Source organism: Nocardia sp. NPDC005825, assembly GCF_040630175.1.
GTDB lineage: Bacteria > Actinomycetota > Actinomycetes > Mycobacteriales > Mycobacteriaceae > Nocardia.
On the sequence record NZ_JBEXXC010000001.1, the window covers coordinates 910,696 to 965,533 of the forward strand.

The window sequence follows — 54,838 nt, forward strand, 5'->3', positions numbered from 1 at the left end:
AATCCCGAGTACACGACCGACTCCCGCACCTATCCGGGAGCCGGTCCACGGGAGTGACGCGCGCTCAGGCGGTTCCGGCCGCGGTCACCCGAGCCGCCAGGCCGTCGAGTACCACGGCCCGCTCGGGTGGCACGCCGATGTGCATGTGCACCAGATCGGTTCCGGCGGCGGCGAATTCGAAGGTGAAGAACGAGCAGCAGCGGGTTTCGCGGGCGGCGAGTTCGCGGGCCCGGGGCTCGGCGCTGCCGTCGAGGTCCAGCCGCAGCCGGGTCGCCGAGATCCGGTCCCAGCCGAGCACCGCGTCGCGGAACAGGGCGTCGAATTCGGCGACGCGCAGTGGTTGTTCGACGGTGGGTAGCGCGCAGTCTTCCACCGGGACCCACGACTGCGCGGAGAGGTTGCCGATCAATCGAATCTCGGGTTTACCGGCCATGACGCGCACCTCCTGCCGCCCGGGCCATCGGTCCGGGATCTCCCTACGATGCTAGGCCGTTCCGGTGAGCGCGGCACAGAGCCGCGGTCACATCCGCTCGCGCAGAACGAGATAGGCGTCGAGTTGGGCCGCGCCGGACAGCAGGGCGCGGCCGCGGGCGTTCAGGCGCTGCTGCCAGGCGGTGAGGAAGGCGGTCAAAGCCTCGGTTCCGCCTGCCTCGTGCAGGGATTCGAGGAATTGCGCGACGCGCGACAGCGGGTATCCGCCGCGGCGGAGCTGCCGGGCGATCTCCGCGTCACGCACGGCATCGGGCCGGTAGTGGCGGTATCCGGTGGCGGGGTCGCGGTCGGGGCGCAGGATGCCCTCGGTCTCCCAGGTGCGCAGGGTCGCGGCGTGCACGCCGAGGCGGTGCGCGAGTTCGCCGACGGTCAGGGGGCGGCCGGGAATCGGGGCGGGCGGTGCGGCGGAGAGGCTGTCGAGTGCGGTCGCGACATCGGTGTGGGTGGTGCGTTCGGTGTGCAGCGCGGTGTGGGTGGCGTCGATGAGCAGGTAGGCGGCCTCGGCGTCGCCGCGATGGCAGGCGCGCAGGATCTCCGCGGCGCGTTCGTGGCCGTGCCCGACGCGCAGGGCGAGGAAGGCGCGCAGGGCTTGCGCGTGTGCGGGGGTGTAGCGGCGGTAGCCGTTGTCGGCGCGCTCGGTGGGCGGGAGGATGCCCGCATCGTCGTAGTTGCGGATCGCCTGCGCCGACAGGCCGTGCTCACGGGCCAGGTCGATCGGACGCACCGCACCTCCTTTGAGGGTTTTCCTGAACTGAACAGGACATTTGTCGCGCAAGTTTCACCCGAACCTTCAACGATACTGTCGAAGGCAGTCCTTCTGGAAGGAGTGCCATGTCCGCAACCACCCCCACCTCGCTGAGCGCGATCGGCCGCCGAGCCGATGGCCGCGCGAACCTGGGCCTCGCCCTGGACGAGCTGCTGTCCACCCGCACCACGCCCCCGGCCGTGTTCGCACTCGGCGAGCCGACGCATGGGATCGCGGCATTCCCGCTGCTGCGCAACGACATGCTGAGTGCGCTGGCCGAGCGCGGGTTCCGGTCCATCGCGCTGGAGATCGATTTCCTCGCGGCGGGAATCGTCGACGACTACGTCCAGGGGTCGGAGGCGGCGATCGACAGCGTGCTGTCCGCGGGGTTCAGCCACGGGTTCGGATCGATACCCGGCAATCGTGAACTCGTCGAGTGGCTGCGCGAATACAACGCGGGCCGCGCGCCCTCGGATCGGGTGCGCTTCTACGGATTCGATGCGCCGGTGGAGTATTCGGGCGCGCCCAGCCCCCGGTCGGCACTGTGCTCGCTGACCGGCTGGCTGCCGGATGCTCTGCTGCCCGCGTCTGTCGCCGAGCTCGACGGGCTGCTCGGCGCGGACTCCGAGTGGACGAACCAGGCGGCCATGTTCGATCCGTCCGCCTCGGTCGGCGACTCCGACCGCGCCCGCGCACTGCGCTCGATCGCCGACGATCTCGCCGATGCCCTGCATCGCGCGGGACCCTCGCTGCGCGCGACCGACCCGACCGGTTACGCCGAGGCCGTCACCCACGCGCGGACGGCGCGCGGGCTGCTGCGCTACCACGCCGCCATGGCCACCCCCGGTCCCGACCGCATCGGCGGCCTGTCCAGCGTGCGATCGGAGATGATGGTGGACAACATCCTCGCGATCGTCGAGCGCGAGCAGCAGCGCGGCCCGACCCTCGTCTTCGCGCACAATTCGCACCTGCATCCCCGGGTGCCGGACCAGCCCGCATGGAGCAATGCGGGCGCGCTGGCCGCCTTCACCCTCGGCGAGCGCTATCTGTTCGTCGCGACCGACGCGACCCCCGATCCGGTTCCGGGCACTCTCCAGGGCGTGCTCGCCGCAGCGACCCCCGGCCGCGCCCTGTTCCCGGCGCGAGCGCTCGGTACCGCCCTGCCCCCCGCGATCGTGTCCGCCGAACCGATTGTGCGCGGCCATTTCCCGCTCACGCTCGCCGATCTGGACGGCGCGGACGCGGTCGTCTTCCTCACCGACACCGACGGCGTCCAGCATCAGTACTGGTAGCGGCTGCCCGCCGCGCGGACGCCCGGCCACGGTCGGGTGTCACGGAATTGTCTGTGCCCACTGCCAGACTCACCGGTATGCGGTGGGCGGTGGCGGAGACGGGTGACGGCGGGGCACGGGTGTGCCCGCTGGACGAGCGCGGCCGACCGGCGGGTCCGGTGATCGAGGAGTCCTCGCTGGCGGAGGCGGTGCGGGCGCGGCCGGAGGTCGAGCGGTGGGTGTGGCGGTCGACGGCGGCGAGCTACAAGCGACTGCTCGACGCCGGGGTGCGGGTGGACCGCTGCTACGACGTGGAGGCGGCCGAGGCGCTGCTGATCGGGCACGAACAGGGCCAGTCGGGGCAGGCCCGGTCGCTGGCCGCCGCGTGGGCGCGCCTGCACGGCCTGCCGGTTCCGCAGGACGCGCCCGCCCGGGCCGCCGACACCGAACCGACCCTGTTCGAATCCGGGCCGGTGCCACTGCCGTCCGGGACCGACGAGTTCAGCGCGCTGCTCGAGGTGTACGCGGGACAGGTGGCGCGCACCGCCGCGGCCGAACACCCGGCCCGCATGCGCATGCTGCTCGCCGCCGAGTCCGCGGGGCTGCTGGTGGCGACGGAGATGTCGCGCGCCGGGATTCCTTGGCGCGCCGATGTTCACCGTGAACTGCTCGATTCCCTGCTGGGCGAACGCGTGCCGAGCGGGTCGGAGCCGCGACGGCTGGCCGAGCTGGCCGACGAGGTGTCGCGAGCCTTCGGGACCGGGGTGCGGGTCCGGCCCGACCTCCCGCAGGACATCCTCCGCGCGTTCGCCCGCGCGGGAATCCTGTTGTCCTCCACCCGCAAATGGGAACTCCAGGACATCGATCATCCGGCCGTCGAACCGCTGCTGGAGTACAAGAAGCTCTACCGTCTCCACACCGCCCACGGCTGGTCCTGGATCGACCAGTGGGTGCGCGACGGCCGATTCCGCCCCGAGTACCTGCCGGGCGGGACGGTGACCGGCCGCTGGACCACCAATGGCGGTGGCGCGCTGCAGATTCCGAAGATCGTGCGCCGGGCCATCCGCGCGGACCCCGGGTGGCGGCTGGTGGTAGCCGACGCCGACCAGATGGAACCGCGAGTACTGGCCGCCATCTCCCGCGACCGCGGCCTGATGGAGGTGGCGGGCCGCGGCGAAGACCTCTACGCCGACCTGGCCGCCCGGGCCTTCGGCGGTGACCGCGCCCAGGCCAAGATCGCCATGCTGGGCGCGATCTACGGTCAGACCTCCGGCGACGCGCTCACCCACATGGCCGAGCTGCGGCGACGCTATCCGGCCGCGGTCGCCTTCGTCGACGACGCGGCCACCGCCGGCGAACAGGGCCGCCTGGTCCGCACCTGGTTCGGCCGAACCTGCCCTCCCGCGACCGCTTTCGACCAACCCGACGACGACGCGGGCGGGTCTCCCGGTTTCGGCAGCACCCCGCGCGCCCGCGCCCGAGGCCGCTTCACCCGCAATTTCGTCGTCCAGGGCAGTGCCGCCGACTGGACACTGCTGGTGCTCGCGGGCCTGCGTCACGCCCTGCACACCGCCGGACTCCGCGCGGAACTGGTGTTCTTCCAGCATGACGAGGTCATCGTGCACTGCCCCGAGGAGGAGGCCGCGACCGTCGCCGAGGCGATCGCCACCGCCGCGGACACCGCCGGTCAGCTCGCGTTCGGCCCGACGCCGGTCCGCTTCCCGTTCACGACCGCCATTGTGGAGTGCTACGCGGACGCGAAATAGGCCCTCACTGCTCGCCCGCGCTCTCGAGCAGTCGTGCCTGGTAGTGCCGCATGCCCGCGAGCCAGCGGTCGTAGTCGGCGCCCTTGCGGCGGTACATGTCGAGGACTTCCGGGTGCGGCAGGATCAGGAAGCGTTCGTCGTCGACGGCGGCCAGCACCAGTTCGCCGACCTCGTCGGGGGTCAGGACCGCGCCCGCCGAGGTGACCGCGCGGGTGGCGGCCATGCCGAGGGTGTCGCCGGAGTGTTCGCCCGCGCGCAGCAGCGGGGTCTCCACGCCCATGGGGCACAGGCAGCTGACCCGGATCCCGGCGTCGCCGTAGGTGACCGAGAGCCATTCGGCGAATCCGACGGCGGCGTGCTTGGTGACCGAGTACGCGGCCGAACCGATCTGGGTGAGCAGCCCCGCCGCCGAGGCGGTGCCGACGAAGTAGCCCTCGCCGCGTTCGACCCAGCCGGGCACCAGCAGCCGCGCCGCCCGGATGTGCGCGTTGAGGTTCACGTCGAGCGTGACGCCCCAGTCCTTGTCGTCGCCGAGCCCGACCCCGCCCATGACGCCCGCATTGGCGAAATACAGGTCCACCGGCCCGAATTCGGCCTCGCACCGGGCGATGAGCTCGGCGATGCGATCGGCGTCGGCGACATCGGCTCCGACCGCCACGGCGGCGCCCGGCAATTCCGGTTCCAGCGCGGCGACCACTGCCGCGGCCGCGTCGCCGTTGAGATCCGCGACCACCACCCGCGCCCCGGCTCGCACCAGCCGGGCGGCGATCGCCCCACCGATGCCGCCGCCACCTCCGGTGACGATGGCATTCTTACCCGCGACCTGCACGGATGCTCCCTCCAGCCGATGCCGGCCGCCGATCCACGCCGGCAGAGGCTGGATCGAACGCGCCGGCTCATGGAAATATGAACCCTGCGTCGGATTCAAGTTCATGACTCCCCCGGCGTCAACCGTCCCGGTCTCGAGAGGTGAACAACCGATGCGGACAGCACATCCGGTGGACGAGTGGAATCGCCTGGGCAGCAGGCAGGTCGCGACCAATGGCATCGAATTGCGGGTGGTCGAGCACGGCGAGGGCGCGCCGGTGGTGTTCTGCCACGGGTTCCCGGAACTCGGGTTCTCCTGGCGGCATCAGGTGTTCGCGCTGGCCGAGGCGGGTTTCCGGACGCTGACACCGGATATGCGCGGCTACGGCGGCAGTTCGCGACCGGCCGAGATCGAGACGTACGACCTGCTCACGGTGTGCCGGGATCTGGTCGGGCTGCTGGACGCGTACGGGCTCGAGGACGCGATCTTCGTCGGCCACGACTGGGGCGCGTCGGTGGTGTGGCATCTGGCCCGCGAGTTCCCGGAGCGGGTGCGGGCGGTGGCGGGATTGAGTGTGCCCGCCACCCCGCGCTCGTCGGCGCCGCCGTTGCCGATCATGCGCACACGGCTGGGCGAGGACTTCTACATGGTGTGGTTCCAGGAGCCCGGCGTCGCGGACGCGGTGCTGGCGGCGGACGTGCGGCGCACGCTGTTGCGGGACGACATCGTCACCGCGGGCACGTTCCTGGACACCGGCGAGCCGGAGCCGCCGCTGCCGCCGTGGCTGAGCGAATCCGAATTCGATTACTACGTGGAGGCTTTCACCCGCACCGGGTTCACCGGCGGGCTGAACTACTACCGCACCCTCGATCTGACCTGGGAGCTGACCGCGCACCTGGAGGGCGCGAAGATCGACTGCCCGTCACTGTTCATCGCCGGGTCGACCGATCCGGTCATCCATTTCACGCCGATGCACAAGATGGCGGCGATGCTCGGTGATCTGCGGGGCTCGATCATCCTCGACGGCGCGGGCCACTGGATCCAGCAGCAGCGGCCCGAGGAGGTCAATGCCGCGTTGATCGAGTTCGCGCGCGGCCTGGGCTGATCGGTCAGTCCGTCTTCAGTTGCAGCGCGTTCACCCACAGCTGGGTCAGGGTGGTGACCAGCTTCTCGAACGGAATCCGTTGCTTCTGAACGAAAACCATCGATGCCATCCGGCTCACCATGGCCGACAGCGCGTGCGCGGTGATCATCGGATCCAGGTCGGCGCTGGCCTGCCCGGACTCCTGGAGTTCGCGGATCATGCGCGCGTTGCGCTGTGCGAACGCCTTCCCGCGTTCCATCCGCATGCGCCGGAAGTTCTCGTCGATCTGGGCGACCTGTTCGAACAGGGCCATGAGCCGGGCATTGCGCTTGTAGGACAACAGGTAATCGCGGTTGGCCGCCTCGATCAGGGCGCGCGGATCGGTGATCCCGCTGCGCTCGCGCACGTGCGGATGCAGCATCTCCTCCGACACCTGCTCGACCAGCGCGGCGAAGATCTCTTCCTTGCTGTCGAAGTAGGTGTAGAAGGATCCGGCCGCCATGCCCGCCGTCTTGGAGATGTCGGCGATCTTGGCGTCCAGGTAGCCGTCCCGCTCGAACACCTCCCGCGCGGCCGCGATCAGCGCACCCCGGGTTCGCTGTCCACGCCGGGTGGGCGGCGCGGCCCGCCGCGACGCACTCTCGCCTGCCATCGATTCGGACGCCAAAACTGATCACTGCCTGTCGTTTCGCGGATGATTCTCCAGGCAGCAACCGTATCAATACGGGCGGGCCGCACGGCACAGGACGGCGCGCGCCCGCCCATCCGCGGTTCGGCGGGGGCTCGGGTGGAGACTGGGCGGATGCAGGAAGCCTCGCAGGTGATCGTGGTCGACGCCGCCAATGTGGTCGGGTCGCGGCCGGACGGATGGTGGCGTGACCGGGCCGGAGCGGCGCGGCGGCTGCTCGGCGAGCTGGGTGCGCTGCGGACGCGGCTGCCCGGGTCGACGCGGATCATCGTGGTGCTGGAGGGCGCGGCCAAGGCCGCCGCCGACCGGGGCGGTGACGGGCACGCCGCCGACGGTGAGAGCGGGTCGGCGGGATTGCGGGTGGTGCTGGCCGGCGGGTCCGGCGACGACACGATCGTCGAGGTGGTGGCCGCCGAGGTCGGGGGCTCCGATCCCATGCCCGCGATCACGGTGGTGACGGCCGATCGCGGATTGCGGTCGCGGGTCGAATCCCTGGGCGCGACAACGGTCGGGCCCGGCTGGCTGCGAAACCAGCTGTCATAGGCGGCCTTCCACCCCTGATGATCGCGTTTACCCTGATACCGCCCTGAGCCGATATCCCCCGCGGGTGGGATTTCCCGGGCGGCGGTTTTCGGTAGGTTCGGAACGGTGCAGCCGCCGTTGAACGTTCGTCTGCGCGGGGTGGGCCTGATCATCGGTGTGCTCTGCGTGTCCCTGCTGGGTTCCTGGTCCGCGCCGCAGGCCCGGGCCGATGGGGCCGCCGGCGGTGGCGATCTGACCGTGGCGCAGTCGCTCGGCGCCCGGGAGCTGACGGTCGTGGTGCGGCGGGCCGAGGCCGGGCCGTTGCGGGTCGAGGTCGTGACGCACGGGGGAACAGCGCCGGGGAAGCTGGCGCTCACCGCGACGCCCGTCGATCGCGGCGGCGAGACGTCCACGGGGACTGTCGAGCTCGGGGATCGGCCCGGCCTCTACGCCGCGACGCTGCGAGTGGATCACGCGGGTCCGTGGGAGTTGGCCGTCTCCGACGGCGAACGCACCGCGCGGATTCCGTTCCTGGTGTCCGCGCGGGTGGTGACGCCCTGGGAGCGGGCGGCTTACGGCGGATTCTTCGCGGCCGGAGCGCTGCTGCTGGTGGCCTTGGGCACCGCGCTGCTGTCCAAGCGGGGGTGGCCGACCCTGATCCCGGTGGGCGCGCTGATCGCCGCGGTGACGGTGGGCACGACGGGGGCGGTGTTGTCCTCGCACGCGCCGCAGCCGCGGCCTGCGGGCAGTCTGCTCGATCCGACCTCGGGCAATATCGGCAATCCGTATCCGGAGCGGGAGCTGCCGCTGACCGCGAATTACTCACGGCCCCCGGCCAATCTGACGGTGCGCGCGCTGCCCGCCGACGCGGGCAAGCCGACCGAGCTCGCGCTGTCGCTGACCGATTCGGCGACGGGGCGGCCGGTGGACGACCTGCTGGTCACCGATGACGCGCTCCTGCATCTGATGGTGGTCGGCCCCTCGGGGCGGCTGTGGCACCGGCATCCGATCCGGGTCGCGCCCGGCGAGTATCGGGTCAGCCTGGGGTCCATCGAATCCGGTGATTACGCGGTGGCCGCCGAGATCGCGCGGCGCGGTGGCGGCGTGCAATTGCTGCGCTCGCCGCTGCGGATCAGCGGCCGAGGCGACTCCGGTCCGGCCGATGGCCAGGGCGTCGCGCCGAGCGGGGCGACGCTGACCACGACCGAGGCGGTCTCGGGTGAACCCACCACGCTCACCGCCGCATTCGGCGGTCCGGCCGATCTCCAGCCGTGGCTGGGCATGGTCGGTCATCTCATCGCGGTCGGCCCGCTGCCCGAGGGGCTGCCCGCCGGGACCGCCGCGGCCACCGTGCCCATCTGGGCGCACGCGCACGCCATGGCCCCGCTGCCCGCGGTCGGCGCGCAGCCACCCGACGAGACCGTGGCCGCGTTCGGCCCGAATGTGGCATTCACCTTCACTTTTCCACTGCCCGGCCGGTATCTGGTGTGGGCGCAGGCCGAGCGTGGCTACTCGGTGATGACCGTTCCGGCCACCGTCGACGTTCGAGCGGGGGTTCCGCAATGACCAAACGCACCGGAGTGATCGTGGCCGTCGTCGCCGTCCTGGCGGCGGTCGGGGCGTGGCTGTTGTGGCCCGCCGATGCCGCGCCATCGGTGTCCCGCAGCGCCGCCGGGCCCTATCAGGTGGAACTGCGGGTGTCCGGCGGGTCCGCGCACGCCGGTGACAACACCGTCGATCTCGAGATCACCGACGCCCAGGGCGCGGCCGCGACACCGGACAAGGTGTCGGTGGAGCCCGCCATGCCGCAGATGGGTCATGCCCTCCCGCCGAGCAGCATCACGGTGGTCGCGCCGGGCCATTACCGGGCGACGGTGACGCTGCCGATGCCCGGGCAGTGGGAGATCGCCGTGAAGCTTTCCGGCGCACCGGGTTCCGGGAGCGCCGTCTTCTCCGTTCAGGCCAATTGAATCGAAGGAAAGAGGATCAGGAGCAGCACATGGACCTCACCGCCAATGGTCGCGGGCTCACCGCCGAAGCGACCGCACCGATCACCGTCCGCCCCTGGCTACCCGCGGCGATCCTGTTCGCCGCCAGTATGACCTTCGCGGTCGGGTCCACCTGGGACATCCAGTGGCACACCGATGTCGGACCCGACACCTTCTTCACCCTGCCGCACCTGTTCATCTACGCCAGCGCGGCGGTGGCCGGATTCACCGGTCTGACAGTCATTCTCATCACCACCGCCGCCGGTCGCGCGGGCCGCCGGGTGGACGGCGAGCTGGGCGGTCCCGGTATCGGCGTGTTCGGCCGGACGTTCACCGCGCCGCTCGGCTACATGGTGGCCGCGCTCGGCGCGGCGTCGTTCCTGCTGTACGGGTTGTGGGATCTGTGGTGGCACAGCCTCTACGGGTTCGACGCCATCATCGACTCGCCGCCGCACATCGGGTTGTTCCTGTCCAGCACGGTGATCTCGGTCGGCACGGTGATCGTGTTCGCGGCGGCGCGGGCGCACCGGTGGGGTCGGGTGGGCGCGCTGTTCGCGCTGGCGCATCTGGCGACGTCGAGCACCGTCACCGCGCTCGCCGTGCAGCGGCTCAGCACCGGGTCGGTGCGGTGGACGGTGGCGGTCACCGCGTTCATGGTGATCCTGCTGATGGTGGTCGGCGCGGGCTTCGAGCGCTGGGGCGCGACCATCACCGCGATCTTCGGCTCGGCCACCCAGGCCGTGTTCTGGTGGTTCGCGCCGTGGGCGGCTCGCGCCTACGCCGATTTCGTGGGATTGCCCATGCGCGAACACATTCGGGGCATTCCCGCGACTCCGGCGCTCATCCCGTTCTGCCTGATTCCCGTCGGCATCGTGATCGACCTGCTGCTGCGCCGCGCCGTCAGCGAGTCCCGTCTGCTGCCGGTCCTGGCCGGCGCCGTCGGCGGGGCGATCATCGGCGGCTTCAACCCCGTGCAGCAGATCATCATCTACGACGCCCACCTCCCCCGGGCCATGGTCATCGTGGCCACCACCATCGCGGCCGCCGCGCTCGGCGCGCTCGCCGGGTACCTGGGCCGCCCGTTCGGCGAGATGCTCCGTCTGGCCGCCCCCTCCGAGAAGGTCAGCGCATGATCAACCGCCTCGTCACGCTCGCCGCAACGCTTTTCGCGATCATCGGACTGACCGCGGCCACCGCGGGCACGGCGTCGGCGTATCAACCGGTGAATATCGTGCACACCGAACACGTGCAGGCCGGGCCCTATTCGATAACCGTCGGCTTCAGCGAATGGCCCCTGCGCGCCATGCAATCCCTGGACTTCACCTTCATCCCCGACGGCGGTGTCGACGACAAGACCGGCACCCTCACCGAATACCAGCCCAATGGCAAAGTCCGCCGCGCCGAACCCCTTTCCCGGCACCCGCGCAAACGCGACGTGTGGGGCCTGGATGTCCGCTCCCTCGACCAGGAGGGCACGTGGAAGTTCCATTTCGTCATCGACGGCCCACAGGGCCGCGGTGAAGGCGACCTCGCCAACCTCCAGGTACTCGAACAGCCCGGCCCGCCGCTGGGAATCAGCTGGGCGATCAGCACCCTCCCCCTGATCGGCCTGATCGCGTTCCTCGTCTACGCGTGGCGGCGCAACCGCCGCCCGGCACCGGTCTTGCAGCCGGTGTGATTCCCGGTCCGGCAGCCCTGACGACCGCGCGGGGCTACCGGCCGAACGGGCGGGCGCGGGTGAGGATTTCGTCGACGGTCTCGGAGACCGTCAGATCCGAGGTGTCGAGCCACAGGCCCAACGATGGGGTGTCGTTGCGAAGGCCGGTATCCAGATCGGCGACCGTGAAGGTGCCGTAGGCCTTCTTGGCGCGCGCGGCCTCCCGTCGCGCCACCGCCTCCCGAGTCGGCGCGAGAACCACCACGTACAGCGGGTCCGTGCGGATTTCGCTGATCAGGTACGGGAGCATCTCGCCGAGAACGACGTCCTGGAGTACGGCGGTGAACCCGGCATCGGCATAACCGTCAGCGGCTCGGGCCGCGAGCCGGTGCCGGAGGCGCAATTGCTCGACCGCCTCGACGGTGGGATCGGGCGACATGGCCTCGCGGCCGCTGACCACGAAGCGGCGATAGACGTCGCCTCGAACATGGGCGGAGCGCGGGAGTCGCTCCGCCAGCGCCTGGGCGACGGTCGATTTCCCGGAAGCCTGGATCCCGGTGATCAGATACACCGCCGGGGTGTGTGCGGCGGTACGGGATTCGTCGGTTCCGGGCATGGGTCGAACATAGCCGACCGATACTGGGCAGCGGGGATGCATTGTTCGGTATTTCCGGGAAGAAGGCGAGATCAGTATCCGGAAGTAGGTAATTCGATCCCGAACCGCTGAGCGAATTACCTTGCAGGATTGGATAATTCGCGTTCTGAGCGTGGGTCGAGTTCGATAGAATAGTGGCATGAATTGGGGCGGGCGCACTGCCGGAGAAGGCCGGGGTGAAGCGCACCTCGAAATTCCTCGAGCAGACGCTGCGGATCGGGCACGCCGAGGCCAGTGCTCGTACGCGGGCGGCGGAATTGCTCGGTTTGCGGCGGGAGGCCGGTCGGGTGGCCGAGCCATGGTTGGCGTGGACGGCCGCGTTCCAGGAAATGGGTTTGGTGTCAGTCGATTCCGCGCGTGTGATCGCGGTCGGTGACCGGCTCCTCGGGTACCTCGATCCCGACGGGCGTCTCACCGATGACGCCGACCGGCAGCGCCGTCGTGGGATCATCCTCGGCAAGCAGGGCGTGGATGGGATGTCCACCCTCACCGCCGAGTTGACCCCGGTCGCGCGCGCCGTCCTGGATCCGATCTTCGCGAGCCTGGCCCAGCCGGGTATGTGCAACCCCGCAGACACTGAAAGCCCTTGGACCACAGAAGGACTCGATGACGAAGCCCTCGCCGGTTTGGAGCGGGCCGCGCGCCGTGACACCCGTACCGCCGCGCAGCGCAATCACGATGCGCTCGTCGCGTTCCTGCGGCCGGAGATGGGTCCGGCGAATGTGGGTCAACACCGCGGACGGCCCGTGTCCACGATCATCACCATGAGCCTGGCCGAGGTCGAAGCGGCTGCCGGTGTCGCCACTACCGCTTCCGGCGGGACAGTGCCGTTGGAGCAGGCCTTGCAGCTGGCACAGAAGTCCAAGCCCTTCCTGGCGATCTTCGACCACGCCGGACGCCCGCTGCACCTGGGCCGCGCCAAGCGCCTCGCCAACTCCGCCCAGCGGATGGCTCTGGGTGGGGCTGGTACGTGAGCGGGCCTCGCAAGCTCGGCCACCCTCTCTTCCTTCTCCAGGCGTCTTTTGTCTCGAGTCCTCTTTTGCTCTTGGTCTTCTCAGCTTCGTGACACGCCGATGATCTCTGCGTGTATCGACTGCACCCACGGTCCGCGTCGCCTAGCGTGAGCACGTTGGCGTCGAGAGGGGTCGAAGATGCGGGCCGGGATGTTGAGCGTGACGGACCTGGTGGCCAAGGTCGAGGCGGGCACCGTCGATACGGTGCTGGTGGCCATGACGGACATGCAGGGCAGATTGCAGGGAAAACGTTGCTCGGCACGATATTTCGTGGAGGAGGTCCTCAACCACGCCACCGAGGCCTGCAACTACCTTCTGGCCGTGGATGTGGAGATGACCACCGTAGACGGCTACGACATGTCGTCCTGGGACACCGGCTACGGCGACTTCGTGCTGCGCCCGGACCTGAGCACCCTGCGGCTGCTGCCCTGGCTGCCCGGCACCGCGCTGGTGCTGTGCGATGTCGAGCAGGTCGACTCCCACGGCGACCACGGACAACCGGTCTCCGCCTCCCCCCGGCAGGTGCTGCGCGCGCAGCTGGATCGCCTGGCCGAGCACGGGTTGTACGCCTACGTCGGCACCGAGCTCGAGTTCCTCGTCTTCGATGACACCTACGAGTCCGCGTTCCGCGGCGGCTACCGGGAGCTGACTCCCGCCAATCAGTACAACGTCGACTATTCGATGCTCGGCACGGCGCGCATCGAGCCCTTGCTGCGCCGTATCCGCACCGAAATGTCCGGCGCGGGAATGTATGTCGAGTCCGCCAAGGGCGAATGCAACCCGGGCCAGCACGAGATCGCCTTCCGCTACGACGAGGCGCTGGTCACCTGCGACAACCACAGCATCTACAAGACCGGGGCGAAGGAGATCGCGGCCCAGGACGGCCGCAGTATCACCTTCATGGCGAAATACAATGAGCGGGAAGGAAATTCCTGTCACATCCACATCAGCCTGCGCAATGCGGGCGGCGAGCCGGTGTTCACCGACGGCGACGGCCCCTCGAAGCTGATGCGGCACTTCATCGCCGGGCAGCTGGACTCCCTGCGCGAGCTCACCTATTTCCTGGCGCCGAACATCAACTCCTACAAGCGCTTCCAGGCCGGGAGCTTCGCCCCGACCGCGCTGGCGTGGGGCCGCGACAATCGCACCTGCGCCCTGCGCACCGTCGGCCACGGCCCGTCGCTGCGTTTGGAGAACCGCATCCCCGGTGGGGACGTGAACCCCTACCTGGCCGTCGCGGCGGTCATCGCCGCGGGTCTGCACGGTATCGATCAGCAGCTCCCCCTGGAGCCGGAGTTCCACGGCAACGCCTACAGCTCCAACCGCCCGCGCGTACCGAAGACCCTGCGCGAGGCGGCGCACCTGTTCGGCGAGAGCAAGGTCGCCCAGCAGGCGTTCGGCGCGGACGTGGTGCGGCATTACCGCAATGCCGCACAGGTCGAGCTGGACGCTTACGATGCGGCGGTGACCGACTGGGAGCGCATCCGTGGCTTCGAACGACTCTGACACCGCACGGCGGCCGATCATCGGCCTGCCCACCTACTCCGAACGCACACGGTTCGGCCATTGGGACGTGGACGCCGCCGTGCTGGCGCGCACGTACGTGGATTTGACCGAGCGGGCGGGCGGGATTCCGGTCCTGTTGCCGCCCACCGGCGCCGCACGGCCCGAGCTGATCGAGCGACTGGACGGCCTGGTCCTCACCGGCGGCGCGGACCTGGACCCGGCGCGCTACGGCGCGGCACCCCATCCCGAGACGGGCCGACCACGGCTCGACCGCGACGAATCGGAATTCGGGCTGTTCGAGCTGGCCCGGGAGGCCGGTCTGCCGATCCTGGCGATCTGCCGCGGACTCCAGCTCGTGAACGCCGCCCTCGGCGGCACGCTGCACCAGCACGTCCCGGATGTGGTCGGCCACACCGATCATTCCCGCACGCCCGGCGTCTTCACGGTCACGACCGTCACCACTGTGCCGGGCACCCGGCTGGCGGAGATCACCGGACCGGAGTTGAAGGCGCACTGCCACCACCATCAGGCCATCGACACGCTCGCCCCCGAACTCTCCGTCGCCGCCCGCGCCCAGGACGGCATCATCGAGGCCGCCGAGACCCGCGACGGACCGTTCCTGCTGGGCGTGCAATGGCATCCGGAGGAGAACGCGACCGAGACCCGCCTCATGCGGGCCCTCGTCGATCAGGCCGCACAGTACGCGAAGGAGCGCAACCGGTGACCACGACCGACGTCGTCAACCCCGCCACCGAGACCGTGGTGGCCACCATCGAAGCGGCCGACGCGGCCGCCACCGACGCCGCCATCGAACGCGCCCACCGCGCGTCGGCCGGCTGGCGGGCCGTCTCCCCCGGCGATCGGGCGCGACTGCTGCGCCGCTTCGCCGAGGCGGTCGACGCCGAGATCGAACAGCTCGCCCGGCTCGAGGTGAGCAATGCGGGCCACACCATCGGCAATGCCCGCTGGGAGGCCGGCAATGTCCGCGATGTCCTGCACTACAGCGCGGGCATGCCGGAACGGTTGATGGGCAATCAGATTCCGGTCGCGGGCGGGGTGAACATCACCTTCTGCGAGCCGCTCGGAGTCGTCGGCATCATCGTGCCCTGGAACTTCCCGATGCCGATCGCGGCGTGGGGCTTCGGGCCGGCGCTGGCGGCCGGGAACACGGTGGTGCTCAAGCCCGCCGAACTCACCCCGCTCACCGCGATCCGGCTCGGCGAACTGGCGCTGGAAGCGGGCCTGCCCGAGCATGTCTTCCAGGTCATTCCGGGCCGCGGCTCGGTTGTCGGGGCGCGCTTCGTCACGCATCCGGCCGTGCGCAAGGTGGTGTTCACCGGCTCCACCGAGGTGGGTAAGCAGATCATGGCCGGTTGCGCCGACCAGGTGAAGCGGGTGACTCTCGAGCTGGGCGGCAAGAGCGCCAATATCGTATTCGCCGACGCCGACCTGGAGCGCGCCGCCGCCACCGCACCCTACGGCGTGTTCGACAATGCCGGGCAGGACTGCTGCGCCCGCTCCCGGATCCTGGTGCAGCGCAGCGTCTTCGACCGCTTCCTCGAACTCCTCGAACCGGCCGTGCGGGGTGTGCGGGTCGGCGATCCGGGTGACGAGTCCACCGAGATGGGCCCGCTCATCTCCGCCGCCCACCGCGACCGCGTCGCCGGATTCCTGGAACCGTCGACCAAGGTCGCCTTCACCGGCGCCCGCCCCGACGGCCCCGGATTCTGGTTCCCGCCCACGGTCGTCCTGCCCACCTCCCCCACCGACCGGGTGCTCACCGAGGAAGTGTTCGGCCCGGTCGTCGCGGTGCTCCCGTTCGACGACGAGGCCGACGCCCTGGGCATCGCCAATGACTCCGAGTACGGTCTGTCCGGCTCGATCTGGACCTCCGACGTCGGCCGCGCCCTGCGGGTGGCGCGCGGCGTCGAGGCGGGGAACCTGTCGGTGAATTCCCATTCCTCCGTGCGGTATTGGACGCCGTTCGGCGGATTCAAGCAGTCCGGTCTGGGCCGGGAGCTGGGACCCGACGCGGCGAGGGCCTTCACCGAGACCAAGAACGTCTTCCTCGCCACCGAATAATCCGCACGGCCGACATCCATCAATCGAAGGAGATACGTTGCAGCGCTTACAGGATCGGGTCGCGGTCGTCACCGGCGGCGGCAGCGGCATCGGACTCGCCACCGTCCGCCGGTTCGCCCAGGAGGGCGCCAAGGTCGTGGTCGGCGACATCGACCCGGTCGCCGGTGAGGCCGCCGCGGCCGAGGTCGGCGGGCTCTACGTGAAGGTCGACGTCACCGACGAGGACCAGGTGCGGGCCATGTTCCAGACCGCCGTGGACACCTACGGCGGCCTCGACATCGCCTTCAACAACGCGGGTATCTCACCGCCGGACGACGATTCGATCCTCACCACCGGCATCGACGCCTGGCGTCGCGTGCAGGAGGTCAATCTGACCTCGGTGTACCTGTGCAGCAAGTACGCCATCGAGCACATGCTCGAGCGCGGCAAGGGCTCGGTCATCAATACCGCGTCGTTCGTGGCGGTGATGGGTGCGGCCACCTCGCAGATCTCCTACACCGCCTCCAAGGGCGGCGTGCTGGCCATGAGCCGCGAACTGGGAGTGCAGTTCGCGCGCCAGGGGATTCGGGTGAACGCGCTGTGCCCCGGACCGGTCAACACGCCCCTGCTGCAGGAGCTGTTCGCCAAGGATCCGGAGCGGGCCGCCCGCCGGCTGGTGCACATTCCGACGGGCCGGTTCGCCGAGCCGGAGGAGATCGCCGCCGCCGTGGCCTTCCTCGCCAGCGACGATTCCTCCTTCATCACCGCCTCGCAGTTCCTGGTCGACGGCGGCATCTCCGGGGCCTACGTCACCCCGCTGTAGTCAGGCGCCGACGGGGGCCTCCTCGGCCTCCGGCGGCTCCTCCACGGTCCGCTTGGGCCCGGTGAACCAGCGCCGGGCCGAGGCGAACCACCAGATGGCGATCGCACCCACGACCCCGACCAGGGTGATGGGCGCGTAATTCACCGAGTTCCAGGTGAATCCGTCCACCCACGGATACCCGTGGTCGTCGGTCGGCAGGATGAACAGCACGCTGATCAGCACGATCCAGATCAAGGCGATGATCCCGACCGGCCGGTACCATCGGCCGAGCTGCCACGGCCCGGCCTGGAATCGATCGCCGCGCGACAGCCGCAGCAGCACCGGAATCCCGTAGGCGATGTAGAGCCCGATGGTGGCCACCGAGGTCGCCGCGGCGTAGGCGGTCGGCGCGTTCGCGGCGGGCACCAGCATCGACGGGATCAGCAGGATGAACGCGAACACCGACACGAAGACGACCGCGTTCACCGGCACCCGCCGCGACGACAGCGTCGCCCACAGCTTGGATCCCGGCACCGCGCCGTCGCGGGCGAAGGCGAACAGCATGCGCGAGGCCGCGGTCACCGAGGCGTAGCCACAGAACAATTGGGCGATGGCGGCGATGATCAGCAGCAGCCCGGACCAGAACGAATTCAGTGAATTCTGCAGGATGTAGATGACCGGATATCCGCTGTTCTTGGTCGGGTCCAGGGCGTCGTCGAGATTCGGGATCGCGAACGTCACCGCCATGATGAGCAGATAGCCCGCGACCGCCGACACCACGATGGTGTTGATGATCCCCTTGGCCGCCATTCGCGAGGCGTCGTGGGTCTCCTCCGACATGTGCGCCGAGGCGTCGTATCCGGTGAACGTGTACTGCGCGTGCAGCAATCCGAGCAGGAAACTGAACGCCACCCCGCCGAAGCCCACGGCACTGTTGTCGACCGTCTTGGTGAACACGAACCCGATGCTCTGATGGTGTTGCGCACCGAATCCCAGCACCACCACGAACATGGCAACACCGCCCACATGCCACCAGGCCGACACATTGTTGATGACCGCCGACAGGTGCGGGCCGACCACGTTCAGCACCGCGTGCAGCACCAGGATTCCGGAGAACACCAGGAAGATGGCGGTGCGGTCGGTGCCGATGTCGATGCCGATCACATTGAGCACGGCGGTGGTGAAAATGGCCGCGCCGTAATCGATCGCGGCGGTCACCGCGATCTGCCCGATCAGGTTGAACCATCCGGTGAACCAGCCCCACACCGGCCCGCCCAGTTCCGACGCCCACCAGTACAGGCCGCCGGAAGTCGGGTAGGCCGAGGCCAATTCGGCCATGGCCAGGCCCACGAACAGCACCATCACCGAGACCAGCGGCCAGCCCCACGCCATGGTGATGGGCCCGCCGTTGGCGAGTCCGATTCCGTAGCTGGCCAGGCCGCCGGTGAGAATGGAGACAATGGTGAAGCTGATCGCGAAATTCGAGAATCCCGACCAGGATCGGGCCAATTCCTGTTTGTAGCCGAGTTCGGCGAGCCGCCGTTCGTCATCATCGGATCGAGACTGGGTTGCGGTCATGGGCACTCCCGAGTGAAAACGCCGCCCTCACACGGCGTTTGCCAGGAGCCCAGTGTGCGGCAATCCCGCGGGGTCCGCAGGGTCAACGCCGAAACCGGTCGTCCGGTAAGGTCGGCGGCCCGGCACACGGAGACAGCGACGCTTGACCGTAGACACAGTGTCTCGATAAATTCGAGAGGTACGCGCTCGACCACGCTCCCGGCAGGAGATTCCGGTGACAACTCCCCCGCGCGATCCGCACCCCGAGTACCACGACCCGGCCGCCGCCGACACCCTCTACGCGACCAAGCCGCCCTGGGACATCGACCGCCCGCAACGCCCGTTCGCGGACCTCGCCGAGGCCGGTGAGCTGCGCGGCCGGGTGCTCGACCTGGGTTGCGGCACCGGCGAACACGCTCTGCTCGCCGCGAGCCGGGGCCTCGACGCCACCGGCATCGACCAGTCCGCCCACGCCCTGGACCTGGCCCGCGCCAAGGCCGCCGAGCGCGGCCTGAAGGCCACCTTCCGCCGCCACAGCGCCCTCGAACTGCCGACCCTCGGCGAAACCTTCGACACGGTCCTGGACTGCGGCCTGTTCCACCTCTTCGACGGTGCGGACCGCACGGCCCTGGTGACCGGCCTGGCCGCGATCCTGCGTCCCGGCGGCCGCTACTTCCTGCTCGGCTTCAGCGACCGCCAGCCCGGCACCTGGGGACCGCATCGCCTGCACCGCAGCGATATCGAGTCCGCCTTCACCGACGGCTGGCGGCTGGACTCGCTCGAGCCCGCCACACTCGACATCCTGCCCGACCCCACCCCGGTGGCGGCCTGGCTCGCGGCGCTGACCCGGATCTGACCGGCGCACGCTCAGGCCAATCCGGCGCGGAGCACGAGAATCGCGATCTGCGTGCGGTTCTCGAGCCCGAGCTTGGCGATGACCCGGCTGATGTGCACCTTCACGGTCGACTCGCTCATGTGGAGGGTCCGGGCGATCTCGGCATTGCCCGCGCCGGTGGCGACCGCCTGGGCGACCTCCCGTTCCCGGTCGGTGAGCGCCTCGAGCCGGGCCCGGGCATCGGGCTGCTGCGCGCCGGGCCCCTGGGTGAATGCGGTGAGCATGCGTTTGGTGATCGAGGGGGCCAGGATGGCGTCACCGGCGGCGACCACCTCGACCGCGCGGGCGAGCTCGCGGGGCGGGGTGTCCTTGAGCAGGAATCCGGCCGCACCGGATTCCAGTGCGGCATAGACGTATTCGTCGAGACCGAAGGTGGTCAGCACGACGACCGCGGGCGGTGCGGGCAGGGCGCGCACGCGGCGGGTCACCTCCAGCCCGTCCACGTGCGGCATCCGGATGTCGGTGACGACGACGTCGGGCCGGTGCTTGGCGACCAGGTCCACGATCGACCGTCCGTCCCCGTCCTGCGCCACCACCTCGATCCCGCCGCCCGCCTCCAGGATCATGGAGATCCCGGAGCGCACCAGCTCCTCGTCGTCGAGCAGCACCACCCGGATCACGAAACCTCCCGTACCGCACCGTTGTTCGACCGACCGCTCATTCCGATACCGTCAGCGGGAAGCTCGCGTGCACCCGAAAGCCGCCCGAGGGCAACGGTCCGGAATGCACCGTGCCCCCGGCGAGTTCGACCCGCTCCCGCATGCCGAGCAGCCCGAAGCCAGATCCCGCCGCGGCCAGCGCGGTCCGTTCGCCGGGGCCGTTGCGCACGTCCACGTCCAGGCGTTCGTCGTCCACGGTGAGCGCCACCCGCACCTCGGCCCCGGCCGCGTGCTTGGCGGCATTGGTCAGCGCCTCCCGCACCAGGCGATGGGCCGCCCGGCCCACCGGCCCCGGCACCGGCGGCAGTTCCGGCGGCGTCGACAGGTCCACCAGCTGCCCGGATTCCGTCGCCTCCGCGACCAGTTCGGCGATGGCGGACAGGTCGGGGGCGGGTCGCAGCGGCGCGTCCTGCCCGCCGTCGCGGGCGCGCAGGACGCCGAGCAGTTCCCGCATCTCGGTGAGCGCGAGGGATCCGGTGGCGCGGATGGTGCCCGCGATCTCGGCGGGCTTGCCGTCGGCGGAGACCTCCAGCGCGCCCGCGAGCACGGTGATCTGCGAGATCCGGTGCGCGACAATGTCGTGCAGCTCGCCCGCGATGCGCAGCCGCTCGGCTTCCACGGCCGCGGCGGCGCGCAGACCCTGTTCCCGTTCGGCCTGCTCTGCGCGTTCACGCAGGGCGGCAAGGGTTTCGGCGCGCTGGTTGGTCCACAGCCCGTACAGCAGCGGGACGGTCATGGTGATGGCGATGATCGCGCCGCGGGCGAGGAACAGCCCCCACGATGATCCCGCGCCCCACGGCACCACGGCCACGATCAGCGCGACCACCGACGCCAGCACGGTCGGCCGCCGGGTGCCGTAGCGGCGGGCGACCGTGTACAGCGCGAGCAGCGCCGGCGCGAGCGCACCGGTCAGCACGTGGGCGAGCAGCGTGACCGCCAGCACCGCCAGGGGCTCGTAGCGCCGGAACAGCAGGGCGACACCGGCCACGATCGCCACCGCCGGCCCCGCGGCGGCGGGCAGCAGGCCGATGGACGAGGTGTGGACCTCCGAGAAGCCGACCGCCCCGAAAACGACGGCGAGCACGACATCGAGGATCAGCAGGCCGATCCGTCGTGTCGTGCTCATTCCGGCAACCCTAGTCGGCACGCGATCCCTACACGTCACGGCGCGCGAGCAGGACCCCGCCGACCGCCAGCAAACCAGCGGCCAGCACGGTCAGCGGCAACGCGAGCAGGACCGGATTGCCGTTGCCGGGCGTCACCAGCTGTCCGGCGGCCAGGAAGGGCATCAGCTTCGGGCTGGCGCCCGCCAGCACCGCGCCGGTCTCGGCGACGGTCGGGATGCCGATGGCGGCGACCATGGCGAGGGTGGCGTTGCGGGTCACGGCGGCGATGCCCATCCCGGCCAGCGCGGCCAGGGTGACGTACACCGGCGCGGCGGCGAATGCCCGTGTGATGTCGGCGGTTTCGGCGGGCAGCCGCGAGGTCGCCAGCTGGACCAGCACGGTCACGCCGATCAGCGCGAGGCCGTAGACCGCGGCGAGCACGCCGGTGGTCACCGCCTTGGCGGCCAGCACCCGGCCCGGGCGGCGCAGCGTGAGCATGGTGGTGGTGATGGTGCCGTAGCGGTATTCGTGGCCGAAGGCGTTGACGGCCACCGCCGTCGCGAACAGCGCGCCCAGCAGCAGCGGCAGACCCGACGCCGACGCGGTGAACTGCTCGCTCGGGGTGGCGTAATCGCGGATCGCGGAGAAGTAGGCGATGCCCCCTTGCAGGGCGAGCCCGGCGGCGAGCAGCACCCAGGTCGAGCGGACCGTCGCGAGCCGGGTGACTTCGTAGCGAATGGCGTTGAGCATGAGGGTGATTCCCTTCGGAGGAGGCGGGCGGTCAGGCCGCGACACGGCCGCGGTACTGCGCGGCGTCGGCGGTGGCGTGGAAGTAGGCGTCCTCGAGGCTGCTGCGGGTCTGGGTCAGCTCGGTGACGAGCAGCCCGGCCCGCAGGGCGAGGGCCGCGACGGCCTGGCGGTCGTCGCCGTCCACCAGCACCGCGCCGTCGGCCTCGACGCGCGCCCGGAACCCGTTGCGGCCCAGCAGGTGCGCCAGGTCGTGCGGCCGGTCGGTGCGGGCCACCACGGTGGCGGCGGAGTTGCGGCCGATGAACTCGCGCACCGACTCCGCCGCCAGCAGCCGCCCGCCACCGATGACCACCAGCGAATCCGCCAGGTGCGCCATCTCGTTGAGCAGATGCGAGGACACGAACACGGTGCGGCCCTGGCGCGCCAGGCCTTTGAGCAGATCCCGCAGCCAGCGCACACCCTCGGGGTCCAGGCCGTTGGCGGGCTCGTCGAGGATGATGGTCGCCGGATCGCCCAGCAGCGCGACCGCGAGCCCGAGCCGCTGCCGCATGCCGAGGCTGAACCCGCCGGCCCGCTTCCCGGCCACGTCGCACAGTCCGACCTGACCCAGCACCTCCTCCACCCGGGCGCCGCCGATGCCCGCGCCGTCGGCGATCATCTGCAGGTGCGCGATGGCGGTGCGCTTGGGATGCACGGCGCGGGCATCGAGCATGACGCCGACCGAGCGCAGCGGATCGGTGAGTTCGGCGTAGGTCTGCCCGTCGAACAGGGTGCGCCCGCTGCCGTGGTCGAGCCCCAGCATGAGCCGCATGGTGGTGGACTTGCCCGCGCCGTTGGGGCCCAGGAACCCGGTCACCACGCCCGGCGGCACGTCGAAGGACAGCTCGTGCACCGCCGCCACGTCGCCGTAGCGCTTGCCCAGTCCGCGCGCCTGAATCATTCCGCTCACCTCGTCGTCGGAGAGCGACGCCCGGTGCGCCGCCTGTCCTGTCCGAGATTGCCGGGTGGGCGCGGCCCGGAAATCAGACGACAGCACAGGCCCGTGTACCACTTTCGGCTTACCCGGGGCCTTTCGCGGTTCGCACGGATGCGAAAAGCAGGGCGCAATTGTGGTTAGCCCCCTCGACAGAACTCCGGGCCCGCAGCCTGGAGTGATACGTTTTCTCTATGGTCGATTCGACCCATTAACTCTTCTTCGCGCATCAGGGAGATGGCGTGTCCAGAACTGTGAAGGTTTCCGTCGCATGGATTTGCGGGGGCATTCTCGGGATTGTTGCCGGTTTGTCAGGAGCCGGGGGTGCGTCCGCCGACACGGCGGGCGGCCCGGTGCAGGTCGGGGATGCTCAATATTTCAGCCTGGGCGGGTGGAACTGTTCCATCGCCGCGGACGGCGCGGTGGGATGCGATCTGATGGTCCCGGCCGCCGTCATGAATGTGCTCTACCTCGGCGCGCAGGTGCCGCTGCCGAATGTGCCCGCGATCGTCATCGATTCGACCGCGGCCCCGGCGCATCCGGAGTGGAACTCCAACGGCAGTCACACACTGCCGGGCGGTAATCCGGCGCTGGCGCCCATCGCGCAGGTGAGCGGGCACGATCCGCAATTCTCGGTCTCCTTCGCCGGAGCGACCTGTCAGATCACCTATTCCGGTGCGGCCGTGTGCACTTCGATGGGGCATGGGTTCAGCCAAAGGGGACCAGAGCCTTTCGGCTACTGATCCCCTTCGGATTCGTTCGATGACCGATGTCATCGGTACCAGACGCCGGAATCCCAGTCGCCGTAGTCCCAGACATTGAAATCGTAACGACCATGGGCGCCTCCGAAGAGGTAGCCCCACCAGCCGGCCGAGGTGTCGCAGATCTGGTCGTCGTGGTTGCACACCGTCAGGACCGGGAAGCCGCCGAACCAGTCGTCGACGCCCGCGAGCGGGTAGCCGATGATGCCGCTGCCGGGCGTGGAGGACAAACCGCCCCAGCCCGGACCCGGAGCCCGTTTGGGATCCGACAGCAGAATGGCATTGGCGTTGTCGACGTCCTGGTGTGCGGTGACCCAGGCGTGGACGAGACCCGCGCCCTCACTGTGCCCGATCAACCGGATGTGGTCGCCGGGACATTCGTTGCGATGCTGCCAGAACAACCGGTTGAGTTCGTTCAACCCCGACATCGGGTCGGCGGAGTTGTACCCCACCGGTTGATTCACGAACGGTGCGAAGATGGACGAGGTGTTGTCGCCCAGTCCGCCGATGCCGATGGCCCAATCACCGGTGCAGTCATCGGCATGGGCCCGCGGAGCCGTCAGGTGTGTGATGGAAAAAAGGATGGCCAACAGTAATGCGGCGAAGAGCGCCGTTGCTCTACGCATGGTCGTAACTCTCTGAATTGTCTTGCCTCCGGGGCGAGCCCGGCTTCAGCAGGATGTACCCAGAAATTGCTGGGGTGTCTGATTCCTGGCGAAACGGTTACATCCGCACCGGTTTTGTAGGCCGTACCGCGATGTCGCGGCGAAATCGTCCGGGAAGCGGGTCAATTGCGCAGTCGGACGAGCGCGATGGGGCATTCACTGCCGTGCAACAACGCGTGACCGGTCGAACCGAGCGCCATCCCCGGATATCCGCGGGTACCGTGACTGCCGACCACCAGCAATTGCGCTCCCGCGGCGGCATCGAGCAGGATGCGGGCCGGATGCCCCTCCATGACAAGGGTTTTCACCTCGACGCCCGGGAATTCGGCGGCATTGCGGTCCAGCATGCCGGTCAGCAGCTCCGCGGCCTCGGCGTGGCTGCGGGTGTCGCCGGACAGTTCTTCCCACGCGTGCACCGCGAGCAGCGGCACATCGCGCCGCGAGGCCTCGTCGAAGGCGATCTCGAGCGCGCGGACGCTGTGCACCGACCCGTCGACCCCGACGACGACCGGGCGATCCGAAATCGGCTCGGTCCCACCGGGAACCACCACCACCGGCCCCCGCGCGTGCCGCGCCACGCCGGTGCTCACCGAGCCGAGCAGGCTGCGGTGGTAGGCGCTCATGCCGCGCACGCCGACCACCACGAAGTAGGCGGTCTCGGCCAGCCCCGAGAGCACGGTCACCGCGGGCTCGTCGACGAGGAAGGTGCGGATATCGGGAACCGGCCGGTCCCCCACCGCTTTCCGGGCGATCTCCGCAGCATCGTCGAGTGCCGCCTGGGCGGTGTCGCGCAGCCGGTCGTGCAGCAGCCGGACCGGACTCTCGTCCAGGGGCGCGTCGGCGACCGGGGGCACCGCGAACACCAGGTGCAGCGGCACGCCGCGCAGGGCGGCGTCGACCGCGGCCCAGCGCACCGCGTGCAGTGCGGATTCGGAGGCATCGACGCCCACCACGATCGACCGGTCGAGACTGTTGGCAGGCACCGCTTTCCGCCTCCTCCCAGGCCCCCTCCGTCGGCGATCCTACGGACCGACCACCCGGTCTTGCGGCTGACTCGCCGTGGGCAGTCCGACCACGAAGACCGGCTGCCCCGGACTCATGGTCGCCGACTGATCCCGCAGGATCTGCCACATCAGGGAATACGGCACCCCGGTGACCGAGTCACGCAGCCGCATGACCGTGGGCGCGCCGGTGAGAATGCGGTGATCGCCGGTCCAGATCCGCCGGAACGGCTCGAACCGCCCGAGTTCGGCCAGCACCCGCGCGTCCTCCTCGGTCTCCCCCTCGTCCATGACCAGCAGCCCGCGCAGGGTCGAGATGGCATGGCGCAGCGAGGCGTTCCAGTCGACGAGGACGTGCCGCGCGAGATCGTCGGTGAGCATCCAGTGCAGGAAATTGCCGTCGTCGCCGAGCCCGGGGAACGTGCGCAGATGGACGGCGTTGGCGGCCAGCACGTTCAGGCGACGGTCGAGATAGGCCGCGGGATGCGGCAGATGGACGTCGAGGTTGTCCAGCATGGCCGAGGTCAGGGGCAACTCGTCGCGCGGCGGGGCGTGCTGCCCGAGCGCGGCGAGGTCGTGCAGATACCGGTATTCGGCCATGGTCAGGCGGGCGACCCGGTCCAGGTAGCGGACCATGGCGGTGAGCACCTGTTCGGTGGGGCGGCCGCGTTCCCCGCGTTCCATCCGGGTGATGTAGCTGGCGCTCACCCCCGCCCCGAAGGCCAGCCGTTCCCGCGAGACTCCCCGTCGCTCGCGCAGTCGCCGCAGCGTGCCGCCGAAATTCGGCGGCGCGGGTGGGCCGGGGTCGTGGACCCCGCCGCGATGCTCATGCCCTGCGCTGCCGATGGTCGACTCGGTCATCAATCCCGCCCCCCGGAATTCGCCCATCCGCCATGGATGGACCCTGAACATGTGGCTACTTCCTAGCAGCCTGCTACAGGGTCGGCAACCCGGGAATCCAGCAGAAATGGGGGCAGAGCTGCTGATTTACAGTTTCGGACAGAAAATGCGGCCGCGACCGGGGGAAATTGACGGACCAGTCGGTTCTCATCTGGTGTCCAGCCCCCTACAACGACCGGTCAGTCGAGCAGTGCCCGAAACCATCGCCCGCGAGGTAGACGGCAACCTGTGCGCGACGCGCGAAACCGACTGCGGGAGCCGGTATTCCGCGCGGACGTTAGTCGGCCATTGGTCGGTTGTTGGTGGGCGCGGCGAATCTCGGGTCGTACCGAACGACCACCGGTACCGAACGATCAAGGGACGACATCATGCGATACCGGATTCTGACCCTCGCCCTCGCCGCGGCGGCGCTGGCGGGCTCGACCGCCGCGTTCACCGGCGCCGCCGGCGCGTCCGCGCCGTGGTGCACCACCTCGCGGATCCAGGCCTCGGTGACCGCGGGCGAGCAGCTCGGCTCCAACCTGCGCACCGCGAACATCACGCTGCGCAATATCTCCGCGCAGACCTGCCGCACGCAGGGCTACCCGGGCGTGGACCTGGCGGTGTGGGGCCAGCCCGGACAGCACGCGGTGCGCAACGGCGCGACCGGCCACCCCATCGAGCTCGCCCCGGGACGGTCGGCGACGGCCACGCTCACCTACAAGTTCGGCGCGACCGACTGGATCGCCAACGAACTGATCGTCACCCCGCCCGACAACACCCGTCCGCTGCGCCTGTACTGGGATTGGCGCAAGCTCGGCTCGGTCACCTTCGACCAGCCCGGCGCGGTCACCATCGGCCCGCTGCGCGCCTGACTCCCCCTGTCCCCGGCGGCGTGTCGAGAAATGGTGTCGGTTGGACGACGGATCGGTGGAGACACCGCCAGTCGGCGTGGCTGCCGCGTCGCGCCGACGAATGCTGATCCACTGATCATGATCATCGGCACCCGGTGAAGGAGGCACGCGATGGCAGTGCGACGCCGTCAATTACTGCTCGGATTCGCCGGAGCGAGTGGGCTGGTACTCGCGGGCTGTGGCCGGGACCGTTCGGCGCCGCCCACGCCCGCCAAGATCCACTTCGAGCCCGCGCCGGCGCCGCAGCCGGTGTCGGCCCGCGCGCCCGGTACGGTGACCGTCACCGACGGCACCCTGACCTCGGTGGAATGGCTCGACGAGACCGGCCGCCCGCTGCCCGGCGCGCCGGCCGCCGACCACAAGAGCTGGGTCAGCGCCGAACCGCTCGGCTACGGCCACACGTACACGGTGAAAGCCGTGGCCAAGGGCGAGTCCGGCGACATCACCGCGACCGCGAATTACACGACGCCCCAGCCCGATCGGATCGTCGACGTCTCGCTGCGGTCGGCGAACCAGGTGGACCTCGCCGAAAACGACACGTACGGAGTCGGTTTCGTGCTCGTCGCGCATTTCACCGAGGCCGTGGACCGGGTGGCGGCCGAAGCCGCGCTGAAGGTCGTGACCGCGCCCGCCGTCGCGGGGGCCTGGTACTGGCTCGACGATCGCAACGCGCATTGGCGGCCCGAGCTCTATCACGCGCCCGGCACCCGGATCACGGTGACGGCGGACCTGTTCGGCGCCCCGCTCGGCGACGGCGCGTTCGGCCAACGCGATCAGCGGGTGTCGGTGACCATCGGGGCGGCGCACGTGGCGATCGCCGACGACAACACCAAGATGATCGACGTCTTCGACAACGGAAACCTGGTGCGCTCCATGCCGACGTCGATGGGCATGGGCGGCTCCGCGGTGATCGGCGGGCGCACGCTGTCGTTCTGGACCCGGCCGGGCACCTACACGGTGCTGGACCGCACGGATCCGGTGATCATGGATTCGGCGTCCTACGGTCTGCCCACCAACACCAGCCTCGGCTACCGGACCACCATCCATCACGCGGTGCGGATCAGCCACGACGGTATCTACGTCCACGAACTGGCGCAGAGCATGTGGGCGCAGGGCAATACCAATGTCTCGCACGGCTGCCTCAACATCTCCCCCGACGACGCCACCTGGTTCTTCGACTTCGTCGTCCCCGGCGATGTGGTGGAGGTCCGCAATACCGGCGGCGAGCCGCTCGACATCTGGCAGAACGGCGACTGGTCGATCCCATGGCCGGAGTGGCAGCAGGGCCGTGCCCAGTCCTGACCTAGCGGCGCGCCCCGACGATCCGCAGCGCGAGATCGACGTAGTAGTCGCCGATCTCCTCCGGGGAGAGCGGCCCGTCGTCGCGGTACCAGCGGGCCAGGTCGATACCCAGCGACAGCAGCGCCACCGCGGCCATGCGCGGATTCGGATTGTCGAACACGCCCGCCGTGACGCCGCGTTCGATGAGCTGCCGCATCTCGGTGTCGATGACGCGGCGGACATCCTTGATCTCGCGCTGATGCTCGGGACTCAGGGCCGCGAGCTCGTAGTTCACGACCCGCGCGCCGGTGTGCCCGCGCGCGTGGTCGATGGCGAAATCGCGCATCACCGCGACCAATTGCTCCACCGGGTCGTCGGAGGAGGACAGTGCGTCGCGCAGCCGGACCAGGGTGTTCTCGTGCCCGGCGCGCGAAACCTGGTAGAGCAGTTCCTCCTTGGAGCGGTGGTGCACATAGATGGCCGCGGTGCTCAATCCGGCGATCGAGGTGATGTCGCGGGTGGTGGAGCCGTGGAAGCCGCGCTCGGCGAAGGCGACGATCGCAGCGTCCAGCAGCCGTGCCCGCGTCTCGTCCGCGCGCGAGCGATCCTCTGATCCGGTCACCGGTACAGTCTCGCAGCCACTGGAGAACTTCCGGCGCGCGGCTAGCGGGCGCGCTTTCCCCACTCGGGGTCGCGACGCCGCAGTTCCCACTGGGCGATGGAACGCTTGTGCACCTCGTCGGGTCCGTCGGCCAGGCGCAGGGTGCGCATGTGGGCGTACATGCTGGCGAGCGGGAAGTCGTCGGAGACGCCCGCGCCGCCGTGCACCTGGATGGCGCGGTCGATCACCTTCAGCGCCACGTTCGGGGCCGCGACCTTGATGGCGGCGATCTCGGTGCGGGCGGCCTTGTTGCCGACGGTGTCCATCAGGTACGCGGCCTGCAGGGTGAGCAGCCGGGCCATATTGATCTCGATGCGCGCCTCGGCGATCCAGTCCTGGATATTGGCCCGGTTGGCCACCGGCTCGCCGAAGGTGACACGCGACTGCGCCCGGTCGATCATCAGGTCCAGGGCGCGCTCGGCCATGCCGACGGCGCGCATGCAGTGGTGGATGCGGCCGGGGCCCAGGCGGGCCTGGCTGATCATGAACCCGTCGCCCTCACCGGCGAGCAGGGCGGTGACGGGCACGCGCACGTTCTCGAAGAGCACCTCGGCGTGGCCCTCGCGGTCCTGGTAGCCGAAGACCGGCAGTCCGCGCACCACGGTGACGCCGGGGGTGTCCATGGGCACGACCATCATCGACTGCTGCCGGTGGGTCGGCGCGTCGGGATCGGTCTTGCCCATCACGATCATGACCTTGCAGTTCTTGTGCAGGGCGTTGGAGGTCCACCATTTGCGGCCGTTGAGCACGTACTCGTCGCCGTCTCGTTCCATCCGCAGCTGGATATTGGTGGCGTCGGAGCTGGCGACCGCGGGTTCGGTCATGGCGAACGCCGAGCGGATCTCGCCGTCGAGCAGCGGGCGCAGCCACTGTTCCTGGTGTTCGGGGGTGCCGAACAGGGTCAGCACCTCCATATTGCCGGTGTCGGGGGCGTTGCAGTTGGTGGCCTCGGGCGCGAGAACCACGCTGCGGCCCATGATCTCGGCCAGCTGCGCGTACTCCAGGTTGGTCAGGCCCGGGCCCCATTCCGGGTGCGGGTGGAAGAGGTTCCACAGGCCGCGCTTGCGGGCCTCGGTCTTGAGCTCCTCGAGCACCGGCGGATGGAAGTGCGGATCCCCGGATTCCGCCATCTGCGCCTCGTACACCGCTTCGGCCGGATAGACGCGCTCGTCCATGAAGGCGAGCAGCTCGTCCCGGTATCCGCGGGCCCGCTCCGACAGCTCGAACATCGACAACTCCTGATCGTGGGTCGCGCACAGTGGTTACTGACTCGCCAGGAACGTTATCCGAACTTGATTCCGGATTCAAGTCCGGATTCTTGACGCGTCATCCTGACTGTGCCCCAACAGATTTCGCCATTTCCGAATGCGGCGTCAAGTTTGAGATAGAGTGCGTCCGACGACGTCGAAGCACTCAGGAGATCAGCGATGCCCGAACCGACGACCTCATCCGCGACGATCGCGGGCCGCTGCGACGAGCGTTTCACGGCCTTGCGCGAGCTGCTGGCCCGCAATATCGACTCCGGCGAAGAACTCGGCGCGGCCATCGCGGTCACCGTCGACGGGGTTCCGGTGGTCGATATCTGGGGCGGCTGGGCCGATCCGGAGCGGACACTGCCCTGGCAGCGCGACACCATCACCAATGTCTGGTCCTGCACCAAGACCGTGACGGCGCTGGCCGCGCTGATCCTGGTCGACCGCGGCCTGCTCGACGTCGACGCCCCGGTGTCGGACTACTGGCCGGAGTTCGCGGCGGCGGGCAAGGAGCAGGTGCTGGTCCGGCACCTGCTGTCGCACACCTCGGGCGTCGCGGCCTGGGAACAGCCGATGACGGTCCCGGACATGTACGACGCGCCGGCGGCGGCCGCGCGGCTGGCCGCGCAGGAGCCGTGGTGGGAGCCGGGGACCGCGTCGGGGTACCACGTGTTCAACTACGGGCACCTGCTGGGCGAGCTGATTCGTCGCGTGGACGGCCGCACCCTGGGCCGCTTCGTCGCCGAGGAGATCTCCGGTCCGCTGGGCGCGGACTTCCACATCGGGCTGCCCGAGTCGGAGTTCGAGCGGGTCAGCAATGTCGTTCCGCCGCCACAGGTTCCGATCGATCCCGCCGCGATGGCCGCGGGAGTCTTCATGCTGCGGGCCTTCAGCGGCCCGCCCGGCGATGCGGCGACCGCCGCGACGCCCGAGTGGCGGCGCGCGGAGATCGGCGGGGCCAACGGCCACGGCAATGCCCGTGCGCTGGCCCGCATCCAATCGGTGATCGCCTGCGGCGGTGAGGTCGACGGGGTACGGCTGCTGTCGCCGGAGACCATCGATCTGATCTTCCGCACCCAGTCCGACGGCGTCGATCTGGTGCTCGGGGTGCCGCTGCGCTTCGGCATCGGTTTCGCGCTGGCCTCGCCCTCGGCGCCGCACATTCCCGATCGCCGCGCCTGCTACTGGGGCGGCTGGGGTGGGTCGCTCATCGCGATCGACACCGAGCGGCGGGCCACCGTCTCGTACGTGATGAACAAGATGGGCACCGGCCTGCTCGGCAATCCCCGGACCCACGGGTACGCGAACGCCGCGTTCGCGGCCCTCGGCTGACGAGATCCCCGGAGACACACGCACATGGCCACTACCGCCGACGTCATCTGGACCCACGCCGCCACCGCGCCCGACCGGATCGCGGTGCGCGGGGACGAGGACTCCGTGTGGTCCTACGCGGACCTGCGCGACCGGATCACCGCCGTCCTGGCCCACCTGCGCGACGATCTCGGTGTGGGACACGGTGATCGGGTACTGCTGGAACCGGAGCTGCGGGGTCTGCTCGTCGCGAATTCGACTCCGGAACAGCCGTATCCGGTACGCGACGACGACACCGCCACCCTGATCTACACCTCCGGAACCACCGGCCGGCCCAAGGGCGCGGAGCTCACCCACGGCAATCTCATCGCCTGCGCGCGGACCTTCGCGACCGTCTTCGAGGTTGGCCCCGAGGACCGCGGCGGGACGTCGCTGCCGCTGTTCCACGTCTTCGGGCAGGCCTGTGTCATGGCGGTCACCCTGTACGCCGGGGCGAGTCTGTCGCTGCTGTCGCGGTTCGATCCGGCCCGGCTGCTGGCGATGATCCAGCGTGACCGGCTCACCTTCGTCTCGGGGGTGCCGACCATGTGGAATGCCATGCTGCGCGCCGCCGACGGCCTGGACCGCTCCGGTTTCGAGAGCCTGCGCATGGCGTCCTCGGGCGGCGCGTCGCTGCCCGGGGAAGTGTTGCGCACCTTCCAGGAACGCTTCGGCTGCGTCATCCGGGAGGGCTACGGCCTCACCGAGACCGCCGGGGCCGCCACCTATCGCCCGCTCGATCTGCCCGCCAAGCCGGGCTTCGTGGGCCGGGCACTGCCGGGCTGTGCGATCGAGGTGCGCGATCCGGACGGAAAAGTGCTGCCGCCCGGGGAGATCGGCGAGATCTTCCTGCGCGGGCCGGTCGTGATGAAGGGCTATCGGAACAGTCCCGACGCGACCGGTGAAGCCCTGCGCGACGGCTGGCTGCGGACCGGCGATCTGGGATCCCTGGACGCCGAGGGCGATCTGCGCATCGCCGGGCGGGTCAAGGAGATGATCATCCGCGGCGGCTACAACGTCTACCCCCTCGAGGTCGAAGAGGTGCTCTATCAGCACCCCGATATCGTCGAGGCGGCCGTCGTCGGCATCCCCGACGATCACTACGGCGAGGAGATCGCCGCGGCGATCGTGCCGCGTCCCGGTGTCGCTCTCGACGCCGGCGCTGTGCGGGACTGGGCCAAGCAACGGCTCTCGGCCTACAAGGTGCCGCGCGTGTTCGCCATCGGCGGCGAACTGCCCAAGGGCCCTTCCGGGAAGATCCTCAAGCGCGCACTCGATCCGGCGTCGTTCACCATCGCGCCCTGAACCGCGCCCCCGACAGCTCGGCGCAGACGAAAACGGTGCCGTGACAGCGAGTGTCACGGCACCGTTTCGGGCGGGGCGGCCGGTCTGGGTGCTCCTCAGTCCCCGATTCCGTGCCCCACCATCGGGAGATCGATCAGGGTGGCGAGCGTCGCGCGGTGACGCCCAGCACTGCCCAGACCGATCTGGTCCGCCTTGGCGCGCTCGAGATACAAGTGCGCCGGATATTCCCAGGTCATGCCGATACCGCCGTGCAACTGCACCGCTTCCTCGGCCGCTTCGACAGCGACGTCGGCGCAGTAGGCGGCCGCGACCGCGGTGGCGATCTCGGCGTCCGGGTCGGCGGCCGCGTGGGCTCCCGCCGCGCGCCGGAGTTCGTCTCGCACCGTGGCGGTCATCGGCCGGTCTCCTTCACGGCGTCGATCCCGGCCTGCAGCAGGGGTTCGACGGCGTCGCCGATGGTGTCGAATCCGGTGCCCACGGTCTGGCCGTGCAGGTAGCGGTAGTGGATGCCTTCGAGGATGGCGGCCAGTTTGAAGGCGGCCAGTCCCCGGTAGAACCCGAAGTTCGCGAGGTCGCGGCCGCTGTGCTCGGCGTAGCGGGTGAGGGTCTCGTCCTCGGTGAGATAGCCGGGGGCGCCGGACATGTCGCCGGGCACGCCCAGATCACCCAGCCGCTGATACAGGGTCAGCAGGGCGACGTCGGTGAGCGGGTCGCCGACGGTGGCCATCTCCCAGTCGACGACGGCGGCCACCCGGTCCTGGGCGTCGACGAGGACATTGTCGAGCCGGTAGTCGCCGTGCACGATCCCGTCGGGCGACTGCTCGGGCTGCTCCGCGGCCAGCAGCGCGTACAGCGCTTCGGCGGCGGGTAGATCGCGGGTGTAGGAGGCGTCGAGCTGCTTCTTCCAGCGGTGCACCTGCCGGGTCAGGAAGCCGCTCGCCTTCCCGAAGTCCCCGAGCCCCACCGATTCCGGGTCGACGCTGTGCAGTGCGGCCAGCGCGTCGACCATACCCTCGGAGATCACCCGGGTCCGCTCCGGTCCGAGCGCCTCGAGTTCGGCCGCCTCCCGATAGGGCACGCCCGCAACGTTTTCCATGAGATAGAACGGCGCGCCCAGGATATCGGGGTCGGTGCACAGCACATAGGTGCGCGGGACCGGGACGGCGGTGTCGGCCAGCGCGCTCATGACCCGGAACTCGCGGCCCATATCGTGTGCGGTGGCCAGCACGTGTCCCAGCGGCGGGCGGCGCAGGATCCATTCGGAGACACCGTCTCCCACCACATAGGTGAGGTTGGAGCGGCCGCCGGAGATCAACCGTCCGGCCAGCGGCCCGGCCGCGAAGCCGGGCCGGGCGCCGTCCAGCCACGTGGCGAGCCGGGTCAGGTCCAGCCCGGGCAGCTCGCCGCCCGCCGGGGCGGTGTTCGGCGCGCTCATCACGGCACCAGCAGGGCGACGTGCTCGGCGACGCAGGCCGGTTTGGCGGAGCCGTCGATCTCCACCGTGACCCGCGCGACCAGTTGCACGCCGGCGTTCGTCGGGGTCAGCGACACCAGTTCGACGCCCGCCCGGACCCGGGAACCGACCGGCACGGGGGCTGGGAAGCGAACCTTGTTGGCGCCGTAGTTGATTCCCATCGACAGCCCCTCGACCGTGTACACGCTGTCGGTGAGCATCGGCAGCAGCGACAGGGTCAGGAAGCCGTGCGCCACGGTCGCCCCGAACGGTCCCGCGGCGGCGCGTTCGGCGTCGACGTGGATCCACTGGTGGTCGCCGGTCGCGTCGGCGAACAGGTCGATCTGCTGCTGGGTCACGGTGTGCCAGTCGCTGTAACCCAGATGGGTGCCGACGGCCTTCTCCAGCTCGGGCAAACCCTGGAATACCTGCATCGTTCGCGTTCCTTCCGTTCCGATCGTGCTGCGCCGCTAGTTCTTCGGCCCGCCGGCCACGTAGATGACCTGGCCGGAAACGAAGCCCGCGCCCTCGCTGACCAGGAACGAGACGGTGTGCGCGATGTCCTCCGGCTTGCCCGACCGCGCGACCGGGATGGTCGCGATGAGGGCCTGGCGGAAGTCCTCGAAGGACATGCCCAGGCGTTCGGCGGTGGCGTGGGTCATCTCGGTCTCGATGAAGCCGGGCGCGATCGCGTTGGCGGTGACGCCGAACTTGCCGAGTTCGAAGGCGAGGGTCTTGGTGAAGCCCTGGATCCCGGCCTTGGCGGCGGAGTAGTTGGCCTGGCCGCGATTGCCCAGCGCCGAGGTGCTCGACAGGTTCACGATGCGACCGAAGCTCTGCTCCACCATGTACTTCTGTACGGCCTTGGTGCACAGGAACGCGCCGCGCAGGTGCACGCCCATGACGGCGTCCCAGTCGTCGACGGTCATCTTGTACAGCATGTTGTCGCGGATGATGCCCGCGTTGTTGACCAGCACGGTCGGCGCGCCGAGCTCGGCGGCCACCCGTTCCACCGCGGCCGTCACCGACTGCTCGTCGGACACGTCCGCGCCGAGGGCGACGGCCCGGCCACCGGCCGCCTCGATCTCGGCGACCACCGGCTTGCAGGCGGATTCGTCGAGATCCAGCACGGCGACGGCCATCCCGTCGGCCGCCAGCCGTCGTGCCACGCCCGCGCCGATGCCGCGCGCGGCCCCGGTGACGATCGCTACCCGCTGTGTTTCGTTGCTCATAGGGTTCTCCCGAGGGGACTAGGGGGTGTAGACGACACGGCCGACGGTCTTGCCGTCGGCCAGGCGCTGAACGCCGTCGGCGAGGTCCGCCAGGGCCAGTCGCTCACTGACCAGGGGCCGGATCGCGCCGTCAGCGGCCAGCCGGGTCAATTCCCGGTGGCAGTGGGCGACCGCCGCGCGGTCGTGGGCGTTGTAGAGACCCCAGTGCAGTCCGACGATCGAATAATTCTTCACCAGCGCGTGGTTCAGGGCGGCGCTTTGGATCTCACCGCCCGCGAAACCGACCACCAGGATGCGACCCTCGAACGCGACGCACTTGGTCGACCGCGCGTAGGTGTCGCCGCCGACCGGGTCGTAGATGACGTCCGCGCCGCGATTGTCGGTGGCGGCCTTCACGATCTCGACGAAATCCTGTGTCCTGCGGTCGATCACGATGTCCGCGCCGAGCTCGCGGGCGTACTCCGCCTTCTCCGGACCGCCGACCACGCCGATGACCCGGGCGCCGGCGGCCTTGCCGAGCTGGATGGCGGCGCTGCCGACACCGCCCGCGGCCGCGTGCACCAGGAGGGTCTCTCCCGGGCGCAGGGCGGCGCGCCGATGCAGGCCGAACCAGCCGGTCTGGTAGCCGATGTACAGGGCCGCCGCCTCGGCGTCGTCGAGATCCGATGGCGCGGAGAAGGTCTGATTCGCGTTCATCACCGCGTACTCGGCGAACCCGCCGTGCGGCAGGGTGGTCCCACCCAGTACGCGCTCGCCGACGGCGAAACCGGTCACGTCCTCGCCGAGGGCGACCACTTCACCGCACAGCTCGACGCCCGGGGTGAACGGCAGCGCCGGCTTCACCTGGTACAGGCCGCGGCACATCAGGACGTCCGGGAAGTTCGCGGCCGCGCCGAGCACCCGCACGACCAGCTGCCCCGGTCCGGCCTCGGGACGGGCGACCGTGTCCAGGCGCATCACCGTCGCGGGCTCGCCCAGTTCGTGGACCCGCCACGCCTGCATGTCCGCCACTAGACGCCGCCGGTGAGGGTGATGCCGCCGTCGACGACGAGCAATTGCCCGGTGAGCCAGGCGGAGTCGGCCGAGAGCAGGAACGCCACCACGCTCGCGATGTCCTCGGGCACGCCCAAGCGCTTGAGCGGGTAGGTGGCAGCGATGGCTTCCTCGCGGCCCTCGTACAGCGCGGTCGCGAACTTGGTCTTCACCACCGCCGGAGCGACCGCGTTCACCCGGATGTCCGGGCCGAGCTCGACCGCGAGTTCCTGGGTGATGTGGGTCAGCATCGCCTTGCTCGCGCCGTAGAAACCGATTCCGGGCGCGGGCTTGATCCCGGCCACCGAGGAGACGTTCACGACCGCGCCGCCGTGATCTTTCATCCACGCGCCGTAGGCCTGCTGCACCCACGACAGCGCGGCCAGGCAGTTGACCTCGACGATCTTGCGGGCGGCCTCGAGGTCGAGCTGCATCATGGTCCCGTAGACCGGGTTGATGCCGGTGTTGTTGACCAGCAGGTCGGCGCTGCCGAAGGTGTCCACGGCCCGCTTCACCGTCTCGGCCTGGTGGGCCACGTCGTCGGCGCGACCGGCCACGGCCAGCGCCTTGTCCGGTCCGCCCAGCGCGGCCACCGCCTCGTCGAGGGCCTCCTGCTTGCGGGCGGTGATGACGACCCGCGCACCTTCGTCCACCAGGCGCTGCGCGATGCCGAGCCCGATCCCACGGCTCGCGCCGGTGACGATGGCGGTCTTGCCCTCGAATCTGGTCATGTGAGAGTCCTCCGATGGTCGGTTCGGTCCGGCGAGCAGGCAACTTACTAAGCGCTTAGTTCTTCGGACACCATGCTCGAAAAGCCCATCCCGGTCAATACCGGCAGCATCGAACCCCGCGTGTGATCTGTCGCACACGCGGGGTGAAAGTGCAGTTCATACAGCGGTTATCGAGCCGCTGTTGAAACCTGATTCAGTTTGGCGGCCGTATGCACGGCTGCACGCGGCTAGCGGCGCAGCCGTCGGTTCGGCGGCGCGGGCTCCGAACGGGCGAACTGCCCGGGGGTCTGCCCCTTCCAATCCCGGAACGCCGTCGCGAACGCCGACACACTGGTGTAGCCGAGTCGCGTGGCCACCGTGTCGACGGTGAATCCGGCGGCCAGCAATTCCTCCGCGAGCAGGCCCGTCGTCTCGCAGGCCAGTTCCCGGAAGGTGGTGCCCTCGTCGGCCAAGCGGCGGCGCAGGGTGCGCACGCTCATGTGCAGGTCGGCGGCGATGGTGGCCTGGTCGATGGCACGGCCGTGGCGCATGAGCAGGGCCCGCACCTGGCCGGCCAGCCCGACCCGGGCGCGGCGGCGTTCCACGATCTCGGCGCACAGCTGCTCGTACTGGCGGCGCAGCATCGAATTCGCTTGCGGCATAGGGCGTCGCAGGTCGGCGGCATCGAGGACCAGCACGTCGGCGGGCCGGTCGTAGCCGATATCGCCGATCCCGAGCAGCATGCCGACCGCCTCGTAGACCGGCGCGTAGGGCAGGGTCAGCTCCAGGCGGCGCACCCGGATGTCCCAGTTCAGCAGCTCGCGCTGAATGATGCGCAGCGCCGCCAGGTCGCGTTCGATGGCGAAGCGGCGCAGTCGTGGCGGCACCGGCCCGGTGTCGAGGGCGACCAGTACCCGGTCCGGTGCGTCCGCGATGCCGAATCGGCAGTAGGCGAACGACAATTCGGCGTGCCGCGCCCACAGCTCGACCATCTCGCGGACGGTGGAGCAACTGCTCAGGGCGATGCCGAGGCTGCCGAGCATGCTCAGGTGCACCGAAAACCCGGCCAGCAGGCCCACACCCGGCTCGTCGCCGGTGGCGTCCAGGATATTCTCGACGAGCCGGAACTCCTGGGCGATATCGATCTCGATGTCCGGGTCGTCGAGATCTGCCTCGGTGAGCCCCGTCCCGGCCAGGACGGCGGCTGTGGTCATCGCGCGGCTAGTGGCGAACTCGACCAGCACGGCAGCGCTGTGTATCGAACGGACACACCAGGAGTCGTCGAGCATGTCGCCGATGATCTCCCATCCGATCCCCGCGACCGGCCCAATTGAGCAATTCTTCAGCTAATTTCGAGCGATCTTGGGCGTGTCGCCCGCGCGCCCCTCGTCCGACCCCCGCGCGCCGCACGGCACGCACATCCGTGGCGTGGCCCAAATCCGCAGAGGCGTGACCCCGCGGTACACCCCGGACCCGACGACCACCGCCCTAGCCTTGTCGACGTTGGCCGCTCGCCCTTGGCGGCCTCCGCGGTTCCGCGCGTACGACGGGATCGGACGCTGTACACGGCAGTCCCCTCGGCGGGCGCGGTACCCAACCAGGCACATCCTGCCGCGCCCGCCGAGGCCCCACAGCCCCTGACCGAGCCGCGCTACTTGCGCCCGATTCCGAACGCGCGCAACGTACCCAGCACCACGCCCGGCGGCACCAGCACCCACACCCACCACGGGTAGAGCCACTCCAGGGTGACCCCGAGCAGCAGCCACACGACCAGGCTCAGCCCGCTCAGCGACAGCCACACGATGGTCAGCACCATCATGGCGATCCGCCCGCCCGAGCGTCCGGGCTCCTTGTGCTCCGGCAGATCCGCCTCCACCACGGCCAGATCGCCACGGGTGCGCGCCTGCCAGATCGCCTGCACGCGGGTGTCGTACTCGCCGAGGTCGAGCAGCCCGGCATCGACGGCCTTGCGCAGCCGTTCCTCACCCGCCCGACGCTCGACATCGGAGATCCGAATGTCATTGGGGTGCAATGGTTCGTTCACGGCATCGATCCTGCCACTCCGGGCTCCGGCGCGCCCGGTTCCCGGTCAGGGGCGGGACATCAGCGCACCCATCGTGAGCGCGACCAGCCGGGCGATGCCCGCGTCGTCGCTCGCCTCGGCGGCCGCGCCCAGGGCGTGCAGGCTGTATGCGGCGAGTTCGACGGCGGGCACGTCGTCGCGCAGGTCGCCGGAACGCACTCCCTCCTCGACCAATTGACCGATCAACTCGCGAAGCTGGTTGTGCGCGTGGACGACCTGCTCGTCGGGATGCAGGAAGGTCACCAATTCCCGATCGTGGCCGCGGCTTCGCCGGGCGATGTGCGCGTAGCCGGTGAGCACCGCCGCCAGCCGCTCCCCCGGCGTGCCCACACCGTCGCGCACCGCGGCGAGTTCGCGCAGGTGCCCGTCGATCCGGCGCACGTGCCAGGTCCGCAGGATGGTCTCGACATCGGAGAAGTACTTGTACAGCGTGGCCCGCCCGATCCCGGCCCGCTCCGCGATCTGCGACATCGTCACCCCGCGCAGCCCGCGATCGGAGGCCAGCGTGCCCGCCGCGTCCAGGATCGCCTCCCGCACCTGACCCCGGTGCGCCTCGATCGTCTCGTTCCACAGCTTCGGCACAGCCCGACTATACGTTCTGACCTTCTCCTGAACAGTCAGCATTGACCATAGACACTCAGTCTCGATAAATCGGACATCAGCCCACCGATGGTGCTGCGCTACAACGGATTCAGGGACCGAGCGCGAGCGGCTCGGCCGCCGGTCCACGGCCATGGACCGGCGGGCGGCCACCGATCCTCAGCGCACGTAGGACAGGATGCCCATCATCCCCGCTTCGCCGTGATAGGCGTTGTGGCAGTGCAGCATCCACTGGCCCGGGTTGTCGGCGTCGAAGTCGACTTCCACGGTCTGCATGGGGGTGACGATCGACGTGTCCTTGCGCGGGCCCGTGCCGTCGCGATTGACGACCTGGTAGGTGTGGCCGTGCAGGTGCATGGGGTGGAACATCATCGACTGGTTGCGGAAGCGCAGACGGATGCGCTGCCCCTGGGAGACATCCAGCATGGCGTGGTCGGGGTAGGCCTTGCCGTTGATGGTCCAGACGTAGCTCTTCATGTCCGAGCCGAGGGTGACGTCGAGAGTCCGGTCGGGCTGTTTCGGCTGGAGCCGAACGGGTTCGGCGGAGGTCAGGCCGTCCGCGGTGAGCGGGGCGACGGCGAGTTCTGCGGGTCGCGCGTCGGCCGGGGGCGGGGTGCCGCCGCCGGTGCGGACCAGCGCGAAGGCGCGGCCGCTCTTACCCTCCGCGGTGGCGACCAGCGGGAAGACGCCGTCGGTCAGTTCGACGATGGCGTCGTAGCGTTCACCCATGCCGATGAGCAGGCTCGCGGTGGTGACGGGCCGCACCGGGAAGCCGTCGGTGTGGGTGACGCGCAATTGATGCCCGCCCAGCGCGACCCGGAACGCGGTGTCGGCGGCGGCATTGATGATCCGCAGCCGCATGCGCTGACCGGGCCGGGCGGTGAATACCGTTGGGTCGGTGCCGAGTTTGCCGTTGATGAGGAAGTAGGGGTAGGTGACGTCCCCGGCATCGGAGCCGAGCGGCGCGTTGGGGTCGGCCGACATGGACATACCGCCTCCGCCCATGTTCATGCCGCCGTGGTTCATGCCGGACCCGCCCATGTTCATCCCGGCCATGCCCTGGTCCCGCAGCTGCCGCAACTCCCGGTCGGGGTCGCGGCCGTCGACGCCGTCGAGCCAATCATCCAGTACCACTATGGCTTCCACGTCGTAGTCCGTGCCGTCGGCCGGGTCCTCCACGATGAGCGGCGCGTACAGGCCGCGGTCGAGCTGGACGCCGACGTGCGGGTGGAAGAAGTAGGTGCCGGGGTCGGGCGTGGTGAACTCGTAGCGGAAGGTCCCGCCGGGCGCGATCGGCGGCTGCGTGACGTCGGGGACACCGTCCATGTCATTGCGCAGTGCGATGCCGTGCCAGTGCACGGTGGTCGGGGCGGGCAGCGCATTGGTGACGTCGGCACGCACCACCTCACCCTTGGAGACACGGATCTCGGGTCCGGGCACCCGGCCGCCGAAAGCCCAGGTCGGCACCCGCACGCCACCCAGGTCGACCACAGTCGGTTCGGCGCGCAGGCTCACCTCGCGCACGGCCGCGCCCGCCGCGCGGCGAGCGGCCTCGGCGGCCCGCACGGCCTCGGAGTCGGGTGTCACGAGCCCACGCGCCGGGGCCGGATTCTTCGAGCAGGCGGCCAGCGTCACGGCGGCCGCGGTGCCGGCGCCGACGGCGAACAGCCCGCGCCGGGTCAGCGGACGCGCGAGCGGGGAACGGTTGGAGGACATGATTTCTCCCTGAGTTGTCGAGTTCTGGGCGCGCCCGCACGGGCGTCGGCCGGGATCGGAAGGTCGGCCGCGAACCCGGATCCGGGCGCGGCGCACGACCTGTCAGATCCGCAGAATCGACAGTTCGGAGAGGGAGAGCGAGGTCCAGGGCGGGGGACGCTCGCGGTGAATCCGCCACGTCGCGAGCGCCGGTGGACGGACATCGCGGGACCTGTCGGTGATCCAGCCCAGGAGAACCAGGCCGATGCCGAGCAGCAGCCCGGTCAGGATCAGGTAGTCACAGCCGTGCGAGCTCGTGTGCCCGCCGGAATGATCGCCCTGGGGACCGGGCGCGTGACCCGAGGCCGCCATCGATTCGGCCACCACCACACTCGGCCCGGAGGCCGCGGGCATATCGTGGCCCGCCGAGAAGACACCGGCGTGCATGGCCGCGATCCCGAGCAGCAGCGCCAGCACACCGAGCAGCCGGACGTATCCGGTCGCTCCCGGCGCAACGCGCTGATCAGCCACGTCACCCATCCTAGTCGCCGACGGGCGGCCACCCCCCAGGGGTATCGAACGCCACAGTGCCCGGTCGGGCTGCTACAGCAGGCTGTCGGTGGCCAGCCGGGCCAGACAGGTGTCGAGAACATCGGCGGCGGAACCGGATTCCTCGCCCGCGGCCCACAGTTCGGTGGCCAGCCGCACGGCGGTATTGGCCATGGCCGCGGCCAGCGCCACATCGAGGTCGTCGGCGGCGCGGCCGGTGCGGGCGGCGATGATCGGGATGAGCTGGGTCTCGCAGTCGTACTGCACTCGCAGCCAGGTCGCGCGCAGCGCCGGGAGCTGGGTGGCGGCCCGCACCAGCGGCCGCAGCCGGTTCTCGACGATGCCCTCCGCGGCCAGCGTGCCCACGGTCGCGATCCGATAGGACCGGCTCAGCGCCTCACGCAGCGGCAGTTCCGGCGGGCACGCGGAAAGCTCGTCGGCCCAGGCCTGGGTGCCGATGGCCAGCAGCGGCGCGACCACGTCCTCCTTGCCCGCGAAATAGCGGTAGAAGGTGCGCAGGCCCATGCCGGCGGCCGCGGCGATCTCCTCGACCGTGGTCGCGGCGTAACCGTTTTCGATGAACAGGTGCGCGGCCACCGTCGCGACTTCGCGGCGGGTGGCCGCGCGGCGGGTCTCACTCAGGGCCGGTCGGCCGGCACGGTTTCGCTCGCTGCTCACCCGGGAACTGTACCGAGACCGAAAACGTTTCCTGGCGTTGCGTGCCATTTTCGGCATATCGTGTCAGAAACTAGCTTCACCGACGAAGCTGGTTCAACCGATCAGGAAGTGACCCATGAACCGTCTCGAGCAGCGCCGCATTCTGGTTACCGGTGCCGGATCCGGCATCGGCCAGGCCACCGTCCTCCGCCTGCTGTCCGAAGGCGCGGTCGTCGCCGGGGCCGACGTCAATGTCGAGGGCCTGGAACTGACCCGCAAGCAGGCCGCCGAGGCCGGCACCGACGCGCGCCTGACCACGGTCGAGATGAACATCGGCCAGGAGGCCGAGGTCATCGCCGGTGTGCGCACCGCCGTCGAGGCGCTGGGCGGGCTGGACGCGGTGGTGAACGCGGCAGGCATGCTGCGCGCGGCTCACACCCACGAGACGTCCCTCGACCTGTGGAACCAGATCATCAATGTCAACCTCACCGGCACCTTCCTGGTGACCCGGGAGGCCCTGCCCGCGCTGCTGGCGAACCCGCGCAGCACGGTCGTCAACTTCAGTTCCACCTCGGCCACCTTCGCGCACCCCTACATGGCCGCGTACTCCGCGAGCAAGGGCGGCGTTCAGACGCTGACCCACGTGCTGGCCCTCGAATACGGCAAGCAGGGTCTGCGCGCGGTGAGCGTGGCGCCCGGCGGCATCAAGTCCGGCATCACCGACGCCACCCCCGGCTACCTGCCGCAGGACTCCGACTGGTCGCTGTTCGGCCGCCTGATCGCCGTACTGCCGCAGGACAATCCGGAAGAGCTCGCGGGCCCGGAGAACGTGGCGGGCGTCATCGCCATGCTGGTCTCCGACGACGGCCGCTTCATCAGTGGCACCGAGATCCGCATCGACGGCGCGGCGCACACGTAATCACCCGGCGCGCAATCGCTTCGAAGACGGCCAGGCCCCGATCGGTGATCCGATCGGGGCCTCGTCACCTCGGCCGGGCGGTCGGCACGATCAGCTCGCCGCGCCGACCAGTCCGCGCACGATGCCGTCCGCGGTACCCGACGGCCATTCCAGCGCCGTGTCGAGCTTGGCCAGCAGATCCTCGGCGGGCTCCTCGATCAGGCACCGCTCGATCTGACTGATCGAACCCGCGGACGGGCCGCCCTTCTTCGCCACATCGGCCTGCGTCCAGCCGTGCTCCTTGCGGCGCGCCTTGACCCGCTCGGCCAGCGCCTTGATGTCCGGCTGCCCGGCAGCGGATTCCGACACCGCGGCCGCGGCAGCCTGCGCCACGACCGGCTGCTCCGCGACGGCCACCGCGGCCACCGGCTCGGCGGCGACGGCCGCGTCCCGCGTCACCTGCGCGGCCTCCGGCCGCGTCTTGCCGGAAGTCATCAGTCCCTGCGTAATGAGCCGAGACCGCTTCCGCCTACCCATCTTCCCCATATACCGCTCCTCGATCCGCATCCCAGCCTTCGCTGAAGCACCGGATAGGTTGCCATAAGTTCGCGAGAATCCCTCGCCATCGGCGAATGTCGGCGTGGCAACACGCGAAAGCGGCAGACACCGAGGAGTGTCTGCCGCTTTCGGGGTGAATGCCGGATCAGTCCGCGAGGGTGTAGCCCGCGTCGGCGACCGCGGTGGCGAGGGCGCCGGGCGCGATCGGGGCGTCGCTGTCGACGACGGCGCGGCCGCTGGCGACATCCACGTTCACGCCGGTGACGCCGGAGATCTTGCCGACCTCCTTGCTCACGGAGTTCGCGCAGCAGCCGCAGGTCATTCCGGTGACGGTGACGGTGGTGGTGCTCATGACTTGGGCTCCTCTTCGCTCGGGACAGCCGGTTCCGGCTGCGTTCTCGCCGCTACCATACCCCCCTATGGTATTTCGTCAACAGGCCGGGGTCTTTCCGGGACCCGTGGGGTGCATCACAGGAACCAGGGTTGCACATACCCCCAAGGGGTATTAACGTCCCTCCCGTAGAACACCAAGAAGAGGAGAATTCCGATGCAATCCGCCCCCATGCTCACCTCCCTCTTCCGCAATCGGGACTATCTGCGACTGTTCACCGCGCAAGTCTCGGGTCTGTTCGGCACCGGATTGACCACCGTCGCACTGGGTTTGCTGGCCTACGATCTGGCGGGCGGCGCGGCCGCGGCGGTGCTGGGGACCGCGCTCACCATCAAGATGCTGATGTACGTGACCGTCGCGCCGGTGGTCGCCGCGTACGCGCATCGCCTGCCCCGCCGTGGTTTTCTGACCGGGCTGCACCTGGTGCGCGCCGCCGTCGTGCTGGCGCTGCCGTTCATCGATCAGATCTGGCAGATCTACGTGCTGATCGCGATCCTGCAAACCGCCTCGGCCGCATACACACCCACCTATCAGGCGGTGATCCCCGACATCCTGCCCGACGAGCGCGAGTACACCCGCGCGCTGTCGGCGGCGCAGCTGGCCGCCACCATGGAGACGCTGCTGAGCCCCATGCTCGCCGCGGCCGCGCTGACGGTGATGAGCTTCCACTGGCTGTTCGTGGGCACCGCGATCGGCTTCGCGGTCTCGGCGGTCCTGGTGCTGGCCACCCGGATCCCGAACTCGACTGCCACCGGCGGTGATTCGTTCCGGGAGCGGATCACCGCCGGGGTGCGGATCTTCGTCGCCACCCCGCGGCTGCGCGGACTGCTCGGGCTGAACCTGGTGGTCGCGGCGGCCGGATCGGTGATCATGGTCAATACCGTCAACTACGTCCGCGACACCCTCGGCGGCACCCAGTCCGGCGTGGCGATGCTGTTGGCGGCCAATGGTTTCGGCACGATGCTCGTGGCACTGTCGCTCCCCCGCGTGCTGGATCGGATCGGCACCCGCCTGGTCATGCTGACCGGTGCGGTCACCCTGCTGGCCGGCTTGGCCGCCGCCATCGCGCTGTCGATGGCCGACGCGGGTGACTGGCGATGGGTTGCGGCCCTGGCGGTGTGGGCCACCGTGGGCGCGGGCACCGCGGCCATCCTGACCCCCACCGGTCAGGTGCTGCGCCGCTCCTCGGGGGCAGCGGATCGTCCCGCGTTGTTCGCGGCCCAGTTCTCGCTCTCGCACCTGGCGTGGCTGCTGACCTACCCGGTCACCGGATGGCTCACCACCACAGCGGGATTCACCGTTACCTGGGTGACCCTGGCGGTGCTGGCGACGGCGGGCATCACCGTGGCGGCGCGGATGTGGCCGCGCGAGGATCCGGAGGTGATCACCCACCTGCACCCGGTCGGCAGCATCGACCCGGACCGGCTGGGCGACGCCGAACTGCGGGCCGACGGCTTCTACGTCCATACCCACCCGTACGTGATCGACGCCGATCACCTGCGGTGGCCGGTCCGGACGCGACGCGGACTGGAGGTTCCGACCGCGGCCTGAGGCCGGACGACCGACGGCAGGCACCCGACCCCCGGGTGCCTGCCGTTTTGTATTGCGCTCCGGACCGACACTGGCGGGTGCGGGCACGCAAGAGGGTCGCCCGATCGGGGTTTACGGCCGGTTCTCGCCTGCCTAGCGTGGAGTGGGTCGGCAGGGCGCACGGACACGCGGCCATTTCGGCACGAAATCGACTGTACGAGTGGTGGATTCAACGACTCGAGAGGATTTCCGATGCGTTCGACGATGCCCCCGCGCACTCCGGCCGCCGACCCGGCCGTCGACCCGCCCGAGCGGCGCTCGCCCCCGAACGGGGTGGTGGCCTCCGTCGGCGGCGTCTCGCTCACGTCCGAGGACCTCGACCGCTGGTCGAACCGGCTCGCCCGCATGTTGTTGCGGATGGGGGCCCGGCCGGGCGGGTTCGTGGCCCTGGCCGGGCTGCCCGAGCTGGAATCGACCGCGGTCCGCCACGCCCTCGACAAGATCGGGGCTCGCGTGTCGTCCGGCGCGCACACCCCGGGGGTCGGCGTGACCGTGTGGGCGCGGCGCGGCGGTCTCAACGACGCGGTCACCTGGCTCGTTCTCGACGAACCCGCGACCTTGCGGAAGTACCGCAGCACCTCGGACACGCCGCCGACAGCGGCCGAACTGCACGCCGCTGGCCGCCGCTGAACCCCGACCCCACGGCCAGAATCCGCCAACCTCACCGACTGGCGGGCGGCGGATGATCGTATTCGCCCGGCCATCAGGCAGACTCGGAGCCGATAAACCGAACCTTGCTTCGAGGAGTAACCGTATGCGCAAAATCCTGCCCGCTTCCCTCCTGGCCGCCAGCGCCATCGGCGCGATGCTCGTGCTCCCCGCCGGCACCGCCAGCGCGCTGTCCCCCGCCTGCCAGACCGCCGGCGACATCTACAACAGCTACGGCTCGCTGGGCCCGAGCCCGCAGCAGCGTCGCGAGGTCGCCGACCGCCTGCGCGCCATCGAGGCCTCGGGCGACGAGCGCACCGCCATCGACAACTTCGCCAACGCCCTCGCCAACGGCGACGTCGCCCAGATCAGCTCCATGGGCGTGCTGCTCAACGGCATCTGCGGCCGGGGCTAGTCCTCCGCTGTCCGCAGCACACTTCGGGCCGGGTCACGACGGTGACCCGGCCCGAAGTGTTTCGCGGGCGACCGGACATGGCTGAAATGTCCGATATTGCCGCTGTCCCGACTTAGCGTGAAGACGGGACAGCAATGCGATAGCAAATTCAGCCGATCTCGGCGCCGACGTAGAGGAGCTCTGAAGCCAGTGGACGATCAGGTCATCGCCTCCCTGTCGACGCCGGACCGGGTGAGCACCGCCTCCGGCGAGTTCGGCAGCACCGTCCTCTGGTTCGGACCGCAGCAGCCCGGCGACATCCAGAAGGCGAGCTGATCCCCCATGACCTCCGTACTCGGCGAACTCCTGCCCCTGGCGGTCGGCGTCGCGATCTCCCCTATCCCGATCATCGCGGGCATCCTCATGCTGCTGTCGAAGAACGCGGGCAAAGCCAGCATCGGCTTCGGAACCGGTTGGGTCACCGGCATTCTCGCGGTGACCGTGATCGCATCCCTCCTCGCGGACGCGCTCGGCGGACGCCACCACGGCCAGCCCTCCGCCACCGTCTCCTGGATCAAGATCGGCCTGGGCGCCGTCCTGATCGTGCTCGCCCTCCGCCAGTGGCAGCACCGCACCGACACCGAACAACCGGCCTGGATGCGCGCCATCGACGGCCTCACCACCGTCAAGGCCGTGGGCCTGGGCGCCGCCCTGGCCGCCGCCAACCCGAAGAACCTCATGCTGTGCCTGGCCGCCGGCGCGGCCATCGGCGCGGGTGGCCTCAGCGGCGGCGGGTCCACCATCACCGTCATCGTCTTCACCCTCCTGGCGGCTTCGACGGTCCTCGGCCCGGTCCTGGCCTACGCCATCGCCGGTGACCGCATGCGCGGCCTGCTCGACGACACGAAGTCCTGGCTGCAGACCTACAACGCCCAGGTCATGACCGTGGTGCTCCTGATCATGGGCGCCACCGTCCTCGGCAAGGGCCTCGCGGGCCTGTAAACCTGATCACCGGGCGCACATCGATCCAGGACGCCTGTAATGGTTATCGATCAGCTACCTATAGATCAGATGTCCAAGTGTTGGTGATCCATCGGCCAGGAGGTCGCGCGTGAAGCGTTTCGCAGCAGTACTGACAGTGGGGGCCGCGGTCACCATCCCGTTCTTCGCCAGCGCCACGGCCGGCGCGGACACCTGGCAGCCGCTCCCCGGAATCTCCATCCCGCTGCCCGACGGCGTCTTCACCGGCAGCGCCGGCGTCACCCCCGCGCAGCCCCCGGCTCCCCAGCACGTCGAGGGTGAGCCCTGCGACGACGGCCGCGGCACCTGGGTGCATCTCGACGGCGGCAACGCCGCCCACTACGGCACCGAATGGCTGTGCAAGACCAACTGAGATCAGGCGGGAACGCCTGTTTCCAGCTCGAAGGTCAGCTCGGCGTCGGTGGCGGACCGTAACTGTCCCGCACCGACGCCGGGCGCCAATTCGCGCACGATCAAGGTGCTGTCACGGATGTCGATGACGGCGAGGTCGGTGATGATCCGGTGGACTACCGCCCTGCCCGTGAGCGGGAGGGTGCACTGTTCGACGATCTTGGGGTGACCGTCGCGGTCGGTGTGTTCCATGAGCACGATGACGCGTCGCGCGCCGTGGACGAGGTCCATGGCTCCGCCCATGCCTTTGACCATCTTGCCCGGCACCATCCAATTCGCGAGGTCACCGGTGCGGGAGACCTGCATCCCGCCCAGGACGGCGGTGTCGATGTGCCCGCCGCGAATCATGCCGAAGGACAGGGCCGAATCGAAGAACGCGGCGCCGGGGATCACGGTGACCGTCTCCTTGCCCGCATTGATCAGGTCGGCGTCGACCTCGTCGGCGGCCGGGTAGGGGCCCGTGCCGAGGATGCCGTTCTCCGAATGCAACATGACCTCGACGCCGTCGGGCAGGTAGTTGGGGATCAGGGTGGGTAGTCCGATGCCGAGGTTGACGTACTCGCCGTCGATCATGTCGGCCGCCGCTCGGGCCGCCATCTGCTCTCGCGTCCAGCTCACGCCGTCACCTTCCGCTTCTCGATTCGCTTGTGCCCCGGGCCGGTTGGCACGATGCGTTGGACGAACACCCCCGGGATGTGGACCTGTGCGGGGTCGAGTTCGCCCGGCTGGACCAGCGTCTCGACCGACGCGATGGTGAACCGGCCCGCCATGGCCGCCAACGGGTTGAAGTTCATCGCGGTCTTGTTGAACACCAGATTGCCTTCGGTATCGCCGATTTCGGCGTGCACGAGGGCGAAGTCGGCCACGATCGACTCCTCCAGCACATAGGTTCTCCCGCCGAAGGTCCGGGTTTCCTTCGGCGGCGAGGCGACGGCGACGGAGCCGTCGGTGTTGTATCGCCACGGCAGTCCGCCCTCGGAGACCGGGGTGCCGACCCCGGCCGGGGTGTAGAAGGCGGGGATTCCCGCACCCCCGGCGCGCAGTCGCTCGGCGAGGGTGCCTTGCGGGGTCAGCTCCACTTCGAGCTCACCGGCCAGGTACTGGCGTGCGAACTCCTTGTTCTCGCCCACGTAGGACGCCGTGACGCGGCGAATCCGACCGGCGCACAGCAGAATTCCCAGCCCCCAGTCGTCGACGCCGCAGTTGTTGGAGTACACCTCGAGACCGGAGGTGCCGCGCTCGGCGATGGCCTCGATCAGCTCCATCGGGATCCCGCAGAGCCCGAAGCCGCCGACCGCCAGGGTCGCGCCGTCGGGAATGCAGGCGACGGCATCGGCCGCCGATGGCCATACCTTGCTCACTCGTTCACCTTTCATGGTCGTGGATGCCGTTGAGCGCCATCGGCTCGCCGTGGCCGGGGACGAGGATTCTCGCGGGCTGGGCCGCGAGTTGGCGAGCGCTCTCGCGGGCACCGGCTTCGTCATGGTGGAAGACCGACGGCAGCAGCTGCGGCCCGGTGCCGGCGAGGAGTGGATGTCCGGTCACCAGGGCGTCACCGGAGAACAGGACTCCTTCGGAGGGAAGGAGATAGGCCGTGTGGCCGCTGGTGTGGCCCGGGGTCGGCACCTCGACGATGCCGCCGGGCAGGGCGGCCAGGGTCGCGGCGTCGGCGGTGGTGGCGGTCGGGATCTTCATGCCGAGGTGCCCGTTGATCGCGCGCAGGGTGTGGGCGACCCAGCGGCGGCCGCGGCCGGTGGCGAGCTGGCGGAGCATCCCGGCCGCGCCGATCTGTTGCAGATACTCGCGTTTGGCGTGGCGCACCTCTTCGCGGCCGGTGTAGACGGGCATGCCGACCCGTTCCACCAGTGTGGGGATCGCACCGATGTGGTCGAGGTGCGCGTGGGTGATCAGGACGGCGGCGATATCGGTGAGCTGATGGCCGATCCGGGTCACCGAGGCGAGCACGTCGTCGGTGTCGGAGGGGTATCCGGCGTCGATGAGCGTGACGCCGGAGCCATCACTGATCAACGCCCAGTTGACGTTCGTTCCGGCCACCGCGTAGACGGAGTCGGAAACCTGATCGATCCGCATGGGCGTCTCCCTACTTCTCGATGCGGTGTTCGACGACGCCGATGCCGTCGATCTCCAGGCGCAGATCGTCGCCGGGTTCCAGCCAACGGCCCAGTTCCATGCCGCTGCCGCCGGGCAGGGTGCCGCTGGAGAGGAGTTCGCCCGGATAGAGCTGCTCACCGCGCGACACGTGTGCGATGGCCTCGGCCATGGAGTAGCGCATGCCGTGAGTACCGGTGCGCGACACGGTGTTCCCGTTGATGGTGACCGACGCGGTCAGCCGGTCGAGCCGGTCGGCCACGGCGGGTCCGGAGGCCGCGGTCGCCGACATCGAGGTGAGGAAGTGCTTGGACCGCTGCGGCCCGAAACCCGAACGCATCTCCGGCAATTGGACGTCGCGGGCGGAGAAGTCGTTGACCACGACGACCGCGGCGATGGCGGCCGCGGCCTGCTCGACGGTGGCGTCACGCAGTGGTTCCCCCAGCACGACGCCGAGTTCCAGCTCGAAATCCAGTGCGCGGCTGTACGACGGCGTGGCGACCGGAATCCCGGACGGGACGATGGTCAGGGCGTTGGACATGTAGTAGATCGGCTGGGAGTACCACAGCGAGTGGGGCCGGAACGGCGGGAAGGTGCGGCGAGTGACCGCCTCGTAGAGCTTCGCGATCCGGTAGCCGGACGGCATGAAACGCTTGGTCAGGCCGCGCGCGGCGTCCACGGCATGTTGCTCGAAGAGCATGAAGTCGCGGAACGAGGGCGGGCACACCGGGAGGACCGTGGCCCCGTCGGCCAGGCCGAGGGCGTCGTAGCGCGCGATCTCGAAGTCGGTGGAGAACGCGGACGGGATGACGGGAACCACACTGCCGCTGCTGGATTCGTCGATGAGGCGCCAGCCGTCGCCGGAGTCGATCTGGGTGTCGATGCGGTATTCGCCGCGATCGAGGACCCGCCGGATCCGGGGCGGTGTCGTCGAGAGGGTCATCGTTTCATCGCCTTCGCTTCGGGTTCGACAGTCGGGCTGGAGGTCACGAGGTGCTCACGCAGGAACCGGGTGGTGAGCTCGGACCAGAGCAGGGCGTGGCCCATGGCGCAATGATCGTCTCCCGCGTACAACGCCAGCACTCCGTGTGGCGCGTGGGCCGCGATATCGATCGAGTCCTGGGTGGCGGCCAACGTGTCGTGGGTGCCGTTGATGACCAGGATCGGTATCGCGATGTCTCGATAATGCTGTGCGAGTGAGAGTTTCGCGAGTTCTCCGGACAGTGCCAGCGGGTTTCGGATGCCGGTGGTGGAGGCCAGGGTCGAGATCATGATCTCCGGCATGCCGAGCGAGTTGCGCCTGCCGAAGGTGTGGTGGGCGAGCGGACCATTGGACACCGCGACCGCGAGCCGGTCATCGACCGCGGCCATGCGCGTCGACCAGTACCCGCCGAAGCTGAAGCCCACCATGCCGATCCGGTCGGCGTCGATGCGCGGTTCGGCGACCAGGAAGTCGATGACCTTCGAGTACACCTGCTCGGAGGCGGCCGAGAGCGGTCGGCGGTAGGAGTAGGTGCCGGGCATCTCCATCACGAACAGTCCGATACCCGAATCCCGCTGTGACAGCATGGGTATGAGCACTTCCGGGATCGTGCCTTCGAGCCCATTGGTGATCAGTGCCGCGGGGACGGGAGTCGCCGATCCGGCGGGAAGCACCAGCAGACCTCGCACCTGTTCGCCGTCCCCGACCGGGATGTGGACGACCTCGATGGTCACGCCGATCGCGGGCGCGAGGGCGAGAACCAGGACCTCGCACAGCCGGTGGGACCGCTCGTAGGCGCGCAGCCGCCGCGGGGTCCACCCCGGCCACGCGGCGACGAACTCGTACACGAGCGCCTTGATCAGCTCGCCCAGCGCGATCGCGGCATCGGCGTCCTCGGGATGCTCGGCGCAGAACCGCGCTACGGCTGCGGGATCGGCGACCGTCCCCCGGTCGGCGAGGATGGTCACCGCCGGCGCGAGCAGTTCACCGAGCTCGCGCAGATCGACGGTGGCACTCGGATCGGCCAGTTGCTCGGCCCGAGGTCCACCCAGCCGCAGGAGGGCCGCGTCGGCCAGGGCCAGGTGCTCGTCGGCGAATTCTTCCCAGTATCCGGCCCAGCGGGCGTCGTCGAAGGAGTGGCATCCGGCCAGCTGGGTGCGGAACTCCTCGGGCGGGAGCCCGCCCAGGTTGGTGAACCGATCGGCGAACAAGCGCGGTAGAAAAGGCGCCACGCCCACCCGCTGAGCTGCCCGTTCGGTGGTGTGGGTCAATGCTCGCGCACTGACCATCACCTGCTTCCCCAGTTCCAGCAACGACGTCATTGTGTGCCTCCGCTTCAGCAGTTCGCAGAACTTTCTGCTTTTGCGAGCGTAGGCACGGCAACTGGATAAAAGCAAGCAAATCTGCTTTAAATATCTCCATGCCCGAACCCGAGAACGCCGCGCCGCAACGCCGCCCCGGCGGCCGAGCAGCCAAGGTCACGGAGGCCGTCCACCGGGCCGTTCTCGAGGCCGTCACCGAGCAGGGCGTCGAAAACGTCGGCATCCCCGACATCAGCCGCCGCGCCGGAGTCCGCGACAGCTCCATCTACCGCCGCTGGGGCACCCGGGAAAACCTCCTCCTCGACGTCCTCCTCACCGCCAGCGAACGCACCCTCCCCCTCCCCGACACCGGCACCGCCCACGGCGACCTCACCGCCTTCGCCACGGCCCTGATCAGCTACCTCGAAACCCCGCTGGGCGACGGCTTGGTCCGCGCCCTGGCCTACGTCACCGACTCCGAGGACATCACCGAAGCCCGGAACACTTTCTGGGACACCAGATATCGCGCCAACCGGCAGATCATCGACCGCGCGGTGGAACGCGGCGAACTCCCACCCGGCACCGACCCCCGCCAGGCCCTCGAACTACTCATCGCCCCAATCCACTTCCGCCACCTGCTGACTCGCCAACCAGCCGACTCCGACTTCGTCGACACCCTGGTCACTCACGTCATCGGCGCGATGCGAAGCGCTTCCGCGAAGCGCACCCGCCACGCCTGAACGGACCGACGAACAACGAACCCGGCCTCTCCTGTCGGAGAAACCGGGTTCGTTGTCTGCGGCACAGATCAGTGCTGGTTGCCGTTGTTGTGGTGGTAGCCGCCTTCGCCCTGGTTGCCCGGGGTGCCGTTGGCGCCGGGGCCGCGGTCGTCGGTGCCGGGCTCGGCGTGGTTGGTGGGGGTGTGGACGATGTCGTAGTAGACGCTCGGGTCGGCGGCGTTGGGGGTGACGCGGTAGGTGAAGGCGTGCTTGTCGAGCTGGATGATCGGGACGGTCCGGGTGAACAGCACGGCGCCCGCGTCGTTCTTCGCGGCGATCCAGCGGGACGACCCGTCGGGCGCAACAGTCCAGTCGCCGTGCATCTTCGGGGTGTCGTCGAGGTTGTACATGGTGAACGTGCCGTCGGCCTTGAAGTAGGCCCAGCCCACGAAGTTCGACACGGCCGGGTTGTCCAACGGGACCCGGTTACCGTTCTGGTCGAGGGCGTCGGTGGTCTTCCACGGGGTGGAGGCCAGCACGGCGGACGGCGAGGCCTCGTCCTGGGCGACCGCGGTGATGCCCGGAGCCTCGGGAGCGGCGAAGGCCACGGCAGGGAGAACACCCACCGTGGCGGCCACGAGCGTGGAGGCGACGACGACGGTGCGGCGGGAGATCAGCGAGGTGATGTTCACGTGTTCAACGGTAGGAATCCGGCCAGGACTCCCACATCAACCGATC

At 69.5% G+C, this 54,838-nt stretch carries 62 protein-coding genes and 1 pseudogene (1 of these 63 cut by a window edge); 28 read left to right on the plus strand and 35 right to left on the minus strand.

The window, feature by feature from the left end; translation table 11 throughout:
* A protein-coding gene (locus ABZ382_RS04330; protein WP_357083756.1) for an oxygenase MpaB family protein crosses the window boundary here: on the plus strand, positions 1-57 show its final stretch. The gene continues 1,269 nt to the left of window position 1, outside the view; only the last 57 of its 1,326 coding nucleotides appear in the window; the start codon falls outside the window, past its left edge; it ends in the stop codon at positions 55-57.
* Positions 58-64: 7 nt separating this feature from the next.
* Here ABZ382_RS04330 and ABZ382_RS04335 read toward each other — a convergent pair whose 3' ends face one another.
* Together ABZ382_RS04335 and ABZ382_RS04340 are read right to left on the minus strand one after the other, a co-directional pair.
* Positions 65-433, minus strand: a complete 369-nt coding sequence (locus ABZ382_RS04335) for a hypothetical protein (protein ID WP_357083760.1) — start codon at positions 431-433, stop codon at positions 65-67.
* A gap of 87 nt (positions 434-520) precedes the next feature.
* Entirely contained in the window at positions 521-1,216 is a 696-nt protein-coding gene (locus ABZ382_RS04340) for a TioE family transcriptional regulator (RefSeq protein WP_357083764.1), read from the minus strand.
* A gap of 107 nt (positions 1,217-1,323) precedes the next feature.
* Between ABZ382_RS04340 and ABZ382_RS04345 the strand changes: the two genes are divergently transcribed.
* Both ABZ382_RS04345 and ABZ382_RS04350 read left to right on the plus strand, forming a co-directional pair.
* On the plus strand, positions 1,324-2,529 hold the full coding sequence (locus ABZ382_RS04345; RefSeq protein ID WP_357083767.1) for an erythromycin esterase family protein: 1,206 nt from the start codon (positions 1,324-1,326) through the stop codon (positions 2,527-2,529).
* A 53-nt stretch (positions 2,530-2,582) separates the two neighbouring features.
* Positions 2,583-4,274 (plus strand): bifunctional 3'-5' exonuclease/DNA polymerase, encoded by a 1,692-nt coding sequence (locus ABZ382_RS04350; protein ID WP_357083771.1) that lies wholly within the window; start codon positions 2,583-2,585, stop codon positions 4,272-4,274.
* Between the two features lie 4 nt (positions 4,275-4,278).
* On the opposite strand, the gene ABZ382_RS04355 is transcribed toward ABZ382_RS04350, so the two are convergent.
* The gene (locus ABZ382_RS04355; protein ID WP_357083774.1) at positions 4,279-5,103 is read right to left on the minus strand and encodes an SDR family oxidoreductase; all 825 of its coding nucleotides are present in this window, start codon (positions 5,101-5,103) and stop codon (positions 4,279-4,281) included.
* Between the two features lie 187 nt (positions 5,104-5,290).
* Between ABZ382_RS04355 and ABZ382_RS04360 the strand changes: the two genes are divergently transcribed.
* Positions 5,291-6,187 carry an alpha/beta hydrolase gene (locus ABZ382_RS04360; protein WP_357084068.1) on the plus strand — a complete coding sequence of 299 codons (897 nt, stop codon included), beginning with the start codon at positions 5,291-5,293 and terminating at the stop codon, positions 6,185-6,187.
* A 4-nt stretch (positions 6,188-6,191) separates the two neighbouring features.
* Here ABZ382_RS04360 and ABZ382_RS04365 read toward each other — a convergent pair whose 3' ends face one another.
* Positions 6,192-6,818 (minus strand): helix-turn-helix domain-containing protein, encoded by a 627-nt coding sequence (locus tag ABZ382_RS04365; RefSeq protein WP_357083777.1) that lies wholly within the window; start codon positions 6,816-6,818, stop codon positions 6,192-6,194.
* A 150-nt stretch (positions 6,819-6,968) separates the two neighbouring features.
* On the opposite strand from ABZ382_RS04365, the gene ABZ382_RS04370 reads away from it, so the two are divergent.
* The 5 genes from ABZ382_RS04370 to ABZ382_RS04390 all read left to right on the plus strand — a co-directional run bounded on the left by ABZ382_RS04370 (position 6,969) and on the right by ABZ382_RS04390 (position 11,042).
* Complete coding sequence (locus tag ABZ382_RS04370; RefSeq protein WP_357083780.1) at positions 6,969-7,397, plus strand: hypothetical protein; 429 nt, start codon at positions 6,969-6,971, stop codon at positions 7,395-7,397.
* A gap of 117 nt (positions 7,398-7,514) precedes the next feature.
* Positions 7,515-8,942: a hypothetical protein gene (locus tag ABZ382_RS04375; RefSeq protein ID WP_357083783.1), complete on the plus strand. Its 1,428-nt coding sequence runs from the start codon at positions 7,515-7,517 to the stop codon at positions 8,940-8,942.
* Positions 8,939-9,346, plus strand: coding sequence for a FixH family protein (locus ABZ382_RS04380; RefSeq protein ID WP_357083786.1), 408 nt, complete (start codon positions 8,939-8,941; stop codon positions 9,344-9,346). The genes ABZ382_RS04375 and ABZ382_RS04380 overlap by 4 nt, the downstream gene beginning before the upstream one ends.
* Positions 9,347-9,375: 29 nt before the next feature.
* Positions 9,376-10,497 (plus strand): hypothetical protein, encoded by a 1,122-nt coding sequence (locus tag ABZ382_RS04385; protein WP_357083789.1) that lies wholly within the window; start codon positions 9,376-9,378, stop codon positions 10,495-10,497.
* A complete protein-coding gene (locus ABZ382_RS04390) occupies positions 10,494-11,042 on the plus strand; it encodes a hypothetical protein (RefSeq protein ID WP_357083792.1) in 549 nt (182 codons plus the stop codon). The genes ABZ382_RS04385 and ABZ382_RS04390 overlap by 4 nt, the downstream gene beginning before the upstream one ends.
* 34 nt (positions 11,043-11,076) lie before the next feature.
* On the opposite strand, the gene ABZ382_RS04395 is transcribed toward ABZ382_RS04390, so the two are convergent.
* Positions 11,077-11,637 carry an AAA family ATPase gene (locus ABZ382_RS04395; protein ID WP_357083795.1) on the minus strand — a complete coding sequence of 187 codons (561 nt, stop codon included), beginning with the start codon at positions 11,635-11,637 and terminating at the stop codon, positions 11,077-11,079.
* A gap of 215 nt (positions 11,638-11,852) precedes the next feature.
* On the opposite strand from ABZ382_RS04395, the gene ABZ382_RS04400 reads away from it, so the two are divergent.
* The 5 genes from ABZ382_RS04400 to ABZ382_RS04420 all read left to right on the plus strand — a co-directional run bounded on the left by ABZ382_RS04400 (position 11,853) and on the right by ABZ382_RS04420 (position 17,079).
* Entirely contained in the window at positions 11,853-12,650 is a 798-nt protein-coding gene (locus tag ABZ382_RS04400) for a DUF222 domain-containing protein (protein ID WP_357083798.1), read from the plus strand.
* Positions 12,651-12,839: 189 nt separating this feature from the next.
* Positions 12,840-14,195 (plus strand): glutamine synthetase family protein, encoded by a 1,356-nt coding sequence (locus ABZ382_RS04405; protein ID WP_357083801.1) that lies wholly within the window; start codon positions 12,840-12,842, stop codon positions 14,193-14,195.
* Positions 14,176-14,919 (plus strand): gamma-glutamyl-gamma-aminobutyrate hydrolase family protein, encoded by a 744-nt coding sequence (locus tag ABZ382_RS04410; protein WP_357083804.1) that lies wholly within the window; start codon positions 14,176-14,178, stop codon positions 14,917-14,919. The genes ABZ382_RS04405 and ABZ382_RS04410 overlap by 20 nt, the downstream gene beginning before the upstream one ends.
* Complete coding sequence (locus tag ABZ382_RS04415; protein ID WP_357083806.1) at positions 14,916-16,277, plus strand: aldehyde dehydrogenase family protein; 1,362 nt, start codon at positions 14,916-14,918, stop codon at positions 16,275-16,277. The genes ABZ382_RS04410 and ABZ382_RS04415 overlap by 4 nt, the downstream gene beginning before the upstream one ends.
* A gap of 37 nt (positions 16,278-16,314) precedes the next feature.
* Positions 16,315-17,079 carry a 3-oxoacyl-ACP reductase gene (locus ABZ382_RS04420; RefSeq protein ID WP_357083809.1) on the plus strand — a complete coding sequence of 255 codons (765 nt, stop codon included), beginning with the start codon at positions 16,315-16,317 and terminating at the stop codon, positions 17,077-17,079.
* Here ABZ382_RS04420 and ABZ382_RS04425 read toward each other — a convergent pair whose 3' ends face one another.
* Positions 17,080-18,636: an amino acid permease gene (locus ABZ382_RS04425; protein ID WP_357083812.1), complete on the minus strand. Its 1,557-nt coding sequence runs from the start codon at positions 18,634-18,636 to the stop codon at positions 17,080-17,082.
* Between the two features lie 214 nt (positions 18,637-18,850).
* Here ABZ382_RS04425 and ABZ382_RS04430 point away from each other — a divergent pair, with 214 nt between their 5' ends.
* The gene (locus ABZ382_RS04430; protein WP_357083815.1) at positions 18,851-19,471 is read left to right on the plus strand and encodes a class I SAM-dependent methyltransferase; all 621 of its coding nucleotides are present in this window, start codon (positions 18,851-18,853) and stop codon (positions 19,469-19,471) included.
* A gap of 11 nt (positions 19,472-19,482) precedes the next feature.
* Here the strand turns inward: ABZ382_RS04430 and ABZ382_RS04435 are convergent, their stop codons facing one another.
* Genes ABZ382_RS04435 through ABZ382_RS04450 form a run of 4 tightly spaced genes read right to left on the minus strand, consistent with a single transcriptional unit; the run spans position 19,483 to position 22,965 of the window.
* The gene (locus ABZ382_RS04435) at positions 19,483-20,130 is read right to left on the minus strand and encodes a response regulator transcription factor (RefSeq protein WP_357083818.1); all 648 of its coding nucleotides are present in this window, start codon (positions 20,128-20,130) and stop codon (positions 19,483-19,485) included.
* A 37-nt stretch (positions 20,131-20,167) separates the two neighbouring features.
* The gene (locus tag ABZ382_RS04440) at positions 20,168-21,295 is read right to left on the minus strand and encodes a histidine kinase (protein WP_357083821.1); all 1,128 of its coding nucleotides are present in this window, start codon (positions 21,293-21,295) and stop codon (positions 20,168-20,170) included.
* Positions 21,296-21,323: 28 nt separating this feature from the next.
* Positions 21,324-22,025, minus strand: coding sequence for an ABC transporter permease (locus ABZ382_RS04445; RefSeq protein WP_357083824.1), 702 nt, complete (start codon positions 22,023-22,025; stop codon positions 21,324-21,326).
* A gap of 31 nt (positions 22,026-22,056) precedes the next feature.
* Positions 22,057-22,965 carry an ATP-binding cassette domain-containing protein gene (locus tag ABZ382_RS04450; RefSeq protein WP_357083827.1) on the minus strand — a complete coding sequence of 303 codons (909 nt, stop codon included), beginning with the start codon at positions 22,963-22,965 and terminating at the stop codon, positions 22,057-22,059.
* Between the two features lie 275 nt (positions 22,966-23,240).
* Between ABZ382_RS04450 and ABZ382_RS04455 the strand changes: the two genes are divergently transcribed.
* Positions 23,241-23,741 carry a hypothetical protein gene (locus tag ABZ382_RS04455; RefSeq protein ID WP_357083830.1) on the plus strand — a complete coding sequence of 167 codons (501 nt, stop codon included), beginning with the start codon at positions 23,241-23,243 and terminating at the stop codon, positions 23,739-23,741.
* Between the two features lie 29 nt (positions 23,742-23,770).
* On the opposite strand, the gene ABZ382_RS04460 is transcribed toward ABZ382_RS04455, so the two are convergent.
* From ABZ382_RS04460 to ABZ382_RS04470, 3 genes are all read right to left on the minus strand, one after another.
* Entirely contained in the window at positions 23,771-24,385 is a 615-nt protein-coding gene (locus tag ABZ382_RS04460; RefSeq protein WP_357083833.1) for a hypothetical protein, read from the minus strand.
* Between the two features lie 161 nt (positions 24,386-24,546).
* Entirely contained in the window at positions 24,547-25,407 is an 861-nt protein-coding gene (locus tag ABZ382_RS04465) for a universal stress protein (RefSeq protein ID WP_357083836.1), read from the minus strand.
* A gap of 39 nt (positions 25,408-25,446) precedes the next feature.
* Positions 25,447-26,286 carry a helix-turn-helix domain-containing protein gene (locus ABZ382_RS04470; RefSeq protein ID WP_357083839.1) on the minus strand — a complete coding sequence of 280 codons (840 nt, stop codon included), beginning with the start codon at positions 26,284-26,286 and terminating at the stop codon, positions 25,447-25,449.
* A 407-nt stretch (positions 26,287-26,693) separates the two neighbouring features.
* Here ABZ382_RS04470 and ABZ382_RS04475 point away from each other — a divergent pair, with 407 nt between their 5' ends.
* Positions 26,694-27,179: a DUF4232 domain-containing protein gene (locus ABZ382_RS04475; RefSeq protein ID WP_357083842.1), complete on the plus strand. Its 486-nt coding sequence runs from the start codon at positions 26,694-26,696 to the stop codon at positions 27,177-27,179.
* A gap of 150 nt (positions 27,180-27,329) precedes the next feature.
* Positions 27,330-28,520 carry an Ig-like domain-containing protein gene (locus ABZ382_RS04480; RefSeq protein WP_357083845.1) on the plus strand — a complete coding sequence of 397 codons (1,191 nt, stop codon included), beginning with the start codon at positions 27,330-27,332 and terminating at the stop codon, positions 28,518-28,520.
* Position 28,521: 1 nt separating this feature from the next.
* On the opposite strand, the gene ABZ382_RS04485 is transcribed toward ABZ382_RS04480, so the two are convergent.
* Together ABZ382_RS04485 and ABZ382_RS04490 are read right to left on the minus strand one after the other, a co-directional pair.
* A complete protein-coding gene (locus tag ABZ382_RS04485) occupies positions 28,522-29,121 on the minus strand; it encodes a TetR/AcrR family transcriptional regulator (protein ID WP_357083848.1) in 600 nt (199 codons plus the stop codon).
* Between the two features lie 41 nt (positions 29,122-29,162).
* Positions 29,163-30,395 (minus strand): acyl-CoA dehydrogenase family protein, encoded by a 1,233-nt coding sequence (locus ABZ382_RS04490; protein ID WP_357083851.1) that lies wholly within the window; start codon positions 30,393-30,395, stop codon positions 29,163-29,165.
* A gap of 192 nt (positions 30,396-30,587) precedes the next feature.
* Between ABZ382_RS04490 and ABZ382_RS04495 the strand changes: the two genes are divergently transcribed.
* Both ABZ382_RS04495 and ABZ382_RS04500 read left to right on the plus strand, forming a co-directional pair.
* The gene (locus ABZ382_RS04495) at positions 30,588-31,745 is read left to right on the plus strand and encodes a serine hydrolase domain-containing protein (RefSeq protein WP_357083854.1); all 1,158 of its coding nucleotides are present in this window, start codon (positions 30,588-30,590) and stop codon (positions 31,743-31,745) included.
* Positions 31,746-31,769: 24 nt separating this feature from the next.
* Positions 31,770-33,068: an AMP-binding protein gene (locus ABZ382_RS04500; RefSeq protein ID WP_357083856.1), complete on the plus strand. Its 1,299-nt coding sequence runs from the start codon at positions 31,770-31,772 to the stop codon at positions 33,066-33,068.
* A 95-nt stretch (positions 33,069-33,163) separates the two neighbouring features.
* On the opposite strand, the pseudogene ABZ382_RS04505 reads toward ABZ382_RS04500, so the two are convergent.
* The 12 genes and pseudogenes from ABZ382_RS04505 to ABZ382_RS04560 form a co-directional block, all read right to left on the minus strand.
* Positions 33,164-33,436 (minus strand): annotated as a pseudogene (locus ABZ382_RS04505) (acyl-CoA dehydrogenase family protein); the annotation flags it as partial.
* A gap of 23 nt (positions 33,437-33,459) precedes the next feature.
* Positions 33,460-34,503: a phosphotransferase family protein gene (locus ABZ382_RS04510; RefSeq protein WP_357083859.1), complete on the minus strand. Its 1,044-nt coding sequence runs from the start codon at positions 34,501-34,503 to the stop codon at positions 33,460-33,462.
* Positions 34,503-34,955 carry a MaoC family dehydratase gene (locus tag ABZ382_RS04515; protein ID WP_357083862.1) on the minus strand — a complete coding sequence of 151 codons (453 nt, stop codon included), beginning with the start codon at positions 34,953-34,955 and terminating at the stop codon, positions 34,503-34,505. Before ABZ382_RS04515 ends, ABZ382_RS04510 begins: the two co-directional genes overlap by 1 nt.
* A 36-nt stretch (positions 34,956-34,991) precedes the next feature.
* Positions 34,992-35,753, minus strand: coding sequence for a 3-oxoacyl-ACP reductase FabG (fabG, locus tag ABZ382_RS04520; protein WP_357083865.1), 762 nt, complete (start codon positions 35,751-35,753; stop codon positions 34,992-34,994).
* 18 nt (positions 35,754-35,771) lie between these two features.
* Positions 35,772-36,755 (minus strand): NADPH:quinone oxidoreductase family protein, encoded by a 984-nt coding sequence (locus ABZ382_RS04525; protein WP_357083868.1) that lies wholly within the window; start codon positions 36,753-36,755, stop codon positions 35,772-35,774.
* A gap of 8 nt (positions 36,756-36,763) precedes the next feature.
* The gene (locus ABZ382_RS04530) at positions 36,764-37,516 is read right to left on the minus strand and encodes an SDR family oxidoreductase (protein ID WP_357083871.1); all 753 of its coding nucleotides are present in this window, start codon (positions 37,514-37,516) and stop codon (positions 36,764-36,766) included.
* Positions 37,517-37,743: 227 nt separating this feature from the next.
* Positions 37,744-38,709: an AraC family transcriptional regulator ligand-binding domain-containing protein gene (locus tag ABZ382_RS04535; RefSeq protein WP_357083873.1), complete on the minus strand. Its 966-nt coding sequence runs from the start codon at positions 38,707-38,709 to the stop codon at positions 37,744-37,746.
* Between the two features lie 437 nt (positions 38,710-39,146).
* Positions 39,147-39,539 (minus strand): DUF1707 domain-containing protein, encoded by a 393-nt coding sequence (locus ABZ382_RS04540; RefSeq protein ID WP_357083876.1) that lies wholly within the window; start codon positions 39,537-39,539, stop codon positions 39,147-39,149.
* A 45-nt stretch (positions 39,540-39,584) separates the two neighbouring features.
* Positions 39,585-40,160, minus strand: coding sequence for a TetR/AcrR family transcriptional regulator (locus ABZ382_RS04545; protein ID WP_357083879.1), 576 nt, complete (start codon positions 40,158-40,160; stop codon positions 39,585-39,587).
* 177 nt (positions 40,161-40,337) lie between these two features.
* Positions 40,338-41,894: a multicopper oxidase family protein gene (locus ABZ382_RS04550; protein WP_357083882.1), complete on the minus strand. Its 1,557-nt coding sequence runs from the start codon at positions 41,892-41,894 to the stop codon at positions 40,338-40,340.
* Between the two features lie 102 nt (positions 41,895-41,996).
* Positions 41,997-42,404: a DUF6153 family protein gene (locus ABZ382_RS04555; protein ID WP_357083885.1), complete on the minus strand. Its 408-nt coding sequence runs from the start codon at positions 42,402-42,404 to the stop codon at positions 41,997-41,999.
* 72 nt (positions 42,405-42,476) lie between these two features.
* Complete coding sequence (locus ABZ382_RS04560) at positions 42,477-43,100, minus strand: TetR family transcriptional regulator (protein ID WP_357083888.1); 624 nt, start codon at positions 43,098-43,100, stop codon at positions 42,477-42,479.
* Between the two features lie 115 nt (positions 43,101-43,215).
* On the opposite strand from ABZ382_RS04560, the gene ABZ382_RS04565 reads away from it, so the two are divergent.
* Positions 43,216-43,998, plus strand: a complete 783-nt coding sequence (locus tag ABZ382_RS04565) for an SDR family oxidoreductase (protein WP_357083891.1) — start codon at positions 43,216-43,218, stop codon at positions 43,996-43,998.
* Positions 43,999-44,088: 90 nt separating this feature from the next.
* Here ABZ382_RS04565 and ABZ382_RS04570 read toward each other — a convergent pair whose 3' ends face one another.
* Both ABZ382_RS04570 and ABZ382_RS04575 read right to left on the minus strand, forming a co-directional pair.
* Complete coding sequence (locus ABZ382_RS04570) at positions 44,089-44,472, minus strand: helix-turn-helix domain-containing protein (RefSeq protein ID WP_357083894.1); 384 nt, start codon at positions 44,470-44,472, stop codon at positions 44,089-44,091.
* 208 nt (positions 44,473-44,680) lie between these two features.
* Entirely contained in the window at positions 44,681-44,887 is a 207-nt protein-coding gene (locus ABZ382_RS04575; RefSeq protein ID WP_357083897.1) for a heavy metal-associated domain-containing protein, read from the minus strand.
* A gap of 210 nt (positions 44,888-45,097) precedes the next feature.
* Between ABZ382_RS04575 and ABZ382_RS04580 the strand changes: the two genes are divergently transcribed.
* The 6 genes from ABZ382_RS04580 (at position 45,098) to ABZ382_RS04605 (ending at position 48,951) form a co-directional block, all read left to right on the plus strand.
* Positions 45,098-46,477 (plus strand): MFS transporter, encoded by a 1,380-nt coding sequence (locus tag ABZ382_RS04580; protein WP_357084071.1) that lies wholly within the window; start codon positions 45,098-45,100, stop codon positions 46,475-46,477.
* A 231-nt stretch (positions 46,478-46,708) separates the two neighbouring features.
* Positions 46,709-47,146, plus strand: coding sequence for a hypothetical protein (locus tag ABZ382_RS04585; protein ID WP_357083900.1), 438 nt, complete (start codon positions 46,709-46,711; stop codon positions 47,144-47,146).
* 124 nt (positions 47,147-47,270) lie between these two features.
* Positions 47,271-47,579, plus strand: coding sequence for a hypothetical protein (locus ABZ382_RS04590; RefSeq protein WP_357083903.1), 309 nt, complete (start codon positions 47,271-47,273; stop codon positions 47,577-47,579).
* Between the two features lie 189 nt (positions 47,580-47,768).
* Positions 47,769-47,894, plus strand: coding sequence for a hypothetical protein (locus ABZ382_RS04595; protein ID WP_357083906.1), 126 nt, complete (start codon positions 47,769-47,771; stop codon positions 47,892-47,894).
* Positions 47,895-47,900: 6 nt separating this feature from the next.
* Positions 47,901-48,560, plus strand: coding sequence for a GAP family protein (locus ABZ382_RS04600; protein ID WP_357083909.1), 660 nt, complete (start codon positions 47,901-47,903; stop codon positions 48,558-48,560).
* 109 nt (positions 48,561-48,669) lie between these two features.
* On the plus strand, positions 48,670-48,951 hold the full coding sequence (locus tag ABZ382_RS04605; protein WP_357083912.1) for a hypothetical protein: 282 nt from the start codon (positions 48,670-48,672) through the stop codon (positions 48,949-48,951).
* Between the two features lie 2 nt (positions 48,952-48,953).
* Here the strand turns inward: ABZ382_RS04605 and ABZ382_RS04610 are convergent, their stop codons facing one another.
* The 5 genes from ABZ382_RS04610 to ABZ382_RS04630 are packed head-to-tail and all read right to left on the minus strand — an operon-like array spanning position 48,954 to position 53,402.
* Complete coding sequence (locus tag ABZ382_RS04610) at positions 48,954-49,607, minus strand: CoA transferase subunit B (protein ID WP_357083916.1); 654 nt, start codon at positions 49,605-49,607, stop codon at positions 48,954-48,956.
* Positions 49,604-50,350 (minus strand): CoA transferase subunit A, encoded by a 747-nt coding sequence (locus tag ABZ382_RS04615; RefSeq protein WP_357083919.1) that lies wholly within the window; start codon positions 50,348-50,350, stop codon positions 49,604-49,606. Before ABZ382_RS04615 ends, ABZ382_RS04610 begins: the two co-directional genes overlap by 4 nt.
* 4 nt (positions 50,351-50,354) lie before the next feature.
* The gene (locus ABZ382_RS04620; protein WP_357083922.1) at positions 50,355-51,080 is read right to left on the minus strand and encodes an MBL fold metallo-hydrolase; all 726 of its coding nucleotides are present in this window, start codon (positions 51,078-51,080) and stop codon (positions 50,355-50,357) included.
* Positions 51,081-51,090: 10 nt separating this feature from the next.
* A complete protein-coding gene (locus tag ABZ382_RS04625) occupies positions 51,091-52,041 on the minus strand; it encodes a fumarylacetoacetate hydrolase family protein (protein WP_357083925.1) in 951 nt (316 codons plus the stop codon).
* A complete protein-coding gene (locus ABZ382_RS04630) occupies positions 52,038-53,402 on the minus strand; it encodes an alpha/beta hydrolase (RefSeq protein WP_357083928.1) in 1,365 nt (454 codons plus the stop codon). Before ABZ382_RS04630 ends, ABZ382_RS04625 begins: the two co-directional genes overlap by 4 nt.
* Positions 53,403-53,500: 98 nt before the next feature.
* Here ABZ382_RS04630 and ABZ382_RS04635 point away from each other — a divergent pair, with 98 nt between their 5' ends.
* A complete protein-coding gene (locus tag ABZ382_RS04635; RefSeq protein WP_357083931.1) occupies positions 53,501-54,121 on the plus strand; it encodes a TetR/AcrR family transcriptional regulator in 621 nt (206 codons plus the stop codon).
* A 68-nt stretch (positions 54,122-54,189) separates the two neighbouring features.
* On the opposite strand, the gene ABZ382_RS04640 is transcribed toward ABZ382_RS04635, so the two are convergent.
* A complete protein-coding gene (locus ABZ382_RS04640) occupies positions 54,190-54,792 on the minus strand; it encodes a DUF4822 domain-containing protein (protein ID WP_357083934.1) in 603 nt (200 codons plus the stop codon).
* Positions 54,793-54,838 lie beyond the last annotated feature (46 nt).

Excerpts from the sequence above, each read along its gene's own strand:
- ABZ382_RS04405 (WP_357083801.1), top strand. The coding sequence starts at position 12,840 with ATGTTGAGCGTGACGGACCTGGTGGCCAAGGTCGAGGCGGGCACCGTC.
- ABZ382_RS04450 (WP_357083827.1), bottom strand. The coding sequence starts at position 22,965 with ATGATTCAGGCGCGCGGACTGGGCAAGCGCTACGGCGACGTGGCGGCG.
- ABZ382_RS04365 (WP_357083777.1), bottom strand. The coding sequence starts at position 6,818 with ATGGCAGGCGAGAGTGCGTCGCGGCGGGCCGCGCCGCCCACCCGGCGT.
- ABZ382_RS04390 (WP_357083792.1), top strand. The coding sequence starts at position 10,494 with ATGATCAACCGCCTCGTCACGCTCGCCGCAACGCTTTTCGCGATCATC.
- ABZ382_RS04385 (WP_357083789.1), top strand. The coding sequence starts at position 9,376 with ATGGACCTCACCGCCAATGGTCGCGGGCTCACCGCCGAAGCGACCGCA.
- fabG (WP_357083865.1), bottom strand. The coding sequence starts at position 35,753 with ATGAGCAACGAAACACAGCGGGTAGCGATCGTCACCGGGGCCGCGCGC.
- ABZ382_RS04565 (WP_357083891.1), top strand. The coding sequence starts at position 43,216 with ATGAACCGTCTCGAGCAGCGCCGCATTCTGGTTACCGGTGCCGGATCC.
- ABZ382_RS04515 (WP_357083862.1), bottom strand. The coding sequence starts at position 34,955 with ATGCAGGTATTCCAGGGTTTGCCCGAGCTGGAGAAGGCCGTCGGCACC.
- ABZ382_RS04580 (WP_357084071.1), top strand. The coding sequence starts at position 45,098 with ATGCTCACCTCCCTCTTCCGCAATCGGGACTATCTGCGACTGTTCACC.
- ABZ382_RS04535 (WP_357083873.1), bottom strand. The coding sequence starts at position 38,709 with ATGACCACAGCCGCCGTCCTGGCCGGGACGGGGCTCACCGAGGCAGAT.
- ABZ382_RS04525 (WP_357083868.1), bottom strand. The coding sequence starts at position 36,755 with ATGCAGGCGTGGCGGGTCCACGAACTGGGCGAGCCCGCGACGGTGATG.
- ABZ382_RS04620 (WP_357083922.1), bottom strand. The coding sequence starts at position 51,080 with ATGCGGATCGATCAGGTTTCCGACTCCGTCTACGCGGTGGCCGGAACG.
- ABZ382_RS04630 (WP_357083928.1), bottom strand. The coding sequence starts at position 53,402 with ATGACGTCGTTGCTGGAACTGGGGAAGCAGGTGATGGTCAGTGCGCGA.
- ABZ382_RS04625 (WP_357083925.1), bottom strand. The coding sequence starts at position 52,041 with ATGACCCTCTCGACGACACCGCCCCGGATCCGGCGGGTCCTCGATCGC.
- ABZ382_RS04440 (WP_357083821.1), bottom strand. The coding sequence starts at position 21,295 with ATGAGCACGACACGACGGATCGGCCTGCTGATCCTCGATGTCGTGCTC.
- ABZ382_RS04470 (WP_357083839.1), bottom strand. The coding sequence starts at position 26,286 with ATGACCGAGTCGACCATCGGCAGCGCAGGGCATGAGCATCGCGGCGGG.
- ABZ382_RS04475 (WP_357083842.1), top strand. The coding sequence starts at position 26,694 with ATGCGATACCGGATTCTGACCCTCGCCCTCGCCGCGGCGGCGCTGGCG.
- ABZ382_RS04395 (WP_357083795.1), bottom strand. The coding sequence starts at position 11,637 with ATGCCCGGAACCGACGAATCCCGTACCGCCGCACACACCCCGGCGGTG.
- ABZ382_RS04345 (WP_357083767.1), top strand. The coding sequence starts at position 1,324 with ATGTCCGCAACCACCCCCACCTCGCTGAGCGCGATCGGCCGCCGAGCC.
- ABZ382_RS04585 (WP_357083900.1), top strand. The coding sequence starts at position 46,709 with ATGCGTTCGACGATGCCCCCGCGCACTCCGGCCGCCGACCCGGCCGTC.
- ABZ382_RS04530 (WP_357083871.1), bottom strand. The coding sequence starts at position 37,516 with ATGACCAGATTCGAGGGCAAGACCGCCATCGTCACCGGCGCGAGCCGT.
- ABZ382_RS04480 (WP_357083845.1), top strand. The coding sequence starts at position 27,330 with ATGGCAGTGCGACGCCGTCAATTACTGCTCGGATTCGCCGGAGCGAGT.
- ABZ382_RS04635 (WP_357083931.1), top strand. The coding sequence starts at position 53,501 with ATGCCCGAACCCGAGAACGCCGCGCCGCAACGCCGCCCCGGCGGCCGA.
- ABZ382_RS04460 (WP_357083833.1), bottom strand. The coding sequence starts at position 24,385 with ATGCGTAGAGCAACGGCGCTCTTCGCCGCATTACTGTTGGCCATCCTT.
- ABZ382_RS04380 (WP_357083786.1), top strand. The coding sequence starts at position 8,939 with ATGACCAAACGCACCGGAGTGATCGTGGCCGTCGTCGCCGTCCTGGCG.
- ABZ382_RS04510 (WP_357083859.1), bottom strand. The coding sequence starts at position 34,503 with ATGAGCGCGCCGAACACCGCCCCGGCGGGCGGCGAGCTGCCCGGGCTG.
- ABZ382_RS04495 (WP_357083854.1), top strand. The coding sequence starts at position 30,588 with ATGCCCGAACCGACGACCTCATCCGCGACGATCGCGGGCCGCTGCGAC.
- ABZ382_RS04600 (WP_357083909.1), top strand. The coding sequence starts at position 47,901 with ATGACCTCCGTACTCGGCGAACTCCTGCCCCTGGCGGTCGGCGTCGCG.
- ABZ382_RS04500 (WP_357083856.1), top strand. The coding sequence starts at position 31,770 with ATGGCCACTACCGCCGACGTCATCTGGACCCACGCCGCCACCGCGCCC.
- ABZ382_RS04425 (WP_357083812.1), bottom strand. The coding sequence starts at position 18,636 with ATGACCGCAACCCAGTCTCGATCCGATGATGACGAACGGCGGCTCGCC.
- ABZ382_RS04370 (WP_357083780.1), top strand. The coding sequence starts at position 6,969 with ATGCAGGAAGCCTCGCAGGTGATCGTGGTCGACGCCGCCAATGTGGTC.
- ABZ382_RS04550 (WP_357083882.1), bottom strand. The coding sequence starts at position 41,894 with ATGTCCTCCAACCGTTCCCCGCTCGCGCGTCCGCTGACCCGGCGCGGG.
- ABZ382_RS04590 (WP_357083903.1), top strand. The coding sequence starts at position 47,271 with ATGCGCAAAATCCTGCCCGCTTCCCTCCTGGCCGCCAGCGCCATCGGC.
- ABZ382_RS04335 (WP_357083760.1), bottom strand. The coding sequence starts at position 433 with ATGGCCGGTAAACCCGAGATTCGATTGATCGGCAACCTCTCCGCGCAG.
- ABZ382_RS04570 (WP_357083894.1), bottom strand. The coding sequence starts at position 44,472 with ATGACTTCCGGCAAGACGCGGCCGGAGGCCGCGCAGGTGACGCGGGAC.
- ABZ382_RS04445 (WP_357083824.1), bottom strand. The coding sequence starts at position 22,025 with ATGCTCAACGCCATTCGCTACGAAGTCACCCGGCTCGCGACGGTCCGC.
- ABZ382_RS04575 (WP_357083897.1), bottom strand. The coding sequence starts at position 44,887 with ATGAGCACCACCACCGTCACCGTCACCGGAATGACCTGCGGCTGCTGC.